The 57,671-nt window shown below is 38.5% G+C and carries 57 protein-coding genes and 4 pseudogenes (1 of these 61 running past the window's edge); 12 read left to right on the top strand and 49 right to left on the bottom strand.

Translation table 11 applies throughout. The annotated features are described in order from the left end of the window. The 15 genes from ACWOEC_RS04685 to ACWOEC_RS04615 all read right to left on the bottom strand — a co-directional run. Positions 1–268, bottom strand: the 5' portion of a protein-coding gene (locus tag ACWOEC_RS04685; RefSeq protein WP_455306358.1) for a NupC/NupG family nucleoside CNT transporter. The gene continues 917 nt to the left of window position 1, outside the view; only the first 268 of its 1,185 coding nucleotides appear in the window; its start codon is at positions 266–268; its stop codon lies off the left edge, out of view. A gap of 178 nt (positions 269–446) precedes the next feature. Beyond that, complete coding sequence (locus tag ACWOEC_RS04680; RefSeq protein ID WP_455306356.1) at positions 447–1,295, bottom strand: DegV family protein; 849 nt, start codon at positions 1,293–1,295, stop codon at positions 447–449. A gap of 120 nt (positions 1,296–1,415) precedes the next feature. After that, positions 1,416–2,243: a prephenate dehydratase gene (pheA, locus tag ACWOEC_RS04675; protein ID WP_455306354.1), complete on the bottom strand. Its 828-nt coding sequence runs from the start codon at positions 2,241–2,243 to the stop codon at positions 1,416–1,418. Continuing rightward, the gene (locus ACWOEC_RS04670; protein ID WP_455306352.1) at positions 2,240–2,755 is read right to left on the bottom strand and encodes a shikimate kinase; all 516 of its coding nucleotides are present in this window, start codon (positions 2,753–2,755) and stop codon (positions 2,240–2,242) included. The genes pheA and ACWOEC_RS04670 overlap by 4 nt, the downstream gene beginning before the upstream one ends. Next, positions 2,752–4,038 carry a 3-phosphoshikimate 1-carboxyvinyltransferase gene (aroA, locus tag ACWOEC_RS04665; protein WP_455306350.1) on the bottom strand — a complete coding sequence of 429 codons (1,287 nt, stop codon included), beginning with the start codon at positions 4,036–4,038 and terminating at the stop codon, positions 2,752–2,754. The genes ACWOEC_RS04670 and aroA overlap by 4 nt, the downstream gene beginning before the upstream one ends. A gap of 17 nt (positions 4,039–4,055) precedes the next feature. Further along, entirely contained in the window at positions 4,056–5,153 is a 1,098-nt protein-coding gene (locus ACWOEC_RS04660; RefSeq protein ID WP_455306348.1) for a prephenate dehydrogenase, read from the bottom strand. A gap of 30 nt (positions 5,154–5,183) precedes the next feature. Next, positions 5,184–6,350: a chorismate synthase gene (aroC, locus tag ACWOEC_RS04655; RefSeq protein ID WP_455306346.1), complete on the bottom strand. Its 1,167-nt coding sequence runs from the start codon at positions 6,348–6,350 to the stop codon at positions 5,184–5,186. Between the two features lie 2 nt (positions 6,351–6,352). Beyond that, the gene (aroB, locus tag ACWOEC_RS04650) at positions 6,353–7,426 is read right to left on the bottom strand and encodes a 3-dehydroquinate synthase (protein ID WP_455306344.1); all 1,074 of its coding nucleotides are present in this window, start codon (positions 7,424–7,426) and stop codon (positions 6,353–6,355) included. A 13-nt stretch (positions 7,427–7,439) separates the two neighbouring features. Then, positions 7,440–8,459 carry a 3-deoxy-7-phosphoheptulonate synthase gene (gene aroF / locus ACWOEC_RS04645; protein ID WP_455306342.1) on the bottom strand — a complete coding sequence of 340 codons (1,020 nt, stop codon included), beginning with the start codon at positions 8,457–8,459 and terminating at the stop codon, positions 7,440–7,442. Positions 8,460–8,473: 14 nt separating this feature from the next. Then, the gene (gene aroE, locus ACWOEC_RS04640; RefSeq protein ID WP_455306341.1) at positions 8,474–9,352 is read right to left on the bottom strand and encodes a shikimate dehydrogenase; all 879 of its coding nucleotides are present in this window, start codon (positions 9,350–9,352) and stop codon (positions 8,474–8,476) included. A 381-nt stretch (positions 9,353–9,733) separates the two neighbouring features. Next, positions 9,734–10,495, bottom strand: a complete 762-nt coding sequence (locus tag ACWOEC_RS04635) for an ABC transporter ATP-binding protein (RefSeq protein WP_455306339.1) — start codon at positions 10,493–10,495, stop codon at positions 9,734–9,736. Then, a complete protein-coding gene (locus tag ACWOEC_RS04630; protein ID WP_455306337.1) occupies positions 10,495–11,382 on the bottom strand; it encodes an ABC transporter permease in 888 nt (295 codons plus the stop codon). The genes ACWOEC_RS04635 and ACWOEC_RS04630 overlap by 1 nt, the downstream gene beginning before the upstream one ends. After that, the gene (trpX, locus tag ACWOEC_RS04625; protein WP_455306335.1) at positions 11,383–12,393 is read right to left on the bottom strand and encodes a tryptophan ABC transporter substrate-binding protein; all 1,011 of its coding nucleotides are present in this window, start codon (positions 12,391–12,393) and stop codon (positions 11,383–11,385) included. Then, entirely contained in the window at positions 12,394–13,401 is a 1,008-nt protein-coding gene (gene trpX, locus ACWOEC_RS04620) for a tryptophan ABC transporter substrate-binding protein (RefSeq protein WP_455306333.1), read from the bottom strand. 287 nt (positions 13,402–13,688) lie between these two features. Continuing rightward, positions 13,689–14,252, bottom strand: a complete 564-nt coding sequence (locus ACWOEC_RS04615) for a transposase (protein ID WP_455306331.1) — start codon at positions 14,250–14,252, stop codon at positions 13,689–13,691. Positions 14,253–14,420: 168 nt separating this feature from the next. Here ACWOEC_RS04615 and efbA point away from each other — a divergent pair, with 168 nt between their 5' ends. Then, positions 14,421–16,136: a fibronectin-binding protein EfbA gene (gene efbA, locus ACWOEC_RS04610; RefSeq protein WP_455306329.1), complete on the top strand. Its 1,716-nt coding sequence runs from the start codon at positions 14,421–14,423 to the stop codon at positions 16,134–16,136. A gap of 28 nt (positions 16,137–16,164) precedes the next feature. On the opposite strand, the gene ACWOEC_RS04605 is transcribed toward efbA, so the two are convergent. The 16 genes from ACWOEC_RS04605 to ACWOEC_RS04530 all read right to left on the bottom strand — a co-directional run bounded on the left by ACWOEC_RS04605 (position 16,165) and on the right by ACWOEC_RS04530 (position 32,983). Continuing rightward, a complete protein-coding gene (locus tag ACWOEC_RS04605; protein WP_455306327.1) occupies positions 16,165–16,830 on the bottom strand; it encodes a carbonic anhydrase family protein in 666 nt (221 codons plus the stop codon). A gap of 133 nt (positions 16,831–16,963) precedes the next feature. After that, on the bottom strand, positions 16,964–17,608 hold the full coding sequence (gene pyrE / locus ACWOEC_RS04600; RefSeq protein ID WP_455306325.1) for an orotate phosphoribosyltransferase: 645 nt from the start codon (positions 17,606–17,608) through the stop codon (positions 16,964–16,966). Continuing rightward, positions 17,605–18,327, bottom strand: coding sequence for an orotidine-5'-phosphate decarboxylase (pyrF, locus tag ACWOEC_RS04595; protein WP_455306323.1), 723 nt, complete (start codon positions 18,325–18,327; stop codon positions 17,605–17,607). The genes pyrE and pyrF overlap by 4 nt, the downstream gene beginning before the upstream one ends. Next, on the bottom strand, positions 18,327–19,253 hold the full coding sequence (locus ACWOEC_RS04590) for a dihydroorotate dehydrogenase (RefSeq protein WP_455306321.1): 927 nt from the start codon (positions 19,251–19,253) through the stop codon (positions 18,327–18,329). The genes pyrF and ACWOEC_RS04590 overlap by 1 nt, the downstream gene beginning before the upstream one ends. After that, the gene (locus ACWOEC_RS04585; protein ID WP_455306319.1) at positions 19,250–20,017 is read right to left on the bottom strand and encodes a dihydroorotate dehydrogenase electron transfer subunit; all 768 of its coding nucleotides are present in this window, start codon (positions 20,015–20,017) and stop codon (positions 19,250–19,252) included. Before ACWOEC_RS04585 ends, ACWOEC_RS04590 begins: the two co-directional genes overlap by 4 nt. 15 nt (positions 20,018–20,032) lie before the next feature. Further along, positions 20,033–23,212, bottom strand: coding sequence for a carbamoyl-phosphate synthase large subunit (gene carB / locus ACWOEC_RS04580; protein ID WP_455306317.1), 3,180 nt, complete (start codon positions 23,210–23,212; stop codon positions 20,033–20,035). Continuing rightward, entirely contained in the window at positions 23,212–24,291 is a 1,080-nt protein-coding gene (locus tag ACWOEC_RS04575; protein ID WP_455306315.1) for a carbamoyl phosphate synthase small subunit, read from the bottom strand. The genes carB and ACWOEC_RS04575 overlap by 1 nt, the downstream gene beginning before the upstream one ends. After that, positions 24,288–25,574, bottom strand: coding sequence for a dihydroorotase (locus ACWOEC_RS04570; RefSeq protein ID WP_455306313.1), 1,287 nt, complete (start codon positions 25,572–25,574; stop codon positions 24,288–24,290). Before ACWOEC_RS04570 ends, ACWOEC_RS04575 begins: the two co-directional genes overlap by 4 nt. Further along, on the bottom strand, positions 25,575–26,504 hold the full coding sequence (locus tag ACWOEC_RS04565; protein ID WP_455306311.1) for an aspartate carbamoyltransferase catalytic subunit: 930 nt from the start codon (positions 26,502–26,504) through the stop codon (positions 25,575–25,577). A 12-nt stretch (positions 26,505–26,516) separates the two neighbouring features. Continuing rightward, a complete protein-coding gene (locus tag ACWOEC_RS04560) occupies positions 26,517–27,806 on the bottom strand; it encodes a solute carrier family 23 protein (protein ID WP_455306309.1) in 1,290 nt (429 codons plus the stop codon). A 5-nt stretch (positions 27,807–27,811) separates the two neighbouring features. Next, positions 27,812–28,342 carry a bifunctional pyr operon transcriptional regulator/uracil phosphoribosyltransferase PyrR gene (pyrR, locus tag ACWOEC_RS04555; RefSeq protein WP_455306307.1) on the bottom strand — a complete coding sequence of 177 codons (531 nt, stop codon included), beginning with the start codon at positions 28,340–28,342 and terminating at the stop codon, positions 27,812–27,814. Positions 28,343–28,585: 243 nt separating this feature from the next. Next, positions 28,586–29,491 (bottom strand): RluA family pseudouridine synthase, encoded by a 906-nt coding sequence (locus tag ACWOEC_RS04550; RefSeq protein WP_455306305.1) that lies wholly within the window; start codon positions 29,489–29,491, stop codon positions 28,586–28,588. Beyond that, positions 29,481–29,948: a signal peptidase II gene (gene lspA / locus ACWOEC_RS04545; RefSeq protein ID WP_455306303.1), complete on the bottom strand. Its 468-nt coding sequence runs from the start codon at positions 29,946–29,948 to the stop codon at positions 29,481–29,483. The genes ACWOEC_RS04550 and lspA overlap by 11 nt, the downstream gene beginning before the upstream one ends. Positions 29,949–29,966: 18 nt before the next feature. Continuing rightward, positions 29,967–30,656 carry a CBS domain-containing protein gene (locus tag ACWOEC_RS04540; RefSeq protein ID WP_455306301.1) on the bottom strand — a complete coding sequence of 230 codons (690 nt, stop codon included), beginning with the start codon at positions 30,654–30,656 and terminating at the stop codon, positions 29,967–29,969. 163 nt (positions 30,657–30,819) lie between these two features. Then, positions 30,820–32,487, bottom strand: coding sequence for a formate--tetrahydrofolate ligase (locus ACWOEC_RS04535; RefSeq protein WP_455306299.1), 1,668 nt, complete (start codon positions 32,485–32,487; stop codon positions 30,820–30,822). 115 nt (positions 32,488–32,602) lie between these two features. Then, on the bottom strand, positions 32,603–32,983 hold the full coding sequence (locus ACWOEC_RS04530) for an EbsA family protein (RefSeq protein WP_455306297.1): 381 nt from the start codon (positions 32,981–32,983) through the stop codon (positions 32,603–32,605). Positions 32,984–33,053: 70 nt separating this feature from the next. Here ACWOEC_RS04530 and ACWOEC_RS04525 point away from each other — a divergent pair, with 70 nt between their 5' ends. After that, the gene (locus ACWOEC_RS04525; protein WP_455306295.1) at positions 33,054–33,488 is read left to right on the top strand and encodes a ribonuclease HI family protein; all 435 of its coding nucleotides are present in this window, start codon (positions 33,054–33,056) and stop codon (positions 33,486–33,488) included. Between the two features lie 132 nt (positions 33,489–33,620). Here ACWOEC_RS04525 and cls read toward each other — a convergent pair whose 3' ends face one another. The 5 genes from cls to ACWOEC_RS04500 form a co-directional block, all read right to left on the bottom strand. Next, on the bottom strand, positions 33,621–35,087 hold the full coding sequence (gene cls / locus ACWOEC_RS04520) for a cardiolipin synthase (RefSeq protein WP_455306293.1): 1,467 nt from the start codon (positions 35,085–35,087) through the stop codon (positions 33,621–33,623). Between the two features lie 128 nt (positions 35,088–35,215). After that, positions 35,216–37,858: an alanine--tRNA ligase gene (gene alaS / locus ACWOEC_RS04515; RefSeq protein WP_455306292.1), complete on the bottom strand. Its 2,643-nt coding sequence runs from the start codon at positions 37,856–37,858 to the stop codon at positions 35,216–35,218. Between the two features lie 341 nt (positions 37,859–38,199). Further along, positions 38,200–38,457, bottom strand: coding sequence for a hypothetical protein (locus ACWOEC_RS04510; protein ID WP_455306290.1), 258 nt, complete (start codon positions 38,455–38,457; stop codon positions 38,200–38,202). Positions 38,458–38,473: 16 nt separating this feature from the next. Further along, positions 38,474–38,968 (bottom strand): GNAT family N-acetyltransferase, encoded by a 495-nt coding sequence (locus ACWOEC_RS04505; RefSeq protein WP_455306288.1) that lies wholly within the window; start codon positions 38,966–38,968, stop codon positions 38,474–38,476. After that, complete coding sequence (locus tag ACWOEC_RS04500; protein ID WP_455306286.1) at positions 38,968–39,624, bottom strand: aspartate/glutamate racemase family protein; 657 nt, start codon at positions 39,622–39,624, stop codon at positions 38,968–38,970. Before ACWOEC_RS04500 ends, ACWOEC_RS04505 begins: the two co-directional genes overlap by 1 nt. A gap of 80 nt (positions 39,625–39,704) precedes the next feature. Here ACWOEC_RS04500 and ACWOEC_RS04495 point away from each other — a divergent pair, with 80 nt between their 5' ends. The 5 genes and pseudogenes from ACWOEC_RS04495 to msrA all read left to right on the top strand — a co-directional run bounded on the left by ACWOEC_RS04495 (position 39,705) and on the right by msrA (position 43,079). Beyond that, positions 39,705–40,055 carry a hypothetical protein gene (locus ACWOEC_RS04495; protein WP_455306284.1) on the top strand — a complete coding sequence of 117 codons (351 nt, stop codon included), beginning with the start codon at positions 39,705–39,707 and terminating at the stop codon, positions 40,053–40,055. A 171-nt stretch (positions 40,056–40,226) separates the two neighbouring features. Further along, positions 40,227–41,288: a hypothetical protein gene (locus ACWOEC_RS04490; protein WP_455306282.1), complete on the top strand. Its 1,062-nt coding sequence runs from the start codon at positions 40,227–40,229 to the stop codon at positions 41,286–41,288. Between the two features lie 217 nt (positions 41,289–41,505). After that, a complete protein-coding gene (locus ACWOEC_RS04485) occupies positions 41,506–42,018 on the top strand; it encodes a hypothetical protein (protein ID WP_455306280.1) in 513 nt (170 codons plus the stop codon). Between the two features lie 43 nt (positions 42,019–42,061). Continuing rightward, positions 42,062–42,388: a hypothetical protein gene (locus ACWOEC_RS04480; protein ID WP_455306278.1), complete on the top strand. Its 327-nt coding sequence runs from the start codon at positions 42,062–42,064 to the stop codon at positions 42,386–42,388. Next, a pseudogene (gene msrA / locus ACWOEC_RS04475) lies at positions 42,385–43,079 on the top strand (peptide-methionine (S)-S-oxide reductase MsrA). Before ACWOEC_RS04480 ends, msrA begins: the two are co-directional and overlap by 4 nt. Positions 43,080–43,278: 199 nt before the next feature. Here msrA and ACWOEC_RS04470 read toward each other — a convergent pair. Next, positions 43,279–44,325, bottom strand: coding sequence for a zinc-binding dehydrogenase (locus ACWOEC_RS04470; RefSeq protein ID WP_455306276.1), 1,047 nt, complete (start codon positions 44,323–44,325; stop codon positions 43,279–43,281). An 18-nt stretch (positions 44,326–44,343) separates the two neighbouring features. Beyond that, positions 44,344–44,745 (bottom strand): cupin domain-containing protein, encoded by a 402-nt coding sequence (locus ACWOEC_RS04465; RefSeq protein ID WP_455306274.1) that lies wholly within the window; start codon positions 44,743–44,745, stop codon positions 44,344–44,346. A gap of 179 nt (positions 44,746–44,924) precedes the next feature. Here ACWOEC_RS04465 and ACWOEC_RS04460 point away from each other — a divergent pair, with 179 nt between their 5' ends. Further along, complete coding sequence (locus tag ACWOEC_RS04460; RefSeq protein WP_455306272.1) at positions 44,925–45,449, top strand: GNAT family N-acetyltransferase; 525 nt, start codon at positions 44,925–44,927, stop codon at positions 45,447–45,449. An 84-nt stretch (positions 45,450–45,533) separates the two neighbouring features. Here the strand turns inward: ACWOEC_RS04460 and ACWOEC_RS04455 are convergent, their stop codons facing one another. From ACWOEC_RS04455 to ACWOEC_RS04440, 4 genes are all read right to left on the bottom strand, one after another. Continuing rightward, positions 45,534–46,514 carry an aldo/keto reductase gene (locus tag ACWOEC_RS04455; RefSeq protein ID WP_455306270.1) on the bottom strand — a complete coding sequence of 327 codons (981 nt, stop codon included), beginning with the start codon at positions 46,512–46,514 and terminating at the stop codon, positions 45,534–45,536. A gap of 53 nt (positions 46,515–46,567) precedes the next feature. Then, the gene (locus ACWOEC_RS04450; RefSeq protein WP_455306268.1) at positions 46,568–47,308 is read right to left on the bottom strand and encodes a carboxymuconolactone decarboxylase family protein; all 741 of its coding nucleotides are present in this window, start codon (positions 47,306–47,308) and stop codon (positions 46,568–46,570) included. Between the two features lie 139 nt (positions 47,309–47,447). Further along, positions 47,448–48,377 carry a LysR family transcriptional regulator gene (locus tag ACWOEC_RS04445; RefSeq protein WP_455306266.1) on the bottom strand — a complete coding sequence of 310 codons (930 nt, stop codon included), beginning with the start codon at positions 48,375–48,377 and terminating at the stop codon, positions 47,448–47,450. A gap of 13 nt (positions 48,378–48,390) precedes the next feature. Beyond that, complete coding sequence (locus ACWOEC_RS04440) at positions 48,391–48,864, bottom strand: ASCH domain-containing protein (RefSeq protein WP_455306264.1); 474 nt, start codon at positions 48,862–48,864, stop codon at positions 48,391–48,393. An 88-nt stretch (positions 48,865–48,952) separates the two neighbouring features. Here ACWOEC_RS04440 and ACWOEC_RS04435 point away from each other — a divergent pair, with 88 nt between their 5' ends. After that, on the top strand, positions 48,953–49,222 hold the full coding sequence (locus tag ACWOEC_RS04435; RefSeq protein WP_455306263.1) for a hypothetical protein: 270 nt from the start codon (positions 48,953–48,955) through the stop codon (positions 49,220–49,222). Between the two features lie 221 nt (positions 49,223–49,443). Next, a complete protein-coding gene (locus ACWOEC_RS04430; RefSeq protein ID WP_455306261.1) occupies positions 49,444–49,896 on the top strand; it encodes a hypothetical protein in 453 nt (150 codons plus the stop codon). Between the two features lie 155 nt (positions 49,897–50,051). On the opposite strand, the pseudogene ACWOEC_RS04425 reads toward ACWOEC_RS04430, so the two are convergent. Together ACWOEC_RS04425 and ACWOEC_RS04420 are read right to left on the bottom strand one after the other, a co-directional pair. Beyond that, positions 50,052–50,834 (bottom strand): annotated as a pseudogene (locus ACWOEC_RS04425) (SDR family NAD(P)-dependent oxidoreductase). 72 nt (positions 50,835–50,906) lie between these two features. Continuing rightward, positions 50,907–51,290 (bottom strand): annotated as a pseudogene (locus ACWOEC_RS04420) (MerR family transcriptional regulator). 349 nt (positions 51,291–51,639) lie between these two features. Between ACWOEC_RS04420 and ACWOEC_RS04415 the strand changes: the two are divergent. Further along, a complete protein-coding gene (locus tag ACWOEC_RS04415; protein WP_455306259.1) occupies positions 51,640–52,296 on the top strand; it encodes a helix-turn-helix domain-containing protein in 657 nt (218 codons plus the stop codon). Positions 52,297–52,373: 77 nt separating this feature from the next. After that, positions 52,374–52,502: a hypothetical protein gene (locus tag ACWOEC_RS04410; protein ID WP_455306257.1), complete on the top strand. Its 129-nt coding sequence runs from the start codon at positions 52,374–52,376 to the stop codon at positions 52,500–52,502. Positions 52,503–52,508: 6 nt separating this feature from the next. On the opposite strand, the gene ACWOEC_RS04405 is transcribed toward ACWOEC_RS04410, so the two are convergent. From ACWOEC_RS04405 to ACWOEC_RS04385, 5 genes and pseudogenes are all read right to left on the bottom strand, one after another. Further along, on the bottom strand, positions 52,509–52,925 hold the full coding sequence (locus ACWOEC_RS04405; RefSeq protein ID WP_455306255.1) for a GNAT family N-acetyltransferase: 417 nt from the start codon (positions 52,923–52,925) through the stop codon (positions 52,509–52,511). Positions 52,926–52,966: 41 nt separating this feature from the next. Beyond that, on the bottom strand, positions 52,967–53,251 hold the full coding sequence (locus ACWOEC_RS04400) for a phosphoribosylaminoimidazole carboxylase (RefSeq protein ID WP_455306253.1): 285 nt from the start codon (positions 53,249–53,251) through the stop codon (positions 52,967–52,969). Between the two features lie 102 nt (positions 53,252–53,353). Next, positions 53,354–54,190, bottom strand: a complete 837-nt coding sequence (locus tag ACWOEC_RS04395; RefSeq protein ID WP_455306251.1) for a PRD domain-containing protein — start codon at positions 54,188–54,190, stop codon at positions 53,354–53,356. A 12-nt stretch (positions 54,191–54,202) separates the two neighbouring features. Continuing rightward, entirely contained in the window at positions 54,203–55,669 is a 1,467-nt protein-coding gene (locus ACWOEC_RS04390; RefSeq protein ID WP_455306249.1) for a glycoside hydrolase family 1 protein, read from the bottom strand. Between the two features lie 18 nt (positions 55,670–55,687). Beyond that, positions 55,688–57,491 (bottom strand): annotated as a pseudogene (locus tag ACWOEC_RS04385) (beta-glucoside-specific PTS transporter subunit IIABC). Positions 57,492–57,671: the final 180 nt, after the last annotated feature.

The following is a 57,671-nucleotide window of genomic DNA, read 5'->3' as shown; positions in this document are numbered from 1 at the left end:
AAAACGGTGCACTCCCCTTATTGGCGATTCCTTGAAACACAAAATTAACACCCTCATTCGCGTCATCTAATAGCTCAGTAAATCCATTTGATAATGAGCCTACTAACGCTGTACCAGAAGATGTTTTTAATAAAATAAACGCCAGAATAACTTGTAAGATAAACATCCGTAAAATCGGGAAATACCGAATATTTTTTCGATCGGTACTCATCACATAAGATACTACAAAAATACTACATAAACCTAAAATTGCCATCAAGTAATTCAAAAACATGCTCCTTTACCTTTTCATAATCTTATAAAGATTACCACTAAGTCTTCTTAAATTCAATTAAGTTTCTGAAAAAAATAACTTCGATGAGAAAAGATTTAGATTTTCAAAAAAAGTCCTCTATAGAAATCTCTACAGAGAACTTAAAATAAAAGAATAAAAATAATAGCTTAAATTATTGTGCAGAAATCGCCAACCCAATGGCTTTTTCGCCTAAATGGGTCCCGATAACAGGACCGAAATGACCAATTTCAATTGTGGCATCTGGATATTGCATTTGCAGCTTTTCTTTTTCGATTTTTGCAAGTTCTAAATTATTGGCGTGAATAACATATAATTTAATCGGTGGAGCCATTTCTTGTTTTCGTAAGCCAATTACCGCTTCTGCTCGTTTGAACGCTTTCTTACTAGAGCGGATTTTTTCAAACAATACGATCTTACCTTCATCAAATGTCAAAATCGGTTTAATCTTTAACAACCCCGCAACTAGTGCAGCACCATTAGTCAATCGGCCCCCACGTACTAAATTATTTAAATCTTCTACAATTAAATAAGCGTACGTATTGGCGCGAATATGATCTAAATGGGCAATAATTTCTTCAATTGATGCCCCCTCACCCCATAAATCAAGTGCAGATTCAACCATATGGCCCATGGGCATACTTGTAATCTTTGAATCGTAAGGAATGATTGTGACCCCATCAAAGTCATCTTGAATACTGTGCAATGTTGAAATAAATCCTGAGATTCCAGAAGATAAATGAATACTTAAAATAGTGTCATATCCTTTTTCTTTAAGGTCTTCATATAAGCGAATGGTCTCCCCTAGCATCGGTTGGGAAGTTGTAGGGAATTCTTTACTATTATTTAACAACGAATAATACGCATCAGGTTCAATATCGATTCCTTCCAAATACGTTACACCATCTAAAATAACCGGAATCGGCAATACATATAGATCTTGATGCTTACGTACTCTTTCTGGAATAAAAGCGGTACTATCCGTCACTACGGCTAATTTCATCTTGTGTCCTCGTTTCAAACAGTTTTTAAACATTAGCTATAATATAGCACAAATTGTTTTTGTTTCAAAATAGATTCCTGTTAATTTTAATTGAAACTAAATGAAAGCTACAGAAACAACTCATACTTGAGTCTCTGTAGCTTTCACAATCGTATATGGACCAAACACTTTGACTATAGCTCCTAAGGCTAATAGCTCAGCTAAGGCGTAATGAACCAATTCTTTCGTATCGATCCAAAGATCAATAATAAAATAATATTGCCCTAAACTAGTTTTTAATGGCCGAGACTCGATTTTAGTTAGATCGATATGTCGCCAAGCAAATGTGGCTAAAATTTGGTGTAATGCACCTGCTTGATTAGTGGGCATGGTGATAAATAAGGTTAGTTTTTGATTATCAGCTAATTCAGGCTGTTTTGGTGCTTTCTTTACAACCCAAAAACGAGTCTGATTTTTATCATTATCTTGGATATCGTGTGCAACGATAGGCAAGTGAAACGCACTTGCTGCTTCTTTTGAGGCAATCGCAAGTATCGATTCATCTTTATGGTTGGCTACGTATTCAGCAGCATACGTCGTAGAAGGAGTTTCCTTTAATTCGATATTAGGATAATGTTGGCGTAAGTATCCTTGAGATTGTGCAAGTGCTTGTGGATGGGACAAAATGACCTTAGGAGCATCACTAGTCCCCATCAATTGCTGTTTAATAGGTAGAATGACTTCTGTTGCGACAGTCAATTGCGTACTTTTAAATAAATAATCCATACTAGTATGAACAGAACCTTCTAATGAGTTTTCAATAGGGATCACTGCATACTCGATTTCATCGCCAGTTAGCCCTTCTAAACAAAGGGTGATACTGTGAAAAGCTTTTTTCTCTTCGATTGGAAAAAGATAGTCTGTCGCTTGATATGTAAACGAGCTTTTTGGCCCTAGATACCCAATCATCTTCTCCCCTCCTTTTTTAGTTGTTTGATAATCGATGCTACGATTTCACTTGGAGTTTGTGTTGTGGTATCTACAGTAAAGGTCGCTACTTCTTGATACAAGGCCATACGACTTTCGTATAACGCTATCAGAGCTTCTTTCGGTCGTTGTGCTAAAGGACGGACGGCTTGTTCATCTTTGGTGATTCGTTCATAAACCGTCTCAGGATCTGCACTTAAATAAATAACCTGTTCCATTTGTTTTAAACGTGTTCGATTGAGCTCTTTTAAGACGATTCCGCCACCAGTCGACAATACAGCAGGTTTTACCATTACTTCTTTTAATACTAGTGACTCCTGTTGTCTAAAAGCTTCTTCGCCAAATGTAGCAAAATAATCTGCGACGCTCATTCCCAGGCGTTTGACTAAGTATTGGTCAAAATCAATAAACGAAACATCGAGCGCATGACTCAATAATTGCCCGACAGTGGTCTTTCCTGCACCCATAAAGCCGACTAAGACAATGGCGTTCATGCAATTGTCTCCTGTGTTACAGCTTTAAAATCATCAAAGAAATGTGGATAAGAAATCGCTACAGCTTCAGGATCATTTAAGGTGATGACTTCGTCGGTTAGTAAGGCGGCGATTTGTAACATCATACCGATTCGATGATCTTTATGACTATCGACTATACCGCCATGAAGTTTAGTTGGCCCTTTAATGATCAAGCCATCTTCAGTCGCGGTAATATCAGCACCCAATTTTTTCAACTCAGCTGCAGTTGCATCAATCCGGTTGGTTTCTTTTACTTTTAACTCTTGGGCGTCTTTAATGACCGTAACGCCTCGTGCTTGTGTGGCAAGTAAGGCAATGACAGGTAGTTCATCGATTAAACGCGGGATGATCTCTCCTTTGATCGTGGTTGCTTCTAACTCAGAAGAGCTGATAACAAGATCGGCCGCTTGATTGTCTTCATCGAGATTACGCATCTCAAGGTTGGCACCCATTTGACTTAATACATCTAAAATTCCAGTACGCGTCGGATTGATCCCTACGTTTTCTAAAATCAACTCACTATTTTTAGCAATCGCCCCCGCGACTAAAAAGAACGCCGCAGAAGAGATATCACCCGGGACCGTAATTTCTTTTGCAGTTAGTTCTTGCGGCCCTGTTACCGTGATTTTAAGACCATCTACATCGATTTTACCGTCAAACTGACGAATCATTTCTTCAGTATGGTTTCTAGAGGCTTCTTTTTCATGAATGACGGTAGTGCCAGTGGCTTGTAACGCAGCAAATAAAATCGCAGACTTTACCTGAGCACTGGCTACAGGCATCGTGTATTCTATCGCTTGTAGTGTATCATTTTGATGGACCGTCAATGGGGCGAACTCACTTCCATCAACCCCTGTGATCGTAGCCTTCATTTTAGCTAAAGGATCGATCACGCGCCCCATTGGCCGTTTCGATAAAGAAGCATCGCCGACTAATGTCGTATCAAAAGGACGTTTAGCTAAAATCCCCATCATCAAACGAGTCGTTGTACCTGAATTGCCCATATCTAAGGGAGCAAGCGGTGCTTTTAAGCCATTCATCCCAACACCTTCAACAGTGATCACGCCATCTTTTTGTATAATGGTTACTCCTAGATCTTGAAAGGCTTTTAATGTACTTAAACAATCTTCAGCTTGTAAAGAATTATGGATCGTTGTGGTCCCATTAGCGAGAGCACCAAACATAATGCTACGATGTGAGATTGATTTATCTGCAGGGACACGAAGCGTTCCTTGTACTTGTTTTGCTTGAGTTAATTCCACGTCATCTACTCCTTTAACTACTCTTTTATCCGACACGGATACGGTGTGTGTTCTTGTAAATAGGCTTGCGCCAATTTTAAATCTGCTTCACGTTTAAATGAGACTTGTAAAATTCCGATAATCTCTTCACGCGTTTCTAAAATCTTAATGTTTGTGATCGAAATATCCGCTTGTGCTAATTTTGCTGTAACATTGGCGATCACTCCTGATTCATCAGGCACATCGATCAAAAGATCGTAAAAACGTGGGATCGCACCAAGTTTATGGATCGGCATCGTATCTCTGGTTTCTTTTGCGGCTTCAAAAAAGTGATGAATCGCCACACGATCTTCTTGTTCTAACCATTCTGAAACTTGCTGCATCTGTTCTTGCCACGAAGTCAACAGAGACAGTAATTGCTGTCGATTGCTTAATAAAATATCGGTCCAAATCACAGGATCAGAAGAGGCAATTCGTGTTAAATCACGAAACCCTCCAGCAGCAAGCTGTTTTGCTCTTGGATGAAGCGCATTAAAGGCATCCGCTTGGTTTACGATCCCAGAAGCGATGATATGCGGTAAATGACTGAGCATCCCTGTAATCTGATCATGTTCGTGCGGTGTTAACGTAATGTATTTGGCATTTGCTGCTTGGTAGAGTGCAAATAGTTCGTTTACACGTTGTTGCTCTGTAGCTGTTTCTGGGGTGAAAATAAAATAAGCATTTTCAAATAATTGTGGATCCGCTGCTAAAACACCGGATTTATGCGAACCAGCCATTGGATGACCACCAATAAAATCAAAATCGACTGCTCGAGCATGCTCTGTGATTTCTGATTTTGCACTGCCGACATCTGTCACTAAAACATTGGGTTTTAGCGTTAAGTCGTTAAGTTGTGTTAAGTAGTCAAAGGTCGTCCGGATCGGTCCTGCTAAAATAATGATATCTGCAAGTGGTGCAACTGTAACGACACTTTTGGCAGCATGCGTAATGATCCCTTCTTCTAAGGCAATCGCAATCGATTGTTGATATTTATCCCATCCATACACCGTATAGTTTGGATGGGATGTCGTAATGATCTTAGCGAGTGAGGCCCCGATCAGGCCTAACCCGATGACGAAAACCGTCTTTTTCATAACTTTTTCTCCTTATCTTTGCTCGTATTTTTAGTATTGAGTAAGATAAGTACGGTAATCGGCTACAGCTTGTACCAGTTCTTCAAATGAATCATGGTTAAATTTCTCTAAGATCTCATTGGCGATCGTTGTGGCTACGACGCTTTCACATACTACACTCGCTGCGGGAACTGCAGTGCTATCTGAACGTTCGACACTCGCTTTGTACGGTTCTTTTGTATCCATATCGACACTTTGTAGTGGTTTGTAAAGTGTTGGGATAGGTTTCATCACACCGCGAACAATGATAACTTCTCCATTGGTCATGCCGCCTTCAAAACCACCTAAATTATTGCTACGACGCGTGTATCCTTTTTCTTTTTCCCAAAGGATCTCATCCATTACTTGTGAGCCAGGACGATTGGCCATTTCAAATCCAATCCCGAATTCGACCCCTTTAAACGCATTGATACTGACAACTGCTTGAGCAATTTTCGCATCTAATTTCGTATCCCATTGTACATAGCTTCCTAAACCAGCCGGCACACCGCCCACTAATACTTCGACTGTTCCACCGATCGTGTCGCCATTTTTCTTCGTTTGATCGATCAAGTCACGAATTTCTTGTTCTACTTTAGGATCGACTACACGAATATCAGAAGCTTCTGATAATTCACGGACTTCACTCACCGTTAATCCATCTGGAATCGTTGCCGCAACTCCACCTAATTTTGTCACGTGTCCGGCAACTTCGATATCCAATTCTTGTAATAATTTTTTCGCTACAGCACCGATCGCCACACGCATCGTGGTTTCACGTGCTGATGAACGTTCTAAGACGTTACGTAAGTCACTATGATGGTACTTCATCCCACCGACTAAATCTGCATGTCCTGGTCTTGGACGCGCGACACGACGCATTTTCGCTTCTTTTTCAGTTACTTCTTCAATACCCATGACTTTCGTCCAGTTTTTCCAGTCTTTATTTTCAACGACTAAAGTTACAGGCGATCCTAACGTTTTTCCATGACGAACACCTGAAGTGATGCGTACTTGGTCTTTTTCGATCAACATTCTTCCACCACGTCCGTAACCAGTTTGGCGTCTACTTAATTCTTTATTGATATCTTCTGGGCTTAGGGGCATTCCTGCGGGTAATCCTTCAATAATCGTTGTTAACTCTGGTCCGTGTGATTCTCCTGCTGTAATAAATCGCATGTCTACATTCCCTCCATTTGTAAAAACTGATCCATTTCATCGACTGGGATCGTTTCAATTCGTGCTTTTCCTAGTGTATCTAAGACAATAATTTGTAACGTTGCGCCACGTGCTTTTTTGTCATTGGTAATCGCTTGTACCAAATCGTCCACTGCAATCGGTAAAGACAAGCTAGTGGGTAAGTGGAATTTTTCTAGCATCGCGATAATTGGTTGAATCAGTTCAGTAGGCATCAACGCTTGCTGACTCGCTGCTTTACTCATCCATACCATACCGATCGCGACAGCTTCCCCGTGACTAATGATACCATAACCAGCATTTTTCTCGATCGCATGGCCTATGGTGTGGCCAAAGTTTAAGATCAAACGAATGCCATTATCAAATTCATCTTCTTCGACGACAGTTTGCTTGACTTTCAACGCTTTGATAATGACAGACTCCACATGATTCAATAGATCAAATTCATCTTGGTAACGTTCAAGTTCTTGCCAAAGAGTCAAATCCGCAATCGCAGCCGCTTTGACAATCTCTGCAATTCCTTCACGTAAGCGTCTAGGTTCTAGTGTATCTAAAACATCAGGATCAATCAAGACAGCATCAGGTTGATAAAACGAACCGACTAGATTTTTAGCCGTTTTCGTATTGACCGCTGTCTTGCCCCCAATACTTGAATCGACTTGGGCCAATAAGCTAGTGGGGACTTGTGCAAATGAAATCCCACGCATATAAGTCGAAGCTACAAACCCAGCTAGATCTCCAATGACTCCGCCACCTAACGCGACGATACCATCTGAACGAGTAAAGCCTGCTTGAGCTAACTGTTCATATAAATGTGTCGCTTGAGTAAATGATTTACTCTCCTCGCCTTCTGGTATTGTTAACATTGTTGGAGTAAAGCCTGCGTCACTCAATGAGGTAAAGACCGTTTCTGCGTAAAGGTCACCGACACGGTTATCGGTAATGATCGCGACTTGTTTTGGTTTCCAAACTGTTTTTAAAAAGGTGCCAAAAGTATGGAGTGTGTTGCGTTTGATTTGGATAGGATACGTATGATCTTTTGTATGGATCGTTAACATGAAACTCCTCCTTTTATAATGCGCGAATCTGTTGCATCGCGTCCACTAAGATATCGACTTCTTGCATCATACGTAAATAAGTTTTTTCATTTAACGATTGTGGACCATCTGACCAAGCATTTTTAGGATCAGGATGAATTTCGACAATCATTCCATCTGCACCACTTGCCACCCCTGCACGTGCCATTGGAGGTACCAGATCCCAAACACCTGTACCATGACTTGGATCGACGATGATTGGGAAGTGACTCAATTGTTTGATCAATGGTACGGCACTTAGATCAAAAGTGTTACGTGTTGCTGTTTCATAGGTACGGATGCCTCGTTCAATGAAAATGATGGGGCTTTTTCCTTCAACTGCGATGTATTCTGCTGCATTCAACCATTCTGAGATCGTACCGGAAATTCCACGTTTTAAGCCGATCGGTTTTCCAGTTTTTCCTACCGCAGAAAGTAATTTAAAGTTCTGCATGTTGCGTGCGCCGATTTGTAAAATATCGCTATAGGCTGCGACCATATCGATATGCGCTTCATCCATCACTTCGGTAATGACTTTCATGCCAAATTCATCGGCGGCTTGTCTAATGTATCGTAAGCCTTCTTCTTCTAATCCTTGGAACGCATAAGGAGACGTTCGCGGTTTAAACGCACCCCCACGTAAAATCGTCGCCCCGCCTTTTTTAGCGATAGCGGCACATTTGCGAATTTGATCTAATCCCTCGATCGAACAAGGTCCAGCCATGGTAACAAAACTACCATCGCCGATTTTAACGCCATCCACATCGACTATAGTGTCATCTGGATGAAATTCACGAGAGGTCAGCTTATACGTGTTGGTAATACGGACAACGTCTTCTACGCCCTCATAAATTTTAAACGCTACATCTTGTAAGCTTCGTGTATCGCCGATCAAGCCTAATACAACTTGGTTACTTCCTGAATTGACTTGTACCGTTAAGTCTAGATCTTCTGCTTTTTTGATCACAGTCTCAATTTGGGCTGTTGTCGCATGTGGGTTCATAATAATAATCATTTTGTTTCGCTCCTTTAGTGGGAAATAATTTCTGTCGTTAACCAATTTGTGATCTCGTCAATGGGCATTGGAGTTTTAGTCCATAATTCAAACGCTAAAGCACCTTGGTGAATCAACATTCCTAGACCATTTTGAGTCGTACAACCTTGTTGTTTAGCAAATGTTAACAAAGCCGTTTCATCAGGACGATAAATAATATCGACCACATGTAAAGTGCTCTTTAACGTCATGGTGTTCGCTAATACCATTTTACCTTCATAAGGATGCATGCCTAGAGCACTTGTATTCACAAGTAATTGACTTTGGTCGAGTGCATCCTGAACCAAGTGTTCTTCTTTGAGATCAATTAAGTTGATCGTACACTTCGTTACGGCTTCGATACGTGCCGCATGTTGTTTAAACGCTTGAAATGAGTCACTATTACGATTGACCACGTGGATTTTTTTTGCACCATCTAGCGCACATTGTGCAACAATCGCTAAAGCCGCTCCACCACAGCCCAATACCGTCATGGTACTGTCTTCAATCGTAACATTTTGATTGAGCGCACGGATAAAGCCTTTGCCATCTGTGTTGTAGCCAGTCAATACACCATGATCATTTACGATCGTATTGACCGCTTGGATCAACTCGACTTCTGGACTGACATGGTCAAGATAAGGCAAGGCCAGTTGTTTAAAGGGCATTGAAAGGTTGACACCAAGTAAGTGTAAATAGCGAATACTTTGAATCGCACGTGTTAGAGTTGCTTCAGTAGCCTCTATTTCAAAGGCAAGATACCGCGCATCGATATTTGCAAGTTCAAATGCTCGATTATGCATCAATGGAGAGATGCTGTGCGTCGCGGGATTGGCAAAAATCGCTGCCAAAGCGGTCTTTCCAGTAATGATCATATCAACAGTCCTTTCTAAAAATATAAAAAAGAGGTACTCACCAAGATGAATGATCATCTATAGTGAATACCTCGATACTTTTTGTGTACAAAAATAAGTATAAAAGTTTTAAGTTAACCACTATAGATAATTCTTTATCTATGTGGCAGCATATCTTAAGATCCCTAGCCATCATAGATACAAACGAGTCTGTTTGTATCCAAGTCTGAATACAAACCTATCTAAAATAGCTAAAGTAATATTTATTCAGTTGTGTAAGAGTGCATGTCGAATTGTTCATGTGTATCGCTCCAAACTGATTAAGATGTTTTTAGTATAGTGACAGTTGATTTGAAAGTCAACTGTTTTTTTGTATTTTATAACAAGTTCTGATTAAAGTGTCTAATAAGATGATTCAAAAAAGCTCAACAAGTCCAGTAAAGTCAACTGTTTTTTCGCTTCTTCATCAAAATCACGTACAATTTTTCCTTTTTCCAAAACAATCAAACGATTGCCATACTGCAAGGCATCTTCCATTCGATGCGTGATCATCAAACAAGTCAATTGTTGTTCGCGTACTTTTTTTTCAGTTAGTGCCATCAGTGATTTCGATGTTTTCGGATCTAAAGCTGCTGTATGCTCATCTAATAATAATACATCGGGCGTCGTTAAGGTCGCCATAAGTAAACTCAAGGCTTGACGTTGCCCTCCCGAAAGATTCCCAGTTGGTGTATCTAAATGAGTTTCTAAGCCGTTGCCGACCTCTTGACACATCGCATAGAATTGCTCTCTTTGACTCGCTAGACGACGCAACCGTAGCGGGCGTTTTTTGCCGCGAAATTGAGCTAAAAGTAGATTTTCAGCAACGGTCATGCGAGGCGCGGTCCCAAGTTTTGGATCTTGAAAGACGCGGGCTAAAAATTGCGCCCGTTTTTCTTCGGAATAACCTGAAACGTCTTGTCCTTTGATCAGTACTTTCCCGCTACTTAACGGTAAATTTCCTGAGATCGTATTAAATAGTGTACTTTTACCAGCACCATTCCCACCTAAAATCGTAACAAACTGTCCTGTTTCTACCTGAAAATCGACGTGGTCGAGTAATACTTTTTCATCTTGGGTCCCATTATTTATGCTTTTCGTCGCTTGTTGTAATTCAAGTTGCATTATCGCTCACCTGCCTTTTCAAATCCTGTGTTTAAACGTAACGCTTTTTTCAATTGAGGTACCATCAAACAAATCGCTAAAATGATTGATGAGAAGATCTTCAAGTATGTGGTATCAAAACCAAGCTTGATCACAAGTAAGATCAAGAGCTGATAAATGACACTGCCGATGACAATGGCAAGCAAACGCTCTAAGAATGTCAATTCGCCATATAAGACTTCCCCAATAATGATCGAAGCCAATCCAATGACGATGACACCGATTCCTTTATTCACATCGGCATAGCCATCATTTTGCGCAATTAAGGCACCGGATAACGCAATAACCCCATTAGATAAGACTAATCCCATGATCTTCATGCGATCCGTTTTGATCCCTAACGAGCGGGCCATATGCTCATTATCACCGGTCGCGATGTAGGCTTGTCCTAAATCGGTTTGAAAGAAAAAGAATAAAATGGCTAATAATAAAACCAATACGATGATCCCTAATAACACCGTGTCAAAATACTTTGGCAAATGCAATCCGCTAAAGTAATCTAAGATTCTGGGCTGATTCAATAAAGAAAGATTCGGTGTCTGCATGACAAACAGCATGACCGAATTTAGCCCCGACATCACTAAAATTCCTGCTAATAAAATGGGGATCTTGCCCTTAGTATACAATAGACCGGTTACTAATCCAGCAACCATTCCCGCTACTAAACCTAACAAGGTAGCTAAAATCGGGGAAATCCCATGGACGATTGCCGTCACACAGACGGTCCCACCTAAAGGAAATGTTCCTTCTGTTGTCATATCTGGAAAATTCAAAATGCGAAAGGTCATGAAAATCCCTAACCCTAATACACTCCATAAAAACCCTTGTCCAATTGATGAAACGATCATTTACTCCACTCCCTTTACAAGTTCAACGTCTTTTTTTGCTGCAGCAGATAGCGTAATGTGAAAACGATCTGCTTGTGTTTCGTTTAAAATTTTATCGCCTGTATTCACGACCGTAAACGGTAACGGGCTTTTTGGTTGTTCGGTTAAGGTTTTGCCGACTAATTTGGCCGTTTCGACCCCCAGTTCATATTGATTCTGGCCGACAGTCGCTAGGCCTCCTTCCTTTACCATATTGTCAACGGATACGAAAATAGGCAATTCTTTTTTATCGGCTTCTTGAACAACCGTTTGAAAGGCACTGGCTAATCCATTGTCTTGTGGAATATACAACACATCGACAGGTGCCATCCCTTGAATGGTTGTGGCAATTTCATTACTCGAGGCTACAGCGTACGGTTTAACCGTCAGATCTTTCGTTGCGGCTTCTTTTGTAATCGCCTCGACATAGCTTTTTGAATTTTCTTCATTGGCAGAATACAATACACCGATCGTTTTGGCATCTGGAAGCAATTCTTGTAAAAACGCTACTTGGTCCTTGACTGGTGCCTCGTTTTTCACGCCCGTTAGATTTTGATCAGGATGCTCCAAATCGTTGACTAAGCCTGAGCCAACCGGATCAGAGATTCCGGCTGCAACGATTGGGATTTCTGTTGTGGCATTGGCAACAGCCTTAGCCGCAGGTGTTGCGATTGGAATAATGACATCGCTGTTTTCATCGAAAAGTGTTTGACTCATAGTGGCCAATTTACTTTGATCGCCTTGACCATTTAAAAAGTGGATCGTCGTATTTTTTCCATCGACAAAGCCTTCTTTGGCCAATTCATCAATGATTCCTTCTTTGATTTGATCCAATGAGGGATGACTAATATACTGTAAAATACCGATATCATAATGTTTTTCTTGTGATTTGTCCGCAGTCGCTTGTGCTTTTCCGACTAGATAGCCTCCAATGCCGCCTGTTGCGAGTAAAACGACAGCCGCAATCGTTGTGATCATTCGTGTGGTCTTCATCTACTCTCCTCCTACAATCGTTGCTGATTTTTCAATCGCTTCTGGAATGGTAATGCCTAATTTTTTCGCTTGTTCAAGATTTAAAATCGTATCTCCTTTGGTAAAGGTATACACAGGTGTCGTAGCAGGAGAAGCACCATTTAAAATATCGGCGACCATTTTCCCTGTTTGTACGCCTAGATCAAATTGATTGATCCCCACTGTGGCAAGACCACCTTGTTCGACCATCGTATCGACAGATGGAATAATCGGTGTATTGGATTGATTGGCTGTTGCGACAACACTTGGCATCGCATTGGCAATCGTATTGTCTAATGGGATATAAATAAAGTCTGTTTCTTGGCTCATGACTTGAACGGTTTGACTGATTTCATTAGTTGACGGAACAGCATACGTTTTTACGGTGAATCCTAATGCTTCTGCAGCCTTTTTCGCTTCGGCTACTTGGTATTTGGAATTGTCTTCTGCTGAAGAATACAAGATCCCCATTGTTTTTGCTTCAGGTAATAACGTTTTCGCTAACTCGATTTGGGCTTTGATCGGTGCTTTATCCGATACACCGGTAATATTTCCACCTGGTTTGTCCATATCCTTGACCAAATTTGCACCAACTGGATCCGTAACTGCACCTAACACGATTGGAATATCTTGTGTGGCATTGGCTAATGCTTGTGCTGCTGGTGTTGCGATCCCTACTAAAACATCTGCTTGTTTATTGACCAACTGCTGACTCATCGTGGCTAATTTACTTTGATCTGCTTGGCCATTTTGGAACAATAGTTCTAAGTTTTTTCCTTCTTCATAGCCATTGTCTTTTAATCCTTGAATAACGCCTTTATAAATGCTGTCTAAAGCAGGATGGCTGACATATTGTAAGATCCCAACTTTTTTAATAGCAGTACTGGTTTTGGTACTGGTTTGATTGGCTGAGCCTACTCCATACCCAAAAAAGGTGATCAAACACATGCCTAAAATAAAATATGATACCCACAATCCTTTGTTTTTCATTGTATTCCCTCTCCTTTAATCTCATTAGTAATAAAAAAGCAACTGCATCTAATGACGCAGTTGCACAAAAAAACCGCGTAGAGAACGATCTACGCGGAAGATATTTACGATTCCGACATAGATACAGCTTTTAGACTATACTCTAAAAAGTCGTATCTATGGATGAAGTCCATCAATACAACTTATCTACGCCAGTTTTGCCATGTAGGTTGTTGGTTGTATGCGTTCATGGTCTCCACTCCTTCTTGTAATAGTTGTTAAAAATATAGCGCACTTTTTTTGTTTCGTCAATGTTTTTTTTGATCGGTAATGTTCCACATCGGCAAGCGATTGACTTCTGGAATCAATTCGTTTTCTGGATCAGCTAAAGAAGTATACAAGACGCGTTTTTTTTCGACTCCATTTTGAAAGAAGACGAACGTCAATTCTTGGGCAGAAAGTGCATAAGTTTTCGCGATTTGATCTTGATCATATACGATCGGGTACCAGTAGATTTTCCGGTTCATTTCATGTTCTTTTTTTGTTAACAATAAAAAAGCCTCTTGCGTTGTTTTGACTGTAGGTGCACCAAAAAGAATGGAAACAGCCGGTTTATCGTGTACAAATTGAGCTAATGTACCATATGGAATCATCTCCACTTTGGTAGAGGTATTCTCTGGTTCGACTAACGTACGAATTTGTTGATCGCGAATGATCGGTTGACTGATCAACACCGTAAACGTAAGTGCACCTGCACCGATCAAAACAAGTAACGTACAGCCAATGAGTTTCTTTGGTGTAATCTGTTGTATTTTAAGCCATTTTGACCACTGATTTGTCCATTTTTTTTGCCAGACAGGGCCTCTGTCCATCTTTTCACCCACTTTATTGCTCATTTCCTAGTTATAGTAGCAATAACAAAAGGGATTCGTCAAGAACTTGTATCTTATTTAGCGAAAGTGGAGAAAGTAAGAAAATTGGTATTCTTTTTTAAATCCGTTATAATAATACCAGAACAAAAAAGAAATGAGGGATGTAAAATGTCATTTGACGGCATTTTTACTCATTTAATGATCGAGGAACTAAAACCTATTTTATTAAATGGTCGAATCAATAAACTCCACCAACCTTATCCTAATGAGGTGGTCTTGGTTATTCGCTCGCAAGGAAAAAATCATAAGCTCTTGCTTTCTGCTCATCCAAGTTATGCTCGGATCCAATTAACAACGATGACTTATGCTAATCCGGATACACCACCTAACTTTATTATGATGTTACGCAAGTATCTAGAGGGTGCAATTTTAACCGAAATCAGCCAATTAGAAAACGATCGTGTAGTCCATTTTACGTTTAGTAAACGCGACGAACTCGGTGATCTTCAATCGATCGTACTCGTTGTTGAACTGATGGGACGTCATTCTACGATTTTATTATTAAATCAAGAAACTGGAAAAATATTAGATGCAATCAAGCACATCGGGAGTTCGCAAAATTCTTATCGCTGGTTGATTCCTGGTGCAGACTATATCGCTCCACCAAAACAAGAAAAAGAAAATCCTTATCAAATCAGTGAACTAGAGGCGTTTCATTTGCTTTCCAAACAACATGAATTCACTGCTAAATCGATTCAAGCACTTTTCCAAGGGTTTGGACGCGATACCGCTGAAGAGCTTGCCTATCGCTTAAATAAACGCCCTCAAGAACGTTTAGCTGTTTGGCAAGAATTTTACCATGAGATATCGACGCTTCAAACGAGTTATCTAGTTGAACAAAACCAAAAAGAAGCCTTTCATCCATTTCGCTTTATTTCGGTAGAAAATCAAGCGGATGCACTGACAGCTTTTACTTCGCTCAACGAATTACTCGATGCTTTCTATCATGAAAAAGCCGAAAAAGATCGGGTAAAACAACAAGGTAGTGAGCTAGTTAAAAAAATCGAAAATGAATTAAAACGTAATCAGTTGAAACTGAAAAAACGAGAAGAGACACTAGCCGCTTCTGCTTCATCTGAAGAGCTGCGCCAAAAAGGGGAATTGTTGACGACTTTTCAACATAACGTTACACGCGGTGTCGATACGATCGACTTGCCAAATTATTATATTGAAGATCAACCAACGACGATTGCTTTGGACCCTTCTTTGACTCCGATTCAAAATGCGCAAAAATATTTTCAAAAGTATCAAAAATTGCGTAATGCCGTTAAATTGATCGATGCTCAAATCGCTGAGACCAAACAAGAGATTGCTTACTTGGAGTCAGTGTTGTCACAATTAGAGTTAGCACAACCATTTGAACTGCCATTGATCAAAGAAGAATTGATTGCTGAAGGCTATATCAAACGTCCAACAAAACAAGTCAAACGACAAGAGAAAAAATCACAACCTAGTCGTTATTATGCTAGTGACGGTACAGAATTATTAGTGGGAAAAAATAATTTACAAAATGACCAACTCACTTTACGTACAGCCAAAAAAACCGATTATTGGCTACATGCAAAAAATATTCCTGGATCACACGTCATCATTCGCTCAGATGATCCAAGCGAAGAAACGATTTTGGAAGCTGCTGAACTTGCAGGTTATTTCTCAAAATATCGTCATTCTGCACAAGTTCCGATCGATTGTGTTCAAGTAAAGCATATCAAAAAACCAAATGGTGCCAAACCTGGGTTTGTGATTTACGAAAATCAAACGGCATATTTTGTTACTCCAGAAGAAGCCGTTGTAGCAAAACTAGCTCAAAAACCGATATCTTAAAAAAAGACGCCTTCAAAGGCGTCTTTTTTTAATCAAAGTAATAAATCTCACGACCATTGATCGCCTGTGTAGGACGATTGTTAATTGTAAAATGATGTTCGGGTAAAGTTTTTAAAAAGTCTTCTGATAATGTTTGCACAGTATCAAACACAAACCATTGAATAGGTCCCTTAGTCGGTGGTGTTGTTAATGAACCTTCAAAATGGAATTTAGAAGTTTTTTTCGGTAAAAACACTTTCGGATAAAAAACCAATGTCTCTTCATTTGGAATAAAGACAACATCTGGATCTTTAGTGAAATCACACAATACACCGACAACTAGATTCTCGTTTTTGGCATTTGTGTGTACAAAATGAAATTCAATCGCTTCTTGTTTGCCATTAATTGTATGCTCACTTGGACGATGAAAGTGAATATCTGTTAAGGTGTATCGCGTATTATGAAACTCGACATAGTTCACGTCAGTATTTGGAACATAATGGATTGTATGATTGATCTCTTCTTTGTGGAATGTAGCGTTTTGATAGTGGAATTCAATGTTTTCTGCCTGATGATTTTTAGTCATGTCATACGCATGTGATAACGCGATTGGTGATTGGTAAGAAAATGCTGCTGCTTGCGTAAATTCATCACACAATGTGGCCCATGTTTCGGGTCCTCTGATTTCGTAATCCCAAGTTGTTACATTTGTCATAATTTTTTCACTCTCTTTCAACCTAAACATCTATAAGAGTCTCTACACTCTTACTGTTAGTTTACAATAACTATTGTCATAATTTTAATTTCACGCTTGTTAATTAATGAACAAAAAAACAAGAAAACGCGGTTTAGACGTTTTCTTGTTGCCAGTTTTTCGGATTTTGTTTAAAAAATTCAAGTAATTCGTAATCAGACTGTGTGATTTGTCCTTGTTCTTTTGCAACGTTAATCAAAGTAGTATAATCAGTCAGTGTAAGCAAGGGGCAATTTTCTGCTGCAAATTTTTCTTTTGCTAGTTCTAGTTCATACGTAAAAATAGCAGCGATTCCTAATACATCTGCACCTTCACGTGTGGCAGCTGCTCTGGCTTCTAGAACACTACCACCAGTTGAGATCAAATCTTCGATGATGACCATTTTTGTTCCGGGTTCCAACTTTCCTTCGACTTGTTTTGTTTTCCCATGGTCTTTAGGCTTACTACGAATATAGCTCATCGGTAAATTTAATTCTTGTGCGATAAAAGCTGCATGAGGGATTCCGGCAGTTGCCGTACCGGCGATCATTTCAACATCTGGAAATTGTGTTTTGATTTTTTTTGCCAGTCCTTTTGCGATGATCGTACGTAATTCAGGGTAACTCATGGTCAAGCGATTGTCACAATAAATCGGGCTTTTAATGCCACTTGCCCAAGTAAACGGCTCATTTGGACTTAACGAAACGGCTTGGATAGCTAATAAACCAGTTGCAACTTCTTGTTCGATTGTTTGTTTCATACGATTGCTCCATTCCATTGTTTTTTAATTAGTTGATAAGCAAGATAAGGATCGTTTTTTTGCGTGATCGGACGTCCTACTACAATGCAATTTGCACCGTGCTCGTAAGCTGAAAATGGGGTCATCACACGCGTTTGATCGCCTACAGCATCTTCTGGTAACCGGATACCTGGAGTGACGCATTGAAAATCTGGTCCAGTCAAGCGATGGATCTCTTTGGCTTCTTGTGCCGAACAGACGACACCGTCTAATCCAGCAAGTTGCGTCATCTTTGCTAAATGATATGCGCTCTCATGCACAGAGTTTGCAATTTGTTGTTCATAACTGACCATCGCTTGGGAAGTTGATGTTAGTTGCGTCACAGCAATTAATTGTGGACGTGTTTGATTTGCTTGTTCTGCCCCTTCGATCAAGCCTGCTTTAGCCGCTCGCATCATCTCAACACCACCTAATGCATGGACGTTTGTCATCTGTACACCTAGCGCTCCTAAACGCTTCATAGCATGATATGCTGTATTTGGAATATCGTGGACTTTGACATCTAAAAAGAGCGTATACCCTTGTTCACGTAAGTAGTGAATAATCTGTGGTCCTTCTGCATAAAATAATTCCATACCTACTTTTAAAAATAAAGATTCTTCTTTAGGAAAATGAGCTAAAAATGCTTGAACTTCTTGCTTGTTTGCAAAATCTAAGGCAATAATGGGTCGTTTTTCCATCAATGTGTTCCTCTCACTTCTAAGATTAGTTCGTTTAACGAAGAGATATTGAGTTCATCCATTCGTTTAGGCAATTCTGCGATCAACTTAGGGCAGATATACGGATCAGTAAAATTTGCAGTGCCGACTGCTACTGCACTAGCTCCGGCCATAAACATTTCTAAAACATCGTCTACAGTGTACACGCCACCCATCCCAATGATGGGTAATGTCGTCGCTTTCGCTACTTGATGAATCAGTCGAATCGCAACAGGTTTGATTGCTGGACCAGATAATCCTCCAGTTTGATTTGCTAAGATCGGGCGTCTGGTTTTCAAATCGATCCGCATTCCTAACAACGTATTGATCATTGTAAATCCATCTGCACCCGCAGCTTCAATCGCTTTAGCGATTGGCACGATGTCTGTCACGTTTGGCGATAACTTGGCATACACTGGAACCTTAGAGACTTTTTTTACTGCTTCGATCAATTGAGCAGCTACTGTAGCATCTGTTCCAAAGGCGATCCCTCCATGTTTGACATTTGGACACGAGATATTTAGTTCAATAGCTTTCACATTAGGTACTTGTGAAATGTTTTCGCAGACCGTCACGTATTCTTCCTGACTAGATCCAGCGACATTGGCGATGATTGGCAATGTCGGATGAAGTATTTCTAAATCGGGCAAAATTTCTTTTGTGACGACTTGCAAGCCTGGGTTTTGCAGTCCAATTGCATTTAACATCCCACTTGGAGTTTCTGCCACACGCGGCGTTTGATTGCCGTAACGTGCTTCTTGTGTCGTTGCTTTCACCATTACGGCTCCAAGTTGGCTGATATCATAATAGTTATTGTATTCTTTTCCAAATCCAAAACAACCACTTGCTGGCATGATCGGATTTTTCAATGCTAATCCTGGTAATGAAATCGCTAAACGTTCGCTCATAATTGTACCACCCCAGCTTTAAATATCGGTCCTTCATCGCATACCTTGACACTTTTTTGTGGATTGTCTTGCTTTGGACAAACACATGCGTAACACGCGCCCACACCACACGCCATACGTGCTTCTAGTGACAATTGGACATCGGTAAGTGTACCGTATTGTTGTTCTACAGCTTTTAACAAACCATTATTACCACAACTAAACACTGCATCCGGGCACGTAGGAAGTGAATCGAATAAAACAGAAATCAATCCTGCCTCTCCTAAAGAGCCATCATCTGTAGTCACGCGCGTTTTTCCCAATTGCGCAAACTTATCGAGATGGTAAGAAACAGTTTTTGAGGCAAAACCAAATAGATGGTAGACAGTGACGCCTTTTTTTACTAGTTGTTTGCTTAACTCATAAAGGGGTGGAATCCCAATTCCTCCACCAATAATATAGGCAGTCTGACCAGCGTTTAAGTCATCGATCGAAAATCCATTTCCTAAAGGACCTAATACATCTAATGTACCCGTGGTCAATTTAGCTAATTGAGCCGTTCCTTGCCCTTCCACGCGATAAATCATTTTACACGTTTTCGTTGTCTGATCGATTTCATGGATACTGATTGGTCGGCGCATTAAAAGATCCCCACTAGGAATGCGGATATGTAAGAACTGTCCAGGAACACTCATTTGATTCACGAGTGCTCCTTTCAAGGTCATTTCATAAATATCTGGGGCTAATTGGATTTGATCCACAATCGTCATCATTTCTTGCTTCATCAAACAATCTCCTTTTTAAATAGCATTTGTGGCAAACGCACGTGCTTCCATGACTTTTAAGATCGCATCTGCTGTATCTAATGAAGTCAGTAACGGCACACCATGTTCGACAGCTTCACGACGAATTCTAAAAGTATCTTGCGTTTGTTGGTTACGATTTTTATCCATCGTATTGATGGCGATTTGGATCGTTCCATTTTGCAAACGTTCGATAATATTATTTTCTTCCTCATCTAACTTCGCAACAGCTTCAACTAAAAGGCCATTTTCTTTAAAATAAGCAGCTGTTCCTTTTGTAGCTGTTAAACTAAACCCAACTTCAGTGAATCGTTTGGCTAAGGTTAGGGCTTCTTCTTTGGTTTCATCCGCTATGGTAAAGAAGGCTGTTCCGTATTCTGGGATACGGAGTCCAGAAGCTTCAAAAGCTTTATATAAAGCTTTTGCTAGTGTTTGGTCTGATCCCATGACTTCACCAGTAGATTTCATTTCAGGCCCTAAGTACGTATCGACTTTATTCAGTTTTGTAAAAGAGAATACCGGTGCTTTGACATGGACCAATGAAGATTCGCGATACAACCCATCTTGATAGCCTAAATCTTTTAGACTTTGCCCCAAAATTGCTTTCGTTGCAATCTGCGCCATTGGAATCCCTGTAACTTTACTTAAGAACGGAGCAGTTCGACTGGCTCTTGGATTTACTTCGATCACGTAGACTTCATCTTCAAAGAGAACAAATTGGACGTTCATCATTCCCACACAGTTTAATCCTAAAGCCAAGCGTTTTGTGTAATCCACGATCGTGTCGATCGTCTTTTGGCTTAAGTTTTGTGGAGGATAAACTGCCATTGAGTCTCCAGAATGGACTCCAGCACGTTCGATATGTTCCATAATCCCAGGAATCAACACATCTTTTCCGTCACAAATCGCATCGACTTCACATTCTTTTCCAAGCAAGTAGCGATCGATCAATACCGGATGCTCTGGTGAAGCTTTGACTGCGTGCGTCATATAACTTAATAGATCCTCTTCATTATCCACAATTTCCATTGCGCGACCACCAAGGACATAACTTGGACGAACAAGCACTGGAAATCCAATATGTTTGGCAATCTCTAGAGCTTCATGCGTATTTGTCGCTGTGTCTCCTAAAGGTTGCGGAATCTTCAATTCTTTTAAGGCTTGTTCAAAAAGATCACGGTTTTCTGCACGATCTAAGTCTTCGATCGTTGTCCCTAGAATTTTTACACCAGCTTGATGTAGTGGCTCAGCTAGGTTGATTGCCGTTTGACCACCGAATTGAACAATCACACCGATTGGCTGTTCTAAATCGATCACATTTTGCACATCCTCGATCGTTAAGGGTTCAAAGTATAATTTATCTGAGATCGAAAAGTCCGTTGAGACCGTTTCTGGATTGCTATTCATAATGATGGCTTCATAACCTGCTGCTTGGATCGCTTTTACAGAATGCACCGTCGCGTAATCAAATTCGACCCCTTGCCCGATTCTGATTGGACCAGAACCTAATACTAAAATTGAAGGCTTGTCTGAACGGATGCTCTCATTTTCAAATTCATAGGAACTATAAAAATAAGGAGTTTGTGAACCAAACTCACCAGCGCAAGTATCGACCATCTTGTAGACGGGGATAATGTTTTTGCTTATTCGGAATTCGCGGACTTTTTGAGGAGTCGTTTCCCATAATTCAGCGATTTTAATATCAGTGATCCCGTACGTTTTTGCTGTTTTTAGTACAGTTTGGTCAAATGGTTGACTCGCTAATGCATGCTCTAATTCAATGATATGACGAAGTTTATCTAAGAAGAATAAATTGATTTTTGTCATCTCAGCAATCTCTTCGATCGTATAGCCTCGGCGAATCGCTTCTGCTAGATAGAACAAACGATCATCTTGGGCTTTGATCATTTTTTCAGTCAAGTCTTCATCGCTCACTTCACTCAACTCTTTAATTTCCATATGCGGTGTTCCGATTTCTAAAGAACGCACCCCTTTTAGTAATGCTTCTTCAATGTTACGGCCGATTGCCATCACTTCTCCGGTCGCTTTCATCTGTGTTCCTAAAATACGATCCCCTGTTTCAAACTTATCAAACGGCCAACGTGGAATTTTCGCTACAACGTAGTCTAAAGCAGGTTCAAATTCAGCATAGGTCGTTTCAGTAACCGGGTTTTTCATTTCATCTAACGTTAAGCCAACAGCGATTTTAGCAGCTAATTTCGCAATCGGGTATCCTGTTGCTTTACTCGCTAAAGCTGATGAACGTGATACGCGTGGGTTTACTTCGATGATATAGTATTGGAAGCTATCTGGATCGATGGCCAATTGCACGTTACAGCCGCCTTCGATTTTTAAAGCGCGAATGATGGTAAGGGATGCATCACGTAATAATTGGTATTCATAGTCTGAAAGGGTTTGGCTTGGTGCAAAAACAATCGAATCTCCAGTGTGAATCCCAACTGGATCAAAGTTTTCCATATTACAGACCACAATCGCGTTATCCGCTGAATCTCGCATCACTTCATATTCGATTTCTTTAAAGCCTGCGATGCTACGTTCGATCAAACATTGCGTTAATGGCGAAAGTTTTAGACCATTTTCCGCGATATGACGTAGTTCTTCTTCATTTTGACACATTCCACCGCCAGTTCCACCTAGCGTAAATGCTGGTCGCACGATAACTGGGTAGCCAATCGTTTTTGCAAAATCGATTCCTTCTTGAACCGTTGTAATAATAGCAGACTCAGGAATTGGTTGATCAAGGTCTTGCATCAGTTGTTTAAATAGATCACGATCTTCTGCTTGGTCGATGGCTGAAAGTTTTGTCCCAAGTAATTCGATATCTAATTCAGCTAATAATCCTGATTTGGATAACTCCATCGCCATATTTAATCCAGTCTGACCGCCTAAAGTAGGTAAGATCGCATCTGGTCGCTCTTTACGTAAAATACGTGAAACGAATTCAAAGGTAATCGGCTCGATATACACGCGATCGGCAATTTCACGATCTGTCATGATCGTAGCCGGATTTGAGTTAACTAAAATGACTTCATATCCTTCTTCTTTTAATGCAAGACACGCTTGTGTTCCTGCGTAATCGAATTCGGCTGCTTGACCGATGATGATTGGACCTGATCCAATCACTAAAATCTTTTGAATATCTGTTCTTTTTGGCATTAGTTTTGCTCCTTCCAAGCATCCATCATTTCAATAAATTCGTCGAATAAATGTACGGCATCGTGTGGTCCAGGTGCTGCATCTGGATGAAATTGCACACTGAAAGCTGGATAATCGCGATGGCGCACCCCTTCAATCGTTCCATCGTTGACTTCGATATGCGTGATCAGTAATTTTTCTGGGTCGATTGATTCAGCAGAAACTGCAAATCCGTGGTTTTGTGAAGTAAAATCGATACGTCCTGTCGCAATTTCACGAACAGGATGATTTAATCCACGATGACCAAATTTCATTTTATACGTATTTGCTCCATTAGCTAAGGCAAATAATTGATGTCCTAAACAAATTCCGAAAATAGGAACTTTTCCTTGAATTTCTTGGATCATCTTCACAACTTCTGGTAAGCTTTTTGGATCTCCAGGTCCATTGGTTAGCATCACGCCGTCTGGTGCTAGAGAGAGAATTTCTTCAGCGGTTGAATTATAAGGTAAAACTGAAACATTGCACGAACGTTTTGAAAATTCACGCATAATACTATGTTTTAATCCAAAGTCGATCATTACGACATTATGTCCTGTTCCAGGACTTGGATAGGCTTTAGCAGTTGAGACTTGTTGCACTTGATTTGTTGGTAAAACGGCTGCTTTTAATTGATCGTAGGCATGTGAAAATTTATCTCCTACATCGACGATACTCGCTTTCATAGTTCCTACTTCACGGATTTTTTTCGTCAAGGCACGTGTATCGATTCCTGAAATACCAGGGATATTTTTTTGTTTTAAAAATTCATCTAAAGTCATTTGACTACGCCAGTTACTCGGAACGCGCGCATGTTCTTTCACTACGACACCTTTACACGTTGGAATAATGGATTCATAATCATCACGATTGACTCCGTAGTTTCCTACAGTAGGATAAGTAAATGTAATGATCTGACCGTTGAAACTTTGATCTGTGATTGTCTCTTGATACCCTGTCATACTTGTTGTAAAGACGATCTCGCCGACAACATTGATCGGTGCACCAAAACCTTCTCCTTCAAAATGTGTTCCATCTTCTAAAATTAACCAACGTTTCATTTGTTTCCACCTCTTTGATAAACTACCGTGCCATCAACGAGTGTGTATAAGGTTTCACCAAATACCATCCATTGATCAAACGGTGTATTTGTTGCTTGTGATAAAAAGTTTGTTGTATCGATTTTACTTTCAGTTTCTAAGTCTAAAATGACTAAATCTGCTTTTGTTCCGATATCTAATGTTCCACCTGCAATATCAAACAACTCGGCGGGTTTTCGACTCATCCAATTTAAAACTTGTTCTAATGTGAAGATTCCTTTCTTGACAAAGTACGTATACATCAAGCTAAACGCATATTCTGATCCAACGATTCCAAATGGTGCTTTTAAAAAACTTTGACATTTTTCATCGTGACCATGAGGAGCATGATCCGTTGCGATACAATCGATCGTTCCGTCCAATAAGCCGTCGATCAGTGCTTGTTGGTCTTCGCTAGCACGCAGTGGCGGGTTCATTTTGTAGTATCCATGATCAGCAGGAATGTCTTCATCGATTAGCAATAAATGATGTGGACAAACTTCACACGTTACATTGATTCCAGCTTGCTTGGCTTCACGGATCACCCGAACGCTCTCTTTTGTAGAAACATGGCAAACATGGTAATGAACACCCGTTGCTTCTGCAAGTAGCAAATCACGTGCGATTTGTGACGATTCTGTCACACTCAAGATTCCAGGGAGTCCTAGTTCGACAGCGCGTTTGCCTGCATGCATCACACCGCCAAATAATAACGACTCATCTTCTGTATGCGCGACGATCGCTTTATTAGCCTGTTTGGCTTCTTTCATCGCTTGATACATCGTGCCAGCAGTCTGGACACCCACACCGTCATTGGTGAAGGCAAATGCGCCTTCTTGTGCTAAAGTCTTCATGTCGACCAATTCTTCTGAGCGTAAAGCCTTTGTAATGGAGGCATAGGGTAAGACTTTAACGCAAGCATCTTTTGCGATTATTTTTTGAATATTCCGAAAATTATCTTTACTATCGGGGACAGGATCGACATTGGGCATGGCACAAATCGTCGTAAAGCCTCCTCTAGCTGCAGCTTTTGTTCCGGTTTTAATGGTTTCTTTATAGGTGTATCCGGGCTCTCTTAAATGGACATGGACATCGATAAATCCTGGAGCGATCAGGCCGTGTTTGGCATCAATCACTTGATCGAATTGTGTACGGTCAAATTGTGATCCAATAGCGTGGATCTGTTGATCTTTGATCCAAATTTCTACCGCATTTTTTTCCCCTCTTTGTCCAATCATAAATCCATTAATAATTAGTTGATCCATCTATACTTCCTCCTTATACTGCATAACTGTATCTAAAATTGCCATCCTAGCAAATACACCGTTGCTCATTTGAGTTACGATTCTTGAACGTTTGGCTTCGACTAATTCACTTGCCAATTCAACGTCACGATTGACCGGAGCGGGATGTAAAATAATTGCTTGCTCTTTCATTTGTTGTTCTCGTGTTAAGGTTAAGCCATATTGCTGATGATACTGTTCTTTTGAAAATTGTTCCTGTTGTTCATGACGCTCATGTTGCACTCGAAGCATCATCATGACATCAACAAATGTAACGAGTTCGTCCATTTGCACGTACTGTCCATAAGCGCTAAAGTCTTCATCAAACCATTCTCTAGGTCCAGAAAAATACAAGGTCGCACCCAGTCGATGTAAGATCTTCATGTTGGATTTAGCCACTCGAGAATGTCTTAAATCACCTACGATTGCGATATTTAAGCCTTCAAAGTATCCGAATTCTTCATAGATCGTCATTAAATCTAGTAATGATTGGCTTGGATGTTCTCCTGATCCATCTCCTGCGTTGATGATGTGCGCGTGAATTGATGGGCTTTTGATGATTGGTGTATAGAACGCTTCTTCATAATGGCGAATGACACAGATATCTGCCCCAATAGCAGAGAGTGTTAATACAGTATCGTATAGGGTTTCTCCTTTTTGAACAGAGCTCGTTGCTGCTTCAAAAGGAATCACATTCATTCCCATTTTACGTTCAGCAATTTCAAAACTTTTATGTGTTCGTGTACTATTTTCAAAAAAAAGATTGGCAACGAAGGCTTGCTGATAAGCTTGAGGCCATTCTTTAGCTTCTTTGAAGGATAACCCTTTTTGAATCAAATACAGCAGTTCCTCTTTTGAAAATGGATCTAATGAAATAAAATGTTTTGTATTGGGTACAGATAATGTATTCACCGTGTCTTCCTCCTAAACTTCGCTTCTTGCTTGATCAGGTAAAATCAAGTTTAAAAGAATTCCTAAAACAGTTGCTAAGGCCATTGACGATAATGTAAAGGTGCCGACTTCAAAGACCAATCCACCGATGCCTACAACTAAAATGACAGAAGCAATTAATAAATTTTTCTTCTTATCAAAATCAACTTTGTTTTCAATCAAAATTTTTAATCCGCTGGCTGCGATGACTCCGAATAAGACGAAGCTAATACCAGAAATAACCGGATTTGGGATACTTAAGATCAATGCGGTTAGTTTTCCAACAAATCCGAGCAATACAGCAAAGACAGCTGCACCACCGATAACAAACACACTGTGGACACGTGTAATGGCTAACACACCGATATTTTCTCCATAACTAGTTACAGGAGGTCCTCCTACAAATCCAGCTACGATTTGAGCAAATCCATCTCCCATGAGGGTCTTATGTAACCCTGGTTCTTCAAAAAAGTTGCGCTTTGTTAGTTTATTTAAGACCATCAAATGTCCGATATGCTCAGTCATCGTCACAAAAGCGATGGGTGCCATGGTCGTAATCGCACCTAGATATAATTTTGGTTCATATTGGATGAAGGGTGCTTGAAAATCTGGTAAGGCAAACCATGCGGCTTGTTTGATAGGCTCTACATCTACGATTCCCACTGCTAATGCTAATAAGTAACCACAGACGATTCCAAGTAAAATCGGAATCAAACCGATAAAGCCTTTTAGATACATGTTAAAGAAAATCGTAATTGCCAATGTTGCAAGTGCTACAAAAACATATTTAAAATCGTACACTTGAGTAGCATCGACTGTTTTATACATCGCATTATTTGCCGCATTTGCAGCTAGGCCTAAGCCAATTACCATGATGACCGGGCCTACGACAATGGCTGGCAAAATTTTATCCAACCAACCTGCTCCAATTTTTTTAATGATAAACGATACGATGAGATATACCGCTCCTGTTGTCATTGCCCCTTGTGCAATGGCCGGATATCCATCTGTTTTCATCAAAAGTTGCATGGCAGCGATAAAGGCGAAGCTACTTCCTAGATAAGCGGGAATTTTACCTTTTGTCACACACAAGTAAACGATCGTTCCTAGTCCAGAACTAACGAGTGCGATACTGGGGTTGATTCCGACTAAGATCGGAACTAAGACGGTAGCACCGAACATGGTGAATAAATGTTGTAGACTCAACCCGACCCAGTGAGCTGGTTTTGGTCGATCATGAATGTCTAATACGGCATCGTGATTACGAAACTTCTCTTGGTTCATTTTGCTTATTCCCCCGTTTGATCAATTAAGATACGATCGTATCCATCAATTTCTTCCATTTCAACGATAATTTCTTCTGTTTTCGAAGTTGGAATATTTTTTCCAACAAAGTCTGCGCGAATTGGTAACTCGCGATGGCCACGATCGACTAACACCGCTAGCGAGATTCGTCGGGGTCTGCCGTAATCCATTACTGCATCTAGTGCTGCACGAATGGTCCGTCCTGTATATAAAACGTCATCTAGTAAAATTACTTCTTTACCTTCTAATGACAAAGGAATAGCAGATGTAGACTCAATTGTTGCATCAACTTTTTTGTCGTCTCGATAACCGGTAATATCTAGTTCTCCGACTGGGACTTCAACATCTTCTAATTGTTTTAAGCGTTCAGCAATCCGTTGGGCGATGTAGATCCCTCTTGTTTTAATTCCAACTAATACAAGATCTTCGATTCCTTTGTTACGTTCAATAATCTCATAAGTGATTCGTGTTAGTGCTCGTTTCATAGTAACTGCATCGATGACTTCTTTTTTCATATCCGTTCCTCCTCATTTTTGGTCATAAAAAACTCCTACCTCGTGAAGGCAGGAGTGAATGTCAGTATGTAGACAGAAGATTGATGTATCGCAATACACCGAAATAATTAGATCAGTTCATACACGCATGTACAACTTCACTAACTCACACCTTTATAGCCTCACGGGACTATCTTTAAAGGAATTTCTTATTTGATTTGTACTTACTATACCCTTAGTGAAATAAAAAATCAACTGTTTTTTCTAAGTTTTTCTAAGTTTTTCTAAAACTTCTTCAAATGCTTCCGGTAAAGGCGCCTCAAAAATCATGGATTCTTCTGTACTAGGATGTTTGAACCCTAATAATTTAGCATGTAATAGTTGGCCATTGGTTTTTAATGTTTTCTTTGGTCCGTAGACAGGATCACCTGCCAATGGATAGCCAATATACTGCATATGAACACGAATCTGATGCGTACGTCCCGTTTCAAGCTGTAATTCGACTAAAGTGAAATCTTTAAACCGTTCCAATACTTGAAAATACGTGACAGCAGACTTTCCGTCTTCACGCACAGCTTGCATTTTACGATCGACTTTTGAGCGACCGATCGGAGCATCGATTCGTCCTTTATCATGACTAATCGAGCCATGAACCAATGCGATATATTTACGTAAAGAAGTTTTATCTTTTAATTGTTTGGCTAAAGATACATGCGCGTCATCGTTTTTTGCGACCATCAGTAAACCTGAAGTATCTTTGTCGATGCGATGCACGATTCCAGGACGTATGACATCATTAATCGTCGAAAGTGATTTTAAATGATAAAGTAGCGCATTGACTAGTGTTTGGTCAGGGTGTCCTGCAGAAGGATGGACGACCATTCCTTGTACTTTATTAATCACAGCCACATCTTCATCTTCATAGATAATCTCAAGTGGAATATCTTGTGCTACAAGTTCTAATTCTTTAGGTTCAGGGATCGTGATCAAAATGTGATCACCTGACTTTACTTTATAGTTGGCACGTGTGGTGTCGTTGTTGACTTTTACATATCCGTCTTTTAACCACTGTGTGATTTGTGAACGACTATGGTTGTGCAATGTTGTAGCTAATACTTTATCGATTCGACCAGATTGGTCCGTAACGATTACTTCAATTTCATTTTGCATATTGTGTTCCTTTCAATCGATCTTCAAAGATCGTGTATATAAAAATCAATAGTACGCCAATAGATAAAGACATATCGGCAACGTTAAAAATTGGAAAATGGATAAAATCCAACTGAAACATATCGACTACAAAACCGAGACGAATCCGGTCGATAAAATTACCGATTGCTCCAGCTAAAATCATCGCTAGTCCTAATAAAAATAACCAATGACCGTAGCGATTACGGTACAATAAATAACTGACAATAACGACTGCAGCGATGGTAATTATCGTGAAAAAAGTTTGTTGTCCTTCAAATAAGCTCCAAGCAGCACCCGTATTGCGTAAATAAGTAAAAGATAATACATGAGGAATCGCGGTAACGGATTCACCTAGTGCTAAATGTGCTACGGTTTGGTACTTTACAAGTTGATCAATGCCAATAATAATGGCAGCTAAAATAAGATAGATTATCATCTAGTATCCTCTTTCTAATTAGATATCAACTACATCACGCGGCTTAATGATTCCCTCTAAATTACCATCGGGTTCTCCGTGTTTTGTAATTAAAATTGCTTCTAATGTTCGCTTTTCTTTAAACAATTGTTGGACAAAATCAATACTTGTATCTCCGGATACAAATTGATAATTACTTTTCTTTTCCTCGACTTCGACTAAGTCTTCTACACAAATCCCTTCAAGATCTGGCGTCACATCTTCAAAATGTGTAGCAAACCAATATCCAAGCACACGTAACGTCACTAGACCTTTAAATTTACCTTTGTCATATAGCGGAAATTGCGAGTAACGTTTTTCGGCAACGATTTTTAAGAACTCTTTCATCGAAAGATCAATCTCAAAACCTGTGACGTTCTTTTTAAAACGTGGCAATACGGTTTCTGGCTCTGCTAGCTCTTTTTCAATAAATAAAATTCGCTTTACGACCCATTCATTCGGTTCAGCAATAATAAAATTGTCACCGATTTGATCATGAACGATCGCATTACGCAACTGAGAAATCTGCAAAAGATCTGCCTCATATGGTTTGACCGGTAATTTAGGATTATCTGCTAATACACGCACTAATTGACTGAATCCTAGATTTTGATCTGTCGGATTTTTTTGTTGAAGCCATTTTTCGATTCGATTAAAGCTGCTTAAAAATATTTGTACGGCTTCGGCCATAGAGAACCGCCTCCTTTTTGGTTATCTGCTCAATAAGTATAGCTTAGTTTATGTAGAATGGAAACCACAAACCACCATTCAAATAACATTCTCATATCTAGTTTACCATAATTTTATTTTGTAACTAAAAAAACCACTTCGTTTACTGAAGTGGTTATGCGGCTTAAAATAGGCCTAGTGCTTGTCCATCTGAAGTCACATCCATGTTTAATGCAGCAGGTTTTTTCGGTAATCCTGGCATCGTCATCACATCACCGGTCAACGCCACGATAAATCCGGCACCTAATTTTGGAATAAATTCACGAATGGTTACGGTAAAATCTGTTGGTGCACCCAGTTTCGTTGGATCATCTGAAAATGAATATTGCGTTTTTGCCATACATACAGGCAAATGATCCCAGCCAAATAGTGCAAAATCTTGTAATTGTTTTTGGGCTTTGGCACTAAATTGTACAGTTTGTGCTCCGTAAATTTTCTGAACGATCGTTTGTGCTTTTTGCTCAAGTGAATCACTAGACTGATAAAGCGGTGTAAAAGTATGCTGCTCATTTGTTAAGCGTACAACAGTTTGTGCTAAAGCCTCGCCACCGGCTCCACCTTTTTCCCATACTGCACATTGCGTTACAGGGACTTGTTCTTTTTCACATAGATCAGTTAAACAATCAAATTCTGCCGTGGTATCCAAACTAAATTCGTTAATGGCAACGACCACTGGAACATTATAGCGTTTCATATTGTGAATATGGCGTTTTAGATTGGCAAATCCTTGTTTTAAAGCAGGAATATTTTCAGTAGTGAGTGCGCCTTTTTCTACACCGCCATGCATTTTTAAAGCGCGAATCGTTGCAACGATCACGATTGCATCTGGGGCTTTTGCTAAATTTGGTACCTTGATATCTAAAAATTTTTCAGCACCCAAATCAGCACCGAATCCAGCTTCAGTCACCGTGTAGTCGCTACTGGTCAACGCGAGCTTTGTTGCCATGATGCTATTGCAGCCATGTGCGATATTGGCAAAAGGGCCACCATGAACAAAAGCGGGTGTTCCTTCAATCGTTTGAACCAAATTCGGTTTTAAGGCATCTTTTAACAATAAAGCTAAAGCTCCTTGGACTTGCAATTGTCTTACGGTAACGGGTTCTTTATCATGTGTATATCCGATCACGATATTTGCTAAACGTTCTTTTAAGTTTGGCAATGAGTCTGCCAGACATAAAATTGCCATGATCTCACTAGCAACTGTAATATCGAAACCATCTTCTCTAGGAACACCTTGCATTGGACCTCCCAGACCAACTACTACATGACGTAATGCACGATCATTTAAATCGACCACACGTTTCCATGTAATCCGACGAGTATCGATGTTTAATGCATTGCCTTGTTGGATATGGTTGTCTAATAAAGCAGATAAAGCATTATTTGCTGTCGTGATCGCATGCATATCACCTGTGAAATGTAAATTGATATCTTCCATCGGTACGACTTGAGCATGTCCGCCACCTGTCGCCCCACCTTTAACGCCCATTACAGGACCTAAAGAAGGTTCACGTAATGCAAGTGCTGTTTGGTAACCAATTCGGTTCATTGCATCTGCAAGGCCAATGCTGACCGTAGACTTTCCTTCTCCAGCTGGCGTAGGATTAATTGAAGTGACTAAGATAAGTTTTCCTGTTTGTTTATGCTCTCTTTTTTTGATTGCTTCATAGGAGATCTTGGCTTTATATTTTCCATACAATTCTAACTCATCATCGGTAAAACCAACTTTTTGCGCAATGTCTAAAATCGGTATTAGCGTAGCTTCTTGTGCAATTTCAATATCTGATTTCATCTAAATCCCCCTAAATTACGAACATTATATCTCGTTTTTGTACTTTCATTAGTAGATTATCGTAATTTTATTGAAAAAGAAAGCAGATTTTAACGAAAACAAAAAAAAGAGTGTCTCAACACTCTTTTTTTGCCAATAATTCTAATAGTTGAAGACGCGCTTTTTTGCGCAAAGTCCCTTCCCAAGTAGCAGTTGTTGTCTGAATGACGACATGACTGCCATTCGTTTGGATCGACTCGATATCTTCTAACGTAAAAGTAGTCTGTTTCCAAAAACGTGCATAACAAATCGTAATTTTGTTATTTGTAATCGTTAACGTGCGACGATATCCTAAATAAAAAAAGAAGATGGACACCATTGTTACGGCGATACTCGTAGGATATGGTCGAGTATTTTCTAATGCCATAATCCAACTTGCAAAAAAAACAAAGGCTGTCATTGACCAGTAGATCAATGAAAAAGAAATTTCAGGTTGCCAACGAAATTTGGTTTTCATGGATACATTCCTTTCACTCTTTCACTTTTTTTAGCTATAATCATTGTAAGAAACGACGAGGAGGAACACAATGATTACGATTCATGTTGATGCTTCAACCAAAGGCAATCCTGGCCCAAGCGGAGGTGGGTTCGTTTTATCAGGCGATGGATTCCATATCCAACAAGCGTTTGCCTTAACCGGTGAATTGACCAACCATGAAGCAGAATTTGCGGCTTTGCTAAGTACATTAGAGTATGTAATCGATCATGAACTTCATTCACACACAGTGATGATCTATACCGATAGTAAGATTTTAGCGCAAACAGTGACAAAAAACTACGCTCGCCATCCAGAATATCAAAAATATCTCCAAGAAATTAACGAAAAATTACAAATGTTTTCCTTGATTTTTATTGAATGGATCCCTGAGTCTAAAAATAAGGGTGCAGATCATATGGCTCGCCAAGGATTACAGAAGGTTCTAAAACAGCATAAAAAAAGGGGCTGTGACAAAAGTAGATAATTACAAGAAATAAACCGAATCATTCCGACAATAGGGTTACCTATTTCAGTAATGATTCGGTTTATTTTTCAAAAGAATTCCATTTAAAACACCGTTTATTCATCGTTTAGAATGCCTGACAAATTCCCTGTTTTATAAAATCGGAGAAAGGAGACGTGAAAAGTTTTGCTTGAAACGTAACCAACGTGACTGTTTTTTGATCATGTCTGTTGTCAGTAACGTAGATTGTTTCATATCCTCTTCAAAAATACTTGCCAATTCAGCATTAACTTTACGGTTATACGCAAATGCACTTACCTCAAAATTTAATTCATAGCTACGAATATCTTGATTGGTTGTTCCAAAACTAGAAATCGTATCATCCATGATCATTGTTTTAGCATGAATAAATCCATTATTGTAAATATAGATTTTAACTCCACGTTTTTGCAAATAATTTGCATAGTACTGTGTCGCACGATAGATAAATGGATGATCAGGCATACAAGGAATCATTACGCGAACATCGATTCCTGATTTCACAGCTAAAACTAATGCCGTGATCATTGGGTCATCTGGTATCAAATAAGGAGATTGGATCCATACCCGTTTCTCAGCACCGAGTAACATCTTGATGAAGCCTCCTTTTAACACTTGCTCATCGCGATTGGGACCATCACTGACGATTTGTAAAGTGACATCGCCTAGTTCTTTTGGTTTTGGCAATGTAAAATAACGTGCTTCGTATTCCATTTCTTGGGTCTCGTGTTTCACTGAAGCATTCCAATCTTTTAAAAAGACTTCTTGTAAACCAAATGAACCTGTTCCTAGAATACGCGCATGTGTATCCCGCCAATAGCCAAATTTTTTACTTTCACCTAAATATTGATCACCGACATTAAAACCACCGGTCCAACCGATCTTGCCATCGATGACGACGATTTTGCGATGTAAATGATAATTTAGTCGCGTTTTGCGAATTAAGTTTCGTGAAGTAATAAACGCCAATACTTCACCGCCAGCTTCGACTAATGGAGTAAAAAATTTGATCGAAGTTTTCCCGCCCCATGGGTCGAATATCAAGCGGACTTCCACGCCTTCTTTAGCTTTTTCAACGAGAACCTCTAGAAAGCGATTCCCAATTTTGTCATTAAAGAATGCGTAATATTCAACATGAACGGAATCTTTTGCTGCACGTATGTCGGCAAACAAGTGCTCGAACTTTTCTTTCCCGTCTGTAAAAAATGTCACATCATTCCCCATCGATAACGGTGACTCTTCTACGTTATAAAAGTAATTCCGTAATAGACGCGCTTCTGCATCTTTGATTTTGACCGGAAATTGTTGATTATGTGCCGTAATTTCTTCTTCGATCTCATAGATCCGTTTTTTATGTTTGTCTTTCATTAAATAAATGGCTTCACCATCAATACCACGACCGCAAAATGAATACAAAATAAACCCAATCACAGGTAAAAAAACTAAGGCCATCATCCATGCAAACACACTGGCAATCGAACGAGGTCTTCGAAAAACCGTGATAAAGGCTCCGATCGTATTTAAAATAATTAGGGCAATAATTACACTATAGACTAAACTCATATCCATTTTTATACTCATATTTTCCCTCCCAATACCTACAAAATCAACCTATTTCCCCTAACTGTGGTTAAAATAGAAGTTGTTCAGATTATAACATAAAAAAGTTCTATATCCTCGTGATAACGAGAGATATAGAACAAAATCCATTAAGCTTGCTCAATAAAGACGATTGCTTGCGCTAGAGCCTCTTTGATTCCGGCTGGGTTTTTCCCACCAGCTTGAGCCATATCTGGACGACCACCACCGCCGCCACCAACTAATGGTGCGATTGCTTTAATTAAATCGCCAGCTTTTAAGCCTTTGTCGTTGGCTGCTTTATTCATAGCAACCAATAAGTTGACCTTACCGTCTGTAGCGTTAGCTAAGACTAAGATATCAGAAGCTGATTTTTGTTTCCATTGATCGGCTAATTGACGTAATTGATTCATATCTTTTACTGAAACTTCTGCTGTGATCACAGATGTACCCTTCACATCTGTGGTTTCATTAAAGATATCGCTAGCTTGTTGACTTGCCAATTTACTTGCTAATTGTTCATTTTCTTTTTGTACTTCGCGTAATTGCGCTTGTAATTGTTCCACTTTGCTTACGACTTCTTTAACCTGTGGCGTTTTCAAACGAGCGGCTACTGCTTTTACTCGTTCTTCTTCTTCACGGAATTGTTCGTAAGCTTCGGTGCTTGTTACTGCTTCGATTCGACGAACGCCAGCACCAATTCCCGATTCAGAAACGATTTTAAATAGTCCAATCGATTCAGTATTCTCAACATGGTTCCCACCACATAATTCGATCGACCAATCCGCCACGTTAACCACGCGAACATTTTGACCATATTTTTCACCAAACAAGGCCATTGCGCCCATTGATTTAGCCGTTTCGATATCCGTTTCGACTGTTGTAACGGGTAGTGCTTCCCAGATTTTTTCATTGACCATGCGTTCCATTGCGACTAGTTCTTCTGGTGTCACTTGACCAAAGTGTGTGAAGTCAAAACGTAAATGCTCTGGTGTTACTAATGAACCAGCTTGGTTGGCATGTTCCCCTAACGTTTCTTTTAAGGCTTTATGCAATAAATGGGTTGCTGTATGGTTTTTTGTGATCTTACGATGACGTGCATGATCGACTTCTAGCAGATAACTTTCTTCGATGGCTAAAGGCATTACCACTTCTACCTTGTGTAAGAATTGGCCGTTTGGAGCTTTTTTCACATCCAACACATAAGCGACAATATCACTTTGTTCATTGTAGATGGTTCCTTTGTCGGCAATTTGGCCACCCATTTCAGCATAAAATGGTGTCGTATCGAAAATCAATTGTGCTGTACCTTCGTTTACTGTATCCACTAGTGCTTCTTCTTGAATCAGTGCCACTAATTTTCCTTTGGCTTCTAATACATCGTACCCAACATACGTACTATCAACTTTTAAGTCCGTCAATAAGTTTGATTGAACCCCCATTGAGGTTTCTTTACTACGACCAGCACGGGCACGATCGCGTTGTGCTTGCATTTCAACTTCAAAACCAGCGTGATCCACTTCAAGACCAGCTTCTTGTGCTACTTCTTCTGTTAATTCAACTGGGAAACCGTATGTGTCGTATAGTTTAAAGATATCTTTTCCATCAAGTGTTGTGCCATTTTGTGCTTTTACTTGGTTGATTACTTGATTTAGAATATCTAAACCTTCATTGATCGTTTCATGGAAGCGTTCTTCTTCATTTTTAACGACTTTTTCAATAAACACTTTTTGTGCCAATACTTCGGGATAATAACTTTCCATGATTGAACCTACAACTGGTACTAATTTATATAAGAAAGCTTGTTCGATCCCTAATTTTTTCCCATGCATCACCGCACGACGTAACAAGCGACGCAATACATAACCACGTCCTTCATTTGAAGGTAACGCACCATCTCCGATTGCAAACGATAACGCACGGATATGATCGGCAATGACTTTAAACGACACATTCGTTACAGGGCTGTCGCCATATTTTACAGTACTACCTAAGTCTTCTACCGCATGGATGATCGGCATAAATAAATCTGTTTCAAAGTTGGTTGGTGCATCTTGAATGATTGATACAACACGTTCTAGGCCCATCCCCGTATCAATATTTTTATGTGGTAATGGTTCATACGTGTCGTCTGGTTTATGGTTAAATTCTGAGAAGACTAAATTCCAAATTTCCAAATAGCGTTCGTTTTCGCCACCAGGATAGTTTTCTGGATCATCTTCTGCTAAATCGTTATACGCCTCGCCACGATCATAAAAAATTTCGCTATCTGGCCCACTTGGTCCAGCACCGATATCCCAAAAGTTATCTTCAATTTCAATAATATGGGCATCTGTTAAGCCAACTTCTTCAGACCAAATACGTTTTGCTTCAGTGTCTTTTGGATATACGGTAACGTATAATTTTTCTGGATCAAACCCTAACCATTTAGGATCTGTTAGAAATTCCCATGCCCAGTGGATCGCTTCTGTTTTAAAATAATCGCCAATCGAGAAGTTTCCAAGCATTTCAAACATCGTATGGTGACGTGCTGTACGTCCAACATTTTCGATATCATTGGTACGAATTGATTTTTGTGCATTGGTAATACGAGGATTATCTGGTACAACAGAGCCATCAAAATATTTTTTTAACGTGGCTACACCAGAGTTGATCCATAATAAAGTTGGATCGTTTACCGGAACAAGTGAGGCACTTGGTTCCACTGTGTGACCTTTTGATTGGAAGAAGTCTAAAAATAATTGACGAACTTCAGCACTAGAGAGTTGTTTCATCTACAATTCCTACTTTCTTTTTCAAATAAAAAAACACCCTTGCAGACAAGGACGTCTACACGCGGTACCACCTTGTTTGCAATGATGTTGATCATTACCTCTTCGATCTTCTTAACGCGAAGTCACGTCGATTTTTCAACCGATTGTCTAAAGGGAGCCAGTACGAGAATACGAATGTTTTCCTTGCAGCGATGTGAAAACTCTCTGGTAAACGTAAATGCCAAGACTGTTGTCCTTTAGTGTACGTTTGAAGTATAGCGAAGAGGCAAAAAAAAGTCAATTTTTTCTCTATATATTTGTGATATTTTTAAGTTTACATAATAAAATTTTCGTGAACTAATTTAGTTGCGTCGCCAAAATTCGATTAATTTTGAAATAATCCAAGTTACCATGTATAAACCTACGATAACTAAAGTAACAGTGAAAAATCCTAATAAAACATAAAGATTATAGCCAAAACACAAAAATAACACCCACAATGAAACGATACAGAGTATTTTAGCGCTTGCGGATAACTTGCGCTTAATGAAATATTCTAAAAAATCTTCTCCTTTTAGATGATTTCGTTGATAGTCTTGGTAAACGCGCCATTTTTTCACTTTCGCACCCCATTTATTATGAAAGGTACCATCGATATGCTTCATCTTCTACTAAAACATCATCGAATTCACTCATACGGTGGTCTATCAATTGACCTCCGAGATGTTGATAAAACTGAACAGCAGGTTGATTGGCCTTCATTACCCAAATCAACATTTCCTGACACCCTTCCGCTGTAAAGTGAGACTTTGCTTGATTCACTAATTTTCTGCCAAGACCTCTTCCTTTAGCTTCAGAAGCTAAGTAAAGCGCGTAAACTTCTCCTTGATATGGAGTTAAATTACGCAACGCCATAAACCCTAATAATTTTCCGTTGTAATCATAGGCCCCATAAATAACCGGTTTTTCAATTGTATATTGTAAAAATGATGTCCATTTGTTTAGTGCATCTTGCTTATTTAAAGTATCTAAGTACGTTTTTGGAACTAGCTGTTGATAGGTTTGATGCCAACTGTCAATATACAAAGTAGCGACATCCATCAGATTGTCTTTAGTTAAACGAGTGATCATTAGTCTACCTCCATCAATTGAGTTAATGTTGTACGTAGTGCGTCATCTGGATTCAAGCAAGGAATCGTTGTTTGGTGCTGATACTCAGCTAAAAAATAAGGAAAATGAGTACAACCAATAATGATTGCGTCGACTTGTTGTTGCTCAAAAAAACGTATAGATTCTGGCAATCCAAAAGAAGCTGCGATGTCCTCAGGTGCGAGTTGTTTTTCTACGGCAGTTACCCAATCCAAATTGGTAATGCTAAAGACACGTAAAGCAGGATTTTTTTGTACGAATACTCGCTCAATACCTGCAGCACCTTGAGCATTTGCTGCAAGTATCCCTACTTTTTTTAACTTTTTGGCATAGCTTTCATAGGTTGAAAATGGTGTTAAGATCGGAATGTGATATTCTTTTTCTAAATGGGGAAAATCGATACTTGCGCTTAAAGAGTTACAATAAACAAAAATAGCCTGACATCCATTTTGCTTTGCTTGCTCTATTTTTTGTCTAATGACAGTATTTTTTGTCGTTAGATTTGATGTTTGAAATTGTGTTTGTTGTTCAGGTGATTGTGAAATCGCTACAGAAAAAATTTCAGTATTTTTTGTTTTCAATAGACGACACCCCATCTGAGTGTCTATTAGTGTTCCACCAAAAACGGCTATTTTCATGACCAACCCGCCCTCCTTTTTCACTTTAGTATATAATGAAAAGATAGAAAAAAACAATTGCTACCAAAGGAGAACTGAGTATGTTTGTCACAAAATCAAAGCTATTATCCTTAACAAAAGATTATCCAATTTCACAATTTCAGCGTGCTATCGCGATCTCTCAAAGTTTTTCTGGACCAAGTAGCCATGTCATCTTACTTTCAGATGGGCAGCAACTGACTTTGCTATTTTTGAACTTTTTTCAAACGAAAGTGATTGCTACAAAAAGTTATTTTCTCTCGGAGTGCCATCATCAGCGTTTGAAACATGTCGGTATTACGCTTTTTTGGAGTTTCGATGTCAAAACGGCGCATTATCGCTTTAAAATCGCTAAAAAAATCCTCACTCTAGGGAATTGGCAAGGAGAATTTATTAAAAAAATAAATCATTAATGTTATTTTATTATTTTAAATAATAAAATAAATGTTGTTTTTTAATCATTTAAAAGCATTATATTAGATTTTTTTTACATCTACGTGTTATGTTAAATGTAGTTAGAAGAAAAACTTGTTTATTTTTTCTAAGGGGAAATCAGTTTTAAACTGAAAACAATATATAGGAGGATGATGAAAATGGAACACGATCACAAACGAGGGGTAAACAGATATTTTACAAATGGTGAAGCTGGAGTTAATATTTCGTGGGGAGCAATCATTGCCGGAGTTGTCACATTTTTAGCAATTTTTATGACATTAGGTTTAATCAGCTCAGCAATTGGTTTTGGAGTAGCTGATCCTACTTCAAATGATCCTTTAGACGGTGTTGGAACAGGATTGACGATTTGGACAATCCTCATGTTGATCATCTCTTTTGTAGCAGCAGGATTTGTATCTGGTGTTGCTGCACGTAAAGTTGGCTTGTTACATGGATTTTTGACTTGGGCGACAAGTATGATCGTTGTCACATTGATTGTAAGCTATACAGCAGTTAGTGCATTATCAACAGTTGGTTCTTTATTAGGAAGCGTTGCATCAAGTGTTGGAGATGGTGCTAGTACAGTCGTTTCTGTAAGTGGTGATGCGGTATCTAAAGTATTTGATAAAGTTACTGAAGAAGTTGGTACAGTCAACACAGATGAATTACAAGGAAATGTAGAAAAATATTTACAAGATACAGATGTAGCAGAATTACAACCAGATTATTTAAAAAATCAATTAAGTGAAGCGACAGATGAAGTGACTAACGCTGGTAAAGAAATCGTAAAAAATCCAGATAATGCAGATAAAATTATTGATGACACTGCCTCTTCCCTACAAGATCGCGCACAAAAAATTGGGGATTCTGTTGACAAAGATGCAATTGCCAATGCAGTAGCTAAAAATTCTGATTTATCAGAAGAAGAAGCGCAACAAGCAACGGATACTATTTATAATGAATTGCAAACTGCAAGTAACGAAGCACAAAAACAAATTGAAATGGCTAAAGACAATATTGATAAAGCAAAATCAGAAATCCAAGATACAATCGATGAAGCACGTAAAACAGCAGAAGATGCATCGAATGCAACCGCTAAAGCATCAATTTGGGGCTTTGTTTCAATGGTATTAGGCTTAGTAATTACATCATTATCAGGTTTAGTTGGTGCGATGTTAGCACGAAACCCTGAAAAAGAAGCAAAAATGTAAGGTCTTTTATTATTTCAAGTATAAACAGCTAACATCTATATGCTAGCTGTTTATTTTTTGCTCAAGGTGCCCCTTTTTTTTTCATTTTTTAGTTATTATTAAAATTTTATTGTAATTGCGATAATAATGAAAAACAATTCATTTTCTTTCAAGTTATCTTGTTTTATTTTATGAATTTCATGCTAAACTTAATTAATCAGAGTTAAGGAGGACTATTATGCTGTATAAAAAAGGTTTGTTTGTGACCGGTTGTTTGATATTGATGATTATTGCTGGCTTAAGTTACACTTTATTGCATCATGAAGAGCCAACTCCTATTCTTTCTTACGGAAATGAGCATTATACTGTTTTTACTGATCAGAATCAAAAAATAACAATCGATTCCAACAACCTAATTTCACACGTACATAAGGAAGAGTTATTAACCAAAACGTTGACTTTACCTAAACACACACCTATAAGCATCGCTTTTCGTGCTAGTGCGACTCAATTTATAATTAGTATAGAAGCAAAAAATGATGCTTCTTTTGCTCAAACAACTACGATTCCAACGACTAAAGCGTATAACCAATATATCCCTTATGAAGAAATTGAATCTGGAATCGTTGGCTTATTTGTAGGAACAGACAACAAAAGTGATTTAGAATTGCTACAACATGATCCTCATGCGATTCAACAACTGGCTGATAAACAAGCGATTTTATTAGAACAAGCGATTTTGATTGAATAAATCATTGGTCATGATAACTATTGAGTTTAAAGGAGGCCACAACATGAAATTATCTCGTTCGTTTATGGAATTAAGTGCTTTGCTGTTGATTCCTATCGTGTTAAGTTTCATTGTTCATTTATTTTTTGCTGTATCGTTTGGATTGGTACTTGCTATTTTATATGCAATTTTAGTATTTTTCTCCCTTCCGTCAGATACTACATTTAGTCAAGTTGTGGATTATCAAACAAAAGTAAGTAATCCGACTCATCGTCTACCTTTCATCAAACATTTAGCTTTTGTAAAAATGGATTGGATTCGTTTTTTATTGCTGTTAATAGCTCTAATTGTAACTCTTGTAACGTGGTATATTATCGAAGTGAACTTATGACAGATGATTTCATTTTAGCCCATCTTTATAATTTGATTTTAAATCCAGGTACTCGAGAGTTTGAGCGCGAACAATTGGTCCAAGCAAAAAATGAACTTGAAAATGGTGAGGAAACAAAACGAGTCTTGGCTACTTTAGAAACACAATTGCGTCCTCTAGCATTAAGAGATAATCTAACTCCTGATGTAATGGAAACTTATCAAGAATGGTTTACTTCAAAAAAAATAGTGCACTCTTTTACGAAAGAGCACACTATGATACCTATCCTAGTGTTTTGAGTGTTGAATCTGGATATACTGGTGCTACTGGTCATACTGAAGCAGTTCGCATTATTTTTGACCCGATGATACTAAATTATCAAAAACTTGTAGAAATTTATTGGCAAGTTACTGATCCAACTGATGCTTTCGGTCAATTTCAAGATCGAGGCTCGCAATACCGTCCTATAATTTTTTATTGTAACGATATACAAAAAAGATTAGCAGAACAATCGAAAGCTTCTTTGACTAAGCTTTATCTGGATCCTATCGTTACTCAAATTGTACCAAGCATGCCTTTTTATTTAGCCGAGCACTACCATCAAGACTTCTACCGTAAAGAACCAAAACGTTATCGTAAAATGATACAGACGCGTAAACAGTTGCAGCAATTTAAAAACATCATGAATTGGTTGAAACGATATATCCTATAAAAATAAGTCCATTTTTCTAAAAAAGGAGTGGACTTATTTTTATAAGGTTAGTCCCCCCAATTTTTAAGGGTTTATTTTTTGATTTTTTTACATTATATTTCAAATGCGATAATAGTTTATATAACTAAACTTGTATCCTATTTACTGCCAATCCTTTATTAAAAAAACACTAAAGCAGTCTCCCACTTTAGCGTTTTGTTTATTTTGCAACGATTACCATCGATTTGATCGTTTTGCGCTCTTGCATATCTCGATAGGCTTGATTGACATCTGCTAAATGATATGTCTTTGTAAAGACTTTTCCTGGTTGGATATCTCCGTCTAATACTGCTTTTAATAAAAATTGTTTATCATAAGTCGTCACCGAAGCAGATCCGCCAGCAAATGCAATATTTTGCGCAAATGTAGAGCCAATTGGGCGATTGTTATAATGAGGAACACCGACGTATCCGATTCGCCCTCCATTATGTAAGACTCCAATTGCTTGGTCGATTGCTGCTTGTGTCCCTACACATTCTAAGGCTGCATCTGCACCTCCATTTAATAACTCGCGTACTTTCTGAATCCCCTCTTCTCCTCTTTCAGCAACCACTGCTGTTGCCCCTAATTCAAGTGCTAATTGTTGACGATCTTCATGCCGACTCATCAAAATAATTTGCGAAGCACCACGCATTTTCGCTGCAATTACCGCACATTGTCCCACTGCACCATCACCGATCACGACAACTTTATCACCTGGTTTTACTTCAGCACAACGCGCTGCATGATAACCTGTTGGCATCACATCCGCTAAGGTTAATAAGAATTTGATCATCCCTTCTGTATAATCAGAAGGTTGACCGGGAATCTTGATCAATGCCCAGTTGGCATAATGGAACCGAATATATTCGGATTGAAATCCATGCGACCAGTTGCTCGCACCTTGATGACGGTCACAAGTACCATCAAAGCCCGCACGGCATGCATCACATTCACCACAGCCATGCGTAAATGGTACAATCACAAAATCACCTGGTTTTACAGTGGTAATCGCTGAACCGATCTCTTCAATGATTCCTAACGCTTCATGTCCTGAGTTTTCAGAGTGTGCCTCTTTATCATCACCATTTGCATATGACCAAAGATCTGAACCACACACGCAAGCCCGTACGACTTTAATGATGACATCATCATCTGCTTGTAACTGCGGTTTTTCTACATCATATACTTGCATTTTTCCTGCTTCTTCAAAAATTGCTGTTTTCATTTTATTCCCTCCCATTGTTTACAAAGTGGTATATTGTTCATCGCTTACGGCTTCTAACCAGACCGGCGTACCTGCTGTAATTGCTAGATGTGTGAACCAGCTATCTTTAGTGGCGCCATGCCAATGTTTAACGCCATCATGTGTCACTACGACATCACCCGCATGAAGTACTCGTGCCTCTTCTCCTTCTTCTTGATACAATCCTGTACCGGACGTGACCAATAGAATTTGGTAGCCATCTTGATGGATGTGCCAATTGTTACGACATCCTGGTTCAAAAGTCACGTTTCCCACAGAAATATTGACCTTAGGATCTGCGACTAAAGTTTGTAAATAACTTTGACCGACAAAGTAATCGGCATATGCCTTGTTTTTTTCTCCAATTGGAAATACATTTATTTGATTGATTTTTGATTGCACCACTATTCTCCTTTAAAAATTTGACTTATATTTAGTTTAATGGAAAATTTACGCTAAATATAATACCTTTTAGGAATCACTGCATGCTTAAAAAGCATTTTTTATTTTTTAGTTGAACGTTGTATGTAGATTACGGTATGCTAAGTACTCATATCGTATTTTTAGAAAGTAGGGATTTCATGTATCAGTTAACACGTGCTACTAATCAAGAGCTACCAGCTATCGAAGCTTTTTATCAAAAAATGGTCCCTTTGATCAATGACCAAACAACAAGTTGGATTTTAGGTATTTATCCTTCATTCGATATCGCCAAACACGCCGTTTTAGATGAAGAATTCTTTCTTCTTAAAAAAGATGGAAATATCTTGGGTACGGTTATCTTAAATCACAAAGCACATGAACACTATCAATGCTTAACTTGGAAAACCGCTACCCAAAAAAATCAGCATTTGATCGTCCATACCTTGATCACAGATCAAACAAAACCTAGACAAGGTATTGGGTCACAAATGCTCGATCAAATCAAACAATACGGTCGACAATTAAATGTCGTGTCAATTCGTTTAGATACCGCACTGACAAATCTTCCAGCTCGTCGTCTATACGAAAAAAGTGGATTTCACTACATCGGACAGACAGATCTCCCTAAATTTGATCAAACAGGCAGTGATGAATGTGTATTCTATGAATACTTAATTAGATAAAAACAAGTGGGTACACGAATGTCCCCACTTGTTTTCGTTGATCAAAAAAACGATTGCGATGCTAGATAATATAACCTAATATTCCTATAAAGCTCCTACTACATGATGTGGTTGATACGGTTCTTCTAGATAGATCACGTCTTCTGGTGACAAGACCAAATCTAAGGCTGGTAATGCATCCGTTAAATGACGTTCCTTCGTCGCACCGATGATAAGAGACACTACTGTTTCTTTTTGTAATAGCCAAGCCAATGCGATCTGTGCACGAGTTACCTGATATTTTTTAGCTAATTGTGCCACACGCTCCACAATAATTTTATCTTGCTCTTGTGTGGTATCGTATTTTTGACGGGCCGTGTGATCCGTTAAAAACCGTTTTGTTGTCGCTTCCCAATCACGTGTTAGACGACCTGATGCTAATGGACTATACGGTGTAACAGCAATTCCTTGATCCTGACACAAAGGTAACATCTCGCGCTCTTCTTCACGATAGAGTAGATTCAAATGATCTTGCATCGAAATAAATTTCGTCCATCCATGTTTTTCAGCGACTGCCTGTGCTTTAGCGAATTGCCATGCGTACATCGCTGACGCTCTGATATAACGAACTTTCCCTGATTTGACAAGATCGTGTAGGGCTTCCATGGTCTCTTCGATTGGTGTATTGTAATCCCAGCGATGAATAATATAGAGATCCACATAGTCCATGTTTAAGCGTGTTAAACTTTGATCCAGTTGATAAAATAACGCTTTTCTTGATAAGCCCCCGCTATTTGGTCGATCTTTCATTTTCATATAGGCTTTTGTTGCCACCACGATTTCATCGCGATTTGCAAAATCATTTAACGCGCGCCCTACGATTTCTTCACTAGAACCATAAGAATAAATATTTGCCGTATCAAAAAAGTTGATTCCTAAATCCAAGGCTTTTTTGATCACAACTCGAATTTCTTCTTCGCCTAATGTCCATTCGTGAAATCCACTGGTAGGATCTCCAAATCCCATTGTGCCTAAACATAAACGGGATACCTCTAAACCTGAATTGCCAAATTTTACATAATCCATCGTAATCGCTCCTTTATTTTTTTAACTATCTAAACATTTAACTATCTAAACATTTAACTATCTAAACAACTTAACCCATTTAATACGCGCGGATACCCAATATATGGGATGAGATTGGCTAAAATGTGAATCAAGCCCTCTTTTGTTTGACCTAGACGGAAATTGGCTTGCACGTGCGCACGTACTTGACTTTCACATTCCCCTTGAGCCACCAAGAAACATAAGGTAATCGCTTCTCTTTGTTCAAGTGTTAATCCTGTTCGGGTATAAAAGTCACCAAAACAGTGTTCGACTAGCCATTTATTGATCAGTTGCGTTTCTTTTGCCCCTTGAGTAGCAAAATTACGCATACTCTCACCAAAAATATCCACTTGTGCCTGACTTCCTTTTTCAAAACGAGTCTTCATCGTAGTGGTTGACTGTCCTTCTAGCGGCAATGATTCTCCATTTTCGTGAATGATTTGATTCAACACTTTGAAGAAAGGCAATACACGTCCCATCCCTAAATAGGCAGAAGCTTGATACACTAATTCTTTTATTTCAATTGTGGTCACACCAAATTGAAAAGCGGCTTTCGCCATGACTTGAAATTCTTCGATTCCTTGGCAACCAATTAAACTAGCTAAAATCGCTAAAAAACGCGTATGATCCTCAACATCTGTTGCTTGGATAACCTCGTCAAAAGCAAAATTATCAAAACGTTCGACAAATTCCGGATCTGTCGTCAAAAAATTAGAAATATAATTTGGAAACATTTTTTCATGATACTGTTGTGCATATGGTGTAATACCCATTTACGATCACCCTTTCTTGACTTAAGTGTAGTTCATCTATTCATAGGCATCAATTCTAGTTTCGAATCATTTGGATAAGTGAAACTTATGCAAAAAAACAAGACAAAGCTTACTTATTCGCTTCGTCTTGTTTCGTATATTATGTAGAAATAATAGACAACATGATAGTTGCAAAAGGATCTACATAGGGATTTTGATTTTTTTTAGCCCAAAATGCACAATAATTACGTAAAATAGGCTGTTGGTTTTTCGTCAACTGGACACGTGTAATCCCTAAATCGGCTGTCCATTGATCATCGAAGGTTTCAATCGGTAAACACCCACGATTTCCAGTAACAATCAAGCGCGCTTCTTCTAAATTTTCAGCAAAGATAAAGGGATTATCAAACCCTAGAGTATCTCGATAAAAGGCTGCTTCGTGTTGTTGTTGCTTTTTTGACGTGATTAAAATACACGGAAGATGATGAATATCGTCTATCTCTAAACATGTTTCTTGACTCAATGGATTACGTTGAGCCAATTCCAGTTGGATCGGTAATTTAGCCAGCTCAAAATTCACGTATTCCTCTGAGAACATCCGTCGTTGATCACTTAACGCTAAATCGATCGTTTGATGCAGCAAATGATAATACAACTCTTCGTGCGTCCCTTTCAAAAGATGGATCGTCACTTCAGGATAGCTTTCAGAAAAATCAGCAATCACTTGATGTAACAGTGTACCGTTATAAGTGGGTAAATAGCCAATCGTCAGTTGCGGTCCACTATTTTGTCCAATTTCTTTCGTTCGCTGTGTGACTTCTTTCGTTCGCTGTGTGACTTCTTTCGTTCGCTGTGTGACTTCTTTCATTTGCGACAGGACTTGCTTGCTTTCCCGGTAAAAATACTCTCCAGCTAATGTTAAACTAAATTTACGATGTTCTCGTTTTAATAACACGACACCTAATTCTTTTTCAAGAGCACTGACCTGTTGCGAAATCGCAGATTGTGAGATGAACTCCTCTTCCGCTGCTTTCGTAAAACTGTTGTGTTCCACAACAGCAACAAAATACTGCATTTGTTTGAACAACATATTAAGAAACTCCTTACTTGATTCGTTCGATTACTGTAAATTCTTCACACAGTACGTCTAAGGTCTCGATTTCTACTGAAACGTTCCATTCAGTAAACACTTCACGCCAAAAACGAGCATGTTCTTTTTGCCAATAAACTAAACTACGATCACCTTCGCCTTCTTTATACGCGTGTTCTACACTGACTTGATTAAATGGCACTTGATACAATCGTGTCGTTTGCACGATTGCAACTGGTTGGTTTCGGCCATCTAATAGTATATCGTAACGATTAGGATCTACGATTGGGAGTGCTTCATTTTCTAATTCATATTCCAACACGGCACTCGCTGTTGCAGTTTTTTGACCATTTAGTACGAGTTTTGCTAGACTATCTGCCATCTCTGGCGTATTTCCAAATGACCATGTCGTACCGAATTTCGCTTCTTTTCGTTTGGGATGAGCAGTCAAAAACTGTTGCCATGCGGCTTCGATATTTTTTTGCATAAGTTTCTCCTTTGTTTATAACAAAAATCATTTCATTTTTCGAGAACTTCCTATACTCTAGTATAAACTATGGGTAAGGGAGATCGTAATGTTTATTTTTGTAGAAGAATTTATTGAAAAAAAGATTAAAATTGCAGAATATTTATATATCAAAAAAGGAAATCTCGACTTTGAAACATTTCAAAAAAAATATAGTATATCAAAATCAACATTCAAACGTTATCTACAAGAAAGCAACATGGAATACACTCACTATTACACGAATGGTAATCTTTATAATAACTACACTTTAACACGTATCATTCGAAAGCTTTTAGATCAGTCAGACCGCTTAGCTTTATGTAAAATGAGCAGATAATTAAACAAGAATTACAAAATCTTATTTGCTTTTTACAGCACACATTAAACAAGAATCAAAAACAATATCAACAAAAAGTTCAAATAATACTCGATACGTTATATCAAGAAGAAATCCTACCAGAAAAGCGTAAAGAACTTGCTTATTTGCTTTACAAATTCGCTTTTTATATTACGATTTTCCCTTATAAGTTCAGCGTGTTAAGTTTACGCCAAGAGTTTATGGTTGAAAAAATGTATGAAGATTATCCTACTCGAAAGCCACTTTTAGAAACGTTTATTTTACATTTGGAACAGTTGACGACTATTCCTTTGACGAAACGCAAACACAGTCTTATTCATTTTAACTTAGCAATGGATATTCTAACATTTGAACATTATAAACCTTTTTATTTAGGCGTCTATTCTACTCTTTGCAAACAACATCTTGAGTTTTTAACTGACCAAGTCCAATTTCTTAGTTCTTATTTTGAACATTCGTTTACAGTAATTCCTTTATCCAATGAACTAGATCATTTAAACTATAAGAAAAATATGATTATTTTGACCAATACAGCAATTGAAACTTGCGAAGTAGATCGCCAATATCTGATTAGTGATTTTTTAACACTGGAAGAATTTGGAGAGTTCGGAGTGTGGCTGCATAAAAAAACGAGCTATACTAGAAAATACTAAAAAAAATCCCCCAAGTCTACATTCAAGGGGGATCTTGTTGTGCAAGGGCAGTTGCACAAAGCGCTAGTCATCATAAGTTTACAATCGTTAGAGTTTGTTTCACTAGCTATACCTATAGTATATTTATCGACATTTTTTCCGTCAAAAGACTTGCTCTACTTGGTTTTTTGATTGACTTCAGCTTGATTTGCATAGGTAAATTTAGGTTGGGTTAGTTCAAATCGGAAATGCTCGCGGCTGACATAACCTACCGTTTCTTCACTATCGTATAAAGCCAATAAAAATTCAGCCATTTCTTCACTCGTATGATACGTCCCAAAGGCTTGATCATAATCATACGTTGCATCACTATTGGCTACTTTACCAAATTCTGTTTTCGTTGCCGCTGGTGCTAATACTTTTGCTTGCATCGGAGAATCTGCAGTTTTTAATTCATGAGCTAGACCTTCAGTAAATGCACTGACGAAAAATTTTGTGCCGCAATACGTAATGGCAGTAGGTACAATCGTATATCCACCTGCTGAAGACACGTTAATCAACTGTGTACCTGAAACATCTTGTTATTTTTGGACAAATAACAACGATAAAATCGTAACAGCTTCTACATTTAAGCGAATCATCTCCTGCGTGCGAAGTACATTTTGATCACGAAATGTGCTGTAATGTCCAAAACCTGCATTATTGATCCATGTTTCGAGTTCAAATTGTTCAAGACTTTTAAAAAACTTTATGCATTCATCTGGGACACTTAAATCTATAGATTTTACAACAATATCGAGACTTGGGTATTCTGCTAACAACTCTTCTTTTACGAGCATCAAAGCTTCTTGACGACGAGCAACTAAAATCAAATTTTTTTGTCTGGCAGCAAAAGCTTTCGCAGTCGCATGACCAATCCCGGTACTTACTCCAGTAATGACTGTATATTTTTTTGTCATCTTCTTACATCTCCTTTTAGTGAATAACTAAAGGATAAGACCTGGAGTGTACTCTAGGTCAAGTACATTTTTTTATTTGTTTTTTGCTACTTTGGTTTGTTCATGAAGCATATTTTGATAAATTGCTATTTTTGTATGCAAAAAATTAAGATGTTGCGTCAGTTCAGCTTGCTGCGCATTTAAATAGTCGGTCTGCTGATACAACAATTGTAAGCGCTGGGCAATCGTTTCATCTCCTTGATAACGTAAATGAGCATATTCTTTAATATCTGTTAAATGCATACCTGTTTGTTTCAAACGTTTGATAAAATTAATCCATGTAACATCTTACTCATCACATACGCGGTGATTTTTATGATCATGCTTTGGAACAATCAACCCTTCTTTTTCATAAAAACGTAACGTATCCATCGATAAGGCACTGACCTTTGAAAATTGTCCAATCGTGTATTCCATCTGTTCACTCCTCACTATACTTAATGTGAAACCTTATTTTTATGGTTCTCTATTGCGAATCGTCTTTTAAAAGACTAAATACTTTTGCTTTTTTAGCTTATTGAATAGTGTTCAAAAATTTATACAGTGATTACAAAAATACGATTTCTTTTCTTGGATACATCATTTACCTTTCATCTTAAAGATGCATTCTATCAAAGTACATTAGGTCTGTATCCTGATTTTGCTTAACGATAGATTTTTTTATTGGCTCTAGAAAGCTTGTTTTATCAAGATGCACGTAAAAAGTGCGGTACTTTTTTGTTAATTTATGCGAAAATAAGCTTAAATTATAAATGTGGTGAGGACCATGCATATTGGGAAAAATATAAAAAAATACCACAAGCAAAATCACATCACACAAGAAGAATTAGCGCAAAAATTAGCGCTCACGCGTCAATCGATTTCGAAATGGGAAAATGGTGAAACACTATCTAGTATTGATAATTTAATTGTACTCAGTAATCTGCTCGACGTTTCTCTAGACGAATTAATCACTGGTGAAGCCTATCTACATTTTCCATTTGAGTACGGCACAATCAAGCATCGCAAGACATTGTATACGTTTCTCTTTTCCCCAACTATTCTTGCCATTTTGACCGCATGGAATGCTTTTCTCGACTTTAGTCAAAATAGTACCTATTTGATCATGGCTTTATTTTTACAATTGTTGCTTTGTCTGTTATTTATCTATGTCTTTTCTTTAAAAAAGAGCCGATTGTATACGCATTGGACATTAACAAAAAAAGCAATCGTCGTCCCCATTTATAAACTTAATTCTTGGACAGAATTGTGGTTGCCGATCAAAGAATTGGTCCACCGTGAAACAAAAACAATTCCGATAACAGATATCGACCATATAAGACTTTCGATCGATCCATTCCCACTTGATCCTAACCTAGGAAAAAGTTTATACGGAGGCTATTTTGCACGCAATATCTCTGTCATGAGTGAACCTTTTTTCTAATCTTATCTACCAAACAAAATGAACAATACTCTCTAGATTTAAGTGGGTATTATTTTAAAGAAACTGCTGATCGAAAAATGCTCTATACGATTTTATTATTTTTGAAACGAAAACAAATCCCCATTCAAGATTCGCATCACTTAATTCCGACCATTAAGAAACGTGAATCGGTAATCGCTACTTTATATACTGACTATCGCAGCTAGCCTTTTTTATTTTGTTTTATACGTATAGACAAGAATAACCTCGCCATTCTCAGGATCAAACTGTTTCGTATTAACAAACCCTTTTCGTTCATAAAACACTAACGCAGCTTGATTTTTAGGATGGGTACTCAATATCACTTTGTCGATTTGCTGCTTCTTTTTTATCCATATAAGTAATTCATGTAAAAAATGATTTCCATATCCTTGGCCCTGAAACTGTTGATCGATCATTAAACGATCTAACCAGATATAATGATCTTCCTGATGATAGGCACCGACCATCGCAAATCCTATAATTTGGTTCTCTACTACTAACGCAAAAGGCTTCCAGTTAAATTGACTATCATATCTACTTTCTAACAAAGATATTGCGTTGGGCTCGATAAAAGGTTCTTGTTCTGGAGTAACCGATAACTGGATCACTTGACGTCAATTTTCTTGCGTTACAGGTAAAATATCCGACTTCATTTTGAGTCTCCTTGTAAGTCCTCTAGATGAATGGCTACTGAAGGAAAATGATCCCATTTTTCTAAATATTGATCAAAATCAACAGCGTAAATCATATAGAAGTGTTCGGGGTATTGTTGACTTAACGTTAGATAACGCGCTTTAACTTTTTCAGGATCTGGAGAAATAAAAATAACAGATGTAACACCAATTGATTCTTCATTTTCCAACAAAACTTCACCTTTTAATAGTGGATTCACATCACTAGGAGTTGCGAGTGCTTCTCTTGCCATTGGATTCATTTATCTTCACCTCTAAATTATGTTGGTATACTAATTATACGTGATTTTCAATCAAAAAAAGCAACTATTCTTATATTTCATTAGAATAGTTGCTTTTTAAACTTAAATTTTAGAATGTTTCATTAAACGATTAATATGCACAGCTAAGTAGACAACTTCTTCATTGGGAATCGTCTTACCATACATTTTTTGAATATACTCGTTTAATTTAACAGCGAGTTCCATTGCATGTGGGTACAACACAAGCATTTGGTGATACAGTTCATCATCAGTATCCTCGATCAACTGATCAGAGTAAAACCGTTCCACAAAAAATCGGATATGCGTAATAAATCGTGTGTAATGAATCGAAGTAGTCTCGATATCGAAATTGACCGAATATTTAACCATGTTTACTAAACTGCTAATCATCTTAGCATAACGAAAACTATCGGCACTCTCTGATTCAGATTGTGCATTAATTAAATGAAATGCGATGTTACTTGCTTCTTCTTTAGGTAAATCGACTTGAAACGCATCATTGATTTGAGTGATTGCTAAAAGACCGATTTCATATTCTTGGGGATAATAATTTTTAATTTCCCAATATAGTTTGTTTGCTACGATCTGTCCAGACTGTGCCCGCTCCACTGCAAAATGAATATGGTCTGTTAAGGTCAAATATAGGTTACTTGTTAAGGTCTTGTTCAATCTTTCTTGTGCCATTAAAATAATCTTTTTGGTTATATCAAAGTAAATAAAAGGAATTTCTTCAATCAGTTCTAGAATGTGGGCAATACGTTTATTTTCCGGTAAAAAAATTTGATCGACATGGCTTTCTTCAATGAGTTCCCCAGCTTTTTTCCCAAAGCCAATCCCTTTTCCTAAAACGACCATTTCACTACCTTCTTTATTTACCAAGACCACACTAGAATTCAACACCTTTTTTATACGTATCATCTTTGTCCCTCATCATTCATTAAAAATCGCAGCCCCATTGGTTTGAATTACATTTTGATACCAATAAAATGAATCTTTACGTAAACGATCATATGTACCATTTCCTTCATCATCTGCATCAACGTAGATAAATCCGTAACGTTTAGACATCTGAGAAGTTCCTGCACTGACTAAATCAATAGGGCCCCAACTTGTATACCCAATCAATTCTACTCCTTCATCAATGGCTTCTTTCATTTGTTTGAAATGTTCCTTAAAATAAGCAATCCGATAGGCATCATGAATAGCGCCGTCTTTAAGTACATCCACAGATCCCATTCCATTTTCGACAATCATCAAAGGTAACTGATAGCGATCGTATAAATCCAATAACGAAATCTTCAACCCTTTAGGATCGATTTTCCAGCCCCATTCAGTTGACTCTAAAAAGGGATTTTTCACACCTAAAACTGTATTTCCTGGAGTACGGTTAGCATTAGGATCATTTGATTCTGCCATTGACATATAATAACTAAAGGAAACAAAATCAACTGGATACGATTTTAAAATCTCTAGATCTTGTGACTCCATGTGAATCTCAATACCACGATTACGCAAATCAGCTAAAATTAATTTTGGATATTCTCCTTTGACTTGAACATCCGCATAGAAATTATTTTCTAAATTTTTCTTCAAGGTCAATTCTACATCGATCGGTGCGCAAGTTAATGGATATGTCATCAACTTGGTTACCATACATCCTACTTTTGCATTTGGACAGGTTTCATGGATAATTTTAGTCGCTAATGCACTTGCTACAAACTGATGATGTAGTGCTTGATAAATATCTTGTTCTAACTTTCCTGGTGCACAACGATCAGGAATAATCCCTGCAGTTGTAAAAGGATGACGATGAATACTATCAATTTCATTGAAGGTCAACCAATACGGCACGTAGTCTCCAAAATGCTCGACACAAGCTTTGGTAAAACGTACGAAATCATCCACCACGCGACGATCAACCCAACCGTTATAGTTAACGCTTAGCGCTACTGGCATTTCATAGTGAGATAAAGTCACAATCGGCTCGATGCCTAATCGTTTCATTTCTCGAAATACATTTAAATAAAAGTCGATTCCAGCTTGATTTGGGGTTTCTTCTTCACCTGTTGGAAATAAGCGCGTCCATGCAATGGATAAACGCAAGGTTTTAAATCCCATTTCCGAAAACAATGCAAGGTCTTCTTTGTAACGATGATAAAAATCGATTCCACGTCGCTTTGGATAAATACTATCGGTTGGATCTGCCATAGCTTGTGTGATTGTTTCAGTCGAAATGGTCATATGCGCTGCGTAGTCTTTATTGTCGACATTTGGTTTATACGTGGCCATATCGGCTACCGATAAACCTTTTCCAGCAACGTTAAACGCACCTTCTACTTGATTTGCTGCTACTGCTCCACCCCATAAAAATCCTTCTGGAAATTGTACATTTGTCATCTTTATCTGCTCCTCTTCCTAGTTATAAGCTACTTCTAAAACCGTATCTTGCTCTAAAACATGATCTTTTTCATGTAAAGTCTTCACTTGATAGTCAGCTGGATTGGTCACAAGAAAAATGACGGTTGGATCTAAACCAGCATCTAGGATCGTTTGACGATTGAAACGAATAAGCTCTTGACCTTTTGCAACTTGGTCTCCAACTTTTACAAGCGGTTCAAATCCTTCTCCTTCTAATTTTACCGTATCGATTCCAATATGGAAAAGCAATTCTGCACCATTTTGTAATTTCATTCCAATAGCGTGATGTGTATTAAAGACCATCGTGATTTCGCCTTCATAAGGAGCAACTAAACGATCTTCTTCAGGAACGATCCCGATGCCCTCACCTACCATTCCACTAGAAAATACTTCATCTTTAACTTCTGCTAACGGAATGACATGACCTAAAACTGGTGACGTTAAATCATTCGTAAATTGTTGCATTGACTCATCCACTGATTTTTGTTTTTTCTCTACTTTATCTTTAAATAATACCAATATGCTACCAAACGATACCACAAAAGAAATCACTAAAGTAACAAATGCCCAAGCTAGATTCATCGAGTTACTTTTATCAACGAACATCGTAATACTTGCTAGTCCTGGTCCAACAAGCGCAAATGCCTTTAACGCAAAAATTCCTGCAGCGATTCCCCCAATTAAACTAGAGAACATGACACCGTACAATACTTTTTTATGCAAAATCGTTACACCATATAGCGCTGGCTCTGTAATGCCAAATAATGCAGAGATTCCTGCTGAAATCGCAGTAGCACGCAATCCTTTATCTTTTGTTTTTAAACTAACGGCAAAACAAGCACCTGATTCTGAAATATTATGTGCTAAAGAAGCAGGTAGATATAACATCTCTGCGCCTAAGCTTCCCATTGTCGAAATCGTATAGGGAATCATTGCTTTGTGCATACCGGTGACGACCATAAATGGTAAAATCATGGCCAACAAACCAGTTGCCACCCAACCAAATTGGTTGTAGAACCATACAATCACTGCTGAAAAGGCTGTTCCGGCATTATATCCTAAAGGACCTAAGATCAAAAGTGCAACCGGTACCGTGATCAATAAACTCATCATTGGTACAAAGAAAATACGAATAGATTTGAATGAATATCTGGTAAATAATTTCTCCACTTGTGCATAAAATAAAACCGTCAAAATTGCTGGAAATACTTGTGAAGCATAAGCAATATTTTCTAAATTGAATGAGAATAAAACGGCACCATCTGCTAATAGTTTGGTCATGTCTGGTAACAATAATGCACCTACTGCAGACATGGCAACGAGTTGATTGACTTTCAATTTATTCGCGGTAGTCACTGCCACCAATTAAATTTAAGATCTGATAAGTTTGGCTTTGATCGCTCATCAAACCTAACATCGAAAGCAGTAATAAAAGTGATTTTAAAATCCCACCACCCGCAATTGCCGGTACTAGTGGTTGAAAGACAGATACTAGAAAATCAAGGAAAATTGCTCCTGGTTTACGCTTTGGCTGATTTGCTGTTGGTTGATGTTCTAAAGTTCCTAATAAAGGAACGACTTCATCGTAAACTTCAACAACTTCATTTCCAATAATCACTTGGCATTGTGCATTCATTTTTACCCCAATAACGCCATCGATTTTTTCTAATCCTGCGCGATCGACTTGACTATCATCTTGCAATGTGAAGCGTAATCGTGTCGAACAATGTTCTAAATGTGCGACATTTTCTTTACCACCGATTGCTGCGACAATTTCTTTAGCGGTTGCCTTGTAATCCATATCCTTTTTCTCCTTTTGTACAAAAAACAGGACCTCAAACAGCATCATAAAAGTGGCTCTATAATTTAATGGACTGATGAATTGAATTCAATTCATCAGTCCATTTGTCATTTTAGGTATTAAAAAACATACTCGCTTCCTGTATGATTAAATCACCACAAAATAAACAAACGAAAGGAG

The organism is Enterococcus bulliens (assembly GCF_053761865.1).
Note: the sequence above shows the minus strand (reverse complement) of the source record. Positions and strands in the feature narration are given on the sequence as shown.

Bases quoted from the DNA above. Each gene is read 5' to 3' on its own strand.
- ACWOEC_RS04615 (WP_455306331.1), bottom strand. From the start codon at position 14,252: ATGGACAGAGGCCCTGTCTGGCAAAAAAAATGGACAAATCAGTGGTCA.
- ACWOEC_RS04390 (WP_455306249.1), bottom strand. From the start codon at position 55,669: ATGACAAATGTACAATTTCCAGAAGGATTTTTATGGGGTGGAGCAGTA.
- ACWOEC_RS04570 (WP_455306313.1), bottom strand. From the start codon at position 25,574: ATGGATCAACTAATTATTAATGGATTTATGATTGGACAAAGAGGGGAA.
- ACWOEC_RS04460 (WP_455306272.1), top strand. From the start codon at position 44,925: ATGTATCAGTTAACACGTGCTACTAATCAAGAGCTACCAGCTATCGAA.
- trpX (WP_455306333.1), bottom strand. From the start codon at position 13,401: ATGAAAAACAAAGGATTGTGGGTATCATATTTTATTTTAGGCATGTGT.
- ACWOEC_RS04400 (WP_455306253.1), bottom strand. From the start codon at position 53,251: ATGAATCCAATGGCAAGAGAAGCACTCGCAACTCCTAGTGATGTGAAT.
- ACWOEC_RS04590 (WP_455306321.1), bottom strand. From the start codon at position 19,253: ATGAGCGAACGTTTAGCGATTTCATTACCAGGATTAGCATTGAAAAAT.
- ACWOEC_RS04585 (WP_455306319.1), bottom strand. From the start codon at position 20,017: ATGAAGCAAGAAATGATGACGATTGTGGATCAAATCCAATTAGCCCCA.
- ACWOEC_RS04605 (WP_455306327.1), bottom strand. From the start codon at position 16,830: ATGACAAATGTAACAACTTGGGATTACGAAATCAGAGGACCCGAAACA.
- ACWOEC_RS04470 (WP_455306276.1), bottom strand. From the start codon at position 44,325: ATGAAAACAGCAATTTTTGAAGAAGCAGGAAAAATGCAAGTATATGAT.
- aroC (WP_455306346.1), bottom strand. From the start codon at position 6,350: ATGCGATTTATTACAGCAGGAGAATCACACGGACCAGAGTTAACAACG.
- ACWOEC_RS04435 (WP_455306263.1), top strand. From the start codon at position 48,953: ATGTTTATTTTTGTAGAAGAATTTATTGAAAAAAAGATTAAAATTGCA.
- pyrE (WP_455306325.1), bottom strand. From the start codon at position 17,608: ATGAAACAAACAATCGAACAAGAAGTTGCAACTGGTTTATTAGCTATC.
- ACWOEC_RS04560 (WP_455306309.1), bottom strand. From the start codon at position 27,806: ATGAACCAAGAGAAGTTTCGTAATCACGATGCCGTATTAGACATTCAT.
- ACWOEC_RS04430 (WP_455306261.1), top strand. From the start codon at position 49,444: ATGGTTGAAAAAATGTATGAAGATTATCCTACTCGAAAGCCACTTTTA.
- ACWOEC_RS04630 (WP_455306337.1), bottom strand. From the start codon at position 11,382: ATGATCGTTTCATCAATTGGACAAGGGTTTTTATGGAGTGTATTAGGG.
- ACWOEC_RS04535 (WP_455306299.1), bottom strand. From the start codon at position 32,487: ATGAAATCAGATATTGAAATTGCACAAGAAGCTACGCTAATACCGATT.
- pheA (WP_455306354.1), bottom strand. From the start codon at position 2,243: ATGATTGGGTATCTAGGGCCAAAAAGCTCGTTTACATATCAAGCGACA.
- ACWOEC_RS04445 (WP_455306266.1), bottom strand. From the start codon at position 48,377: ATGTTGTTCAAACAAATGCAGTATTTTGTTGCTGTTGTGGAACACAAC.
- ACWOEC_RS04450 (WP_455306268.1), bottom strand. From the start codon at position 47,308: ATGGGTATTACACCATATGCACAACAGTATCATGAAAAAATGTTTCCA.
- aroB (WP_455306344.1), bottom strand. From the start codon at position 7,426: ATGTTAACGATCCATACAAAAGATCATACGTATCCTATCCAAATCAAA.
- ACWOEC_RS04670 (WP_455306352.1), bottom strand. From the start codon at position 2,755: ATGAACGCCATTGTCTTAGTCGGCTTTATGGGTGCAGGAAAGACCACT.
- trpX (WP_455306335.1), bottom strand. From the start codon at position 12,393: ATGAAGACCACACGAATGATCACAACGATTGCGGCTGTCGTTTTACTC.
- aroF (WP_455306342.1), bottom strand. From the start codon at position 8,459: ATGATTATTATTATGAACCCACATGCGACAACAGCCCAAATTGAGACT.
- ACWOEC_RS04455 (WP_455306270.1), bottom strand. From the start codon at position 46,514: ATGGATTATGTAAAATTTGGCAATTCAGGTTTAGAGGTATCCCGTTTA.
- aroE (WP_455306341.1), bottom strand. From the start codon at position 9,352: ATGATCATTACTGGAAAGACCGCTTTGGCAGCGATTTTTGCCAATCCC.
- ACWOEC_RS04635 (WP_455306339.1), bottom strand. From the start codon at position 10,495: ATGCAACTTGAATTACAACAAGCGACGAAAAGCATAAATAATGGGACC.
- ACWOEC_RS04550 (WP_455306305.1), bottom strand. From the start codon at position 29,491: ATGCAAAATGAAATTGAAGTAATCGTTACGGACCAATCTGGTCGAATC.
- ACWOEC_RS04540 (WP_455306301.1), bottom strand. From the start codon at position 30,656: ATGGCCGAAGCCGTACAAATATTTTTAAGCAGCTTTAATCGAATCGAA.
- ACWOEC_RS04500 (WP_455306286.1), bottom strand. From the start codon at position 39,624: ATGAAAATAGCCGTTTTTGGTGGAACACTAATAGACACTCAGATGGGG.
- ACWOEC_RS04525 (WP_455306295.1), top strand. From the start codon at position 33,054: ATGATTACGATTCATGTTGATGCTTCAACCAAAGGCAATCCTGGCCCA.
- ACWOEC_RS04485 (WP_455306280.1), top strand. From the start codon at position 41,506: ATGCTGTATAAAAAAGGTTTGTTTGTGACCGGTTGTTTGATATTGATG.
- alaS (WP_455306292.1), bottom strand. From the start codon at position 37,858: ATGAAACAACTCTCTAGTGCTGAAGTTCGTCAATTATTTTTAGACTTC.
- pyrF (WP_455306323.1), bottom strand. From the start codon at position 18,327: ATGGAAAAACGACCCATTATTGCCTTAGATTTTGCAAACAAGCAAGAA.
- ACWOEC_RS04415 (WP_455306259.1), top strand. From the start codon at position 51,640: ATGCATATTGGGAAAAATATAAAAAAATACCACAAGCAAAATCACATC.
- lspA (WP_455306303.1), bottom strand. From the start codon at position 29,948: ATGATAATCTATCTTATTTTAGCTGCCATTATTATTGGCATTGATCAA.
- ACWOEC_RS04660 (WP_455306348.1), bottom strand. From the start codon at position 5,153: ATGAAAAAGACGGTTTTCGTCATCGGGTTAGGCCTGATCGGGGCCTCA.
- ACWOEC_RS04440 (WP_455306264.1), bottom strand. From the start codon at position 48,864: ATGCAAAAAAATATCGAAGCCGCATGGCAACAGTTTTTGACTGCTCAT.
- pyrR (WP_455306307.1), bottom strand. From the start codon at position 28,342: ATGAAAAAAGAAGTCATCGATGCAGTTACTATGAAACGAGCACTAACA.
- ACWOEC_RS04505 (WP_455306288.1), bottom strand. From the start codon at position 38,968: ATGATCACTCGTTTAACTAAAGACAATCTGATGGATGTCGCTACTTTG.
- ACWOEC_RS04410 (WP_455306257.1), top strand. From the start codon at position 52,374: ATGCTCTATACGATTTTATTATTTTTGAAACGAAAACAAATCCCCATT.
- ACWOEC_RS04395 (WP_455306251.1), bottom strand. From the start codon at position 54,190: ATGATACGTATAAAAAAGGTGTTGAATTCTAGTGTGGTCTTGGTAAAT.
- ACWOEC_RS04680 (WP_455306356.1), bottom strand. From the start codon at position 1,295: ATGAAATTAGCCGTAGTGACGGATAGTACCGCTTTTATTCCAGAAAGA.
- cls (WP_455306293.1), bottom strand. From the start codon at position 35,087: ATGAGTATAAAAATGGATATGAGTTTAGTCTATAGTGTAATTATTGCC.
- ACWOEC_RS04530 (WP_455306297.1), bottom strand. From the start codon at position 32,983: ATGAAAACCAAATTTCGTTGGCAACCTGAAATTTCTTTTTCATTGATC.
- ACWOEC_RS04575 (WP_455306315.1), bottom strand. From the start codon at position 24,291: ATGAAACGTTGGTTAATTTTAGAAGATGGAACACATTTTGAAGGAGAA.
- efbA (WP_455306329.1), top strand. From the start codon at position 14,421: ATGTCATTTGACGGCATTTTTACTCATTTAATGATCGAGGAACTAAAA.
- ACWOEC_RS04490 (WP_455306282.1), top strand. From the start codon at position 40,227: ATGATGAAAATGGAACACGATCACAAACGAGGGGTAAACAGATATTTT.
- ACWOEC_RS04480 (WP_455306278.1), top strand. From the start codon at position 42,062: ATGAAATTATCTCGTTCGTTTATGGAATTAAGTGCTTTGCTGTTGATT.
- ACWOEC_RS04495 (WP_455306284.1), top strand. From the start codon at position 39,705: ATGTTTGTCACAAAATCAAAGCTATTATCCTTAACAAAAGATTATCCA.
- carB (WP_455306317.1), bottom strand. From the start codon at position 23,212: ATGCCAAAAAGAACAGATATTCAAAAGATTTTAGTGATTGGATCAGGT.